The organism is Moorena sp. SIO3B2 (assembly GCF_010692525.1).
GTDB lineage: Bacteria > Cyanobacteriota > Cyanobacteriia > Cyanobacteriales > Coleofasciculaceae > Moorena > Moorena producens.
The window spans coordinates 1-47,982 of record NZ_JAAHHE010000038.1; the positions used below are offsets into that span (position 1 = coordinate 1).

Consider the following 47,982-nt stretch of genomic DNA (forward strand, 5'->3'; position numbering starts at 1 on the left):
TTCCTGAACTACTGCTGACTTTTTCAGCTGGTCACCCACCAGGAGGTATTGACTCAAACTATTACTCTGACTAATTTGTCAGTTTTACTGAGATCTAGTCTACCGTACTTTTAAAAGAGCCGCACCCAAATAATATGTAGAGCAGTTATAAACCAATTTATAGCTGCTCTATATAACTATTGTTTGATTGATAATTTTTCTAAAAAAACATATACAGCAGTTTGCAATTCAATTAGGTACAAATTTCTAGGTTTTTAGGGAGCAGGGACTGAGGCCGTGGGCCACGCGGGGCGCGTTCGGAGCAGGGAGTAGGGAAGAGGGAAGAGGGAAAACAATCCTGTGTACCTGATAGTTATGCAAACCGCCGTAAAAAAATAATTTTTAATAATCTCTGATTAATTTACCCATAAATTTTAATTAATAAGTGGAGAAAATTAATCTAATTTCCACTTTTTTTATATTTCCTATTCTCGATTCCCGATTCTCGATTCCCGATTCCCGATTCCCGATTCCCTAATTCCTAAAACTCAACACAAAAATCCCTGAGGTTATTGTATGATATCAAGACAGTAAAAAGCATCAGCCATAATGACTATCGGGATTTGGGTACTAGGGGATCAACTTTGGACTCAACAATCAGCGCTAAACAGTTGTCAACAAAACCATCAAAATACGCCAGTAATTCTGATTGAATCCCTAAGCTACGTCCAACAAAGACGTTACCACCGCCAAAAACTCGTATTCATTTGGTCAGCCATGGGCCACTTTAAAACCAACTCGACTTAAGCAGCACAGAAGGATTTATTCGTCAAGTCCTGGGTTGGCGGGAATATATGCACGGCATTTATATCTATATGAACCCTGACTACTCCCAAAGCAATTGGTTCAACCACACCCAGCCCCTACCTGACTTTTACTGGCATGCCGAGAAAACAGACATGAACTGTTTACTCCAAATTTTGAGTCAGGTTGAACGAACCGGTTACGCCCATCACATTCAGCGACTGATGGTGTTGAGCAATTTTGCTCTAATTGTTGGAGTTTCCCCTCAATCGATCTTAGGTGCGCTTTCCGTTGGCGAATTAAATTCGCCACGGGTCGCACCTGAAGAATGGTTTCATGGAGCCTTTATTGATGCCTATGATTGGGTCATGCAAACCAATGTGATTGGTATGGGTCAGTTTGCCGATGGCGGCATCCTAGCATCCAAACCTTACGCTGCATCAGCTAATTACATCAATAAAATGAGCGACTACTGCAGCAGTTGTGCTTACAATCCTCGGAAACGCTCTGGGGAGGGAGCCTGTCCCTTTAATTTCTTTTACTGGGATTTTCTTTGCCGCCACCGTGACCAACTCAAGGCTCAAGGCCGCATGAGTTTAGTGTTGTCTCACTTGAACAAAATCTCTGATCAAGACATACAACAAATCCGTGAAGAAACTTTTAGGTGGCGTAGATACAATATATCTGACAATATCACATAATTAGGTTAGAAGCAATTAGTCAGTGGTTATATTTTTTTTCCTTGTCTTGATGCAATAGCGAGTGGGGGAAACCACGGCAATAGCGAGTGGGGGGAACCACGGCAATAGCGAGTGGGGGAAACCCCCAAGACCGCGCTGCCTCCCCAAGACCGCGCTGCCTCCCCAAGACCGCGCTGCATCGCTGTTTTTTCCTTAAGGAGTCAACTTAAGAGTTTGTTAATCAAAGTAAACTAATTAATTAGGTGTTTCAATATACAATGACCCGATCTGTGGTCACCAGTTTTCCACCGCCAACGAAACTGTAAGAATTCTTATCGTTTGTCCCAACTTTCCCCCACAGATTCCCCACTGTTTCCACACAGAGCTTCAAGCTTTTCCACAGTTTTCCCATAGTTTTCCACAAGCTTCAACGGTGGCATTAGGTATTCCAGTTTTACTGGGGATTTTCCCGACTTAGTATTCCGCAGCAGTTAAGACCGCAGTTTATGTAAAGTTATGTAACAAAAAAGCGCCTCAAACCCTGATTATTTCGTATACATTTCGGAATTTCAACAAGAGTTGTAATATTTCGCAGCATTGACAAACCCACCCCATTTCAGATGAAAATGGTGCGACCAACCTATAAAAAAATTTGCTCTAAGCTAACCTACGCCCAGTAGCAGCGGTTAGCACGGACTACCCTAGCCGATTTGGGGATAGTTCTTAACTAAAGCAAGGGTGGCATCAAAATTCAGTGCTTCGGTGCTAGCTTGTCTTGGCTTTCTTTTGGCCAAGGCAGTTATCTGAAGTGCTTGAAATCAGGTGGCTTTTTCCAAAAATACCTTTATATGAAGAGGTGAATATGAACGCAACCGTAAGTATCCTGGCAGAAATCCCCGAAGACCTGCACGAGTCTCTCAAGCGCTACCTAGAAACCCATCCTAGCTGGGACCAAGACCGGGTCTTCGCAGCAGCACTTTCTCTGTTTTTGCTCCAAAATGGTATTGGTAAGACCCCAGAAACATCCCAGAGTTATCGGGCTTGTGCTCGTGTGTATCTGGAATCCCTCTTTCAATATCCTGCTTAATTAATCCGGGATGGGGAAAGGTATAACGTGTGAAATATAACGTGTGAAATATAACGTGTAAAGTATGACGTGTCAAGTTCAGCACCCATGCCTGCACGGCTTCCCCCTACTCCCCACTCCCCTGTTTATGATGTCCGGAAACATCGAGATCATAAAGCTGAGGTGATGGGTAACCCATTACCCATTACCCATTACCCAAACGATTTTTGACCATGAGCACTATCGAAACAACCGGACAAATTACAATTCCTAAACTGATTGTGGGTTTAGGTAATCCGGAACCCAAGTACGATAAAACGCGGCACAATATCGGTTTTGAAGTGGTCGATGCGATCGCAGGTCGATTACAGATTTCAGGAAGCGAACATCGCCGGTTTCAGGGATGGTTTGGTCAAGGAATTGGACTAAAAGGAAATAAGCTAAGCTTGCTCAAGCCCCTGACATACATGAATCGCTCTGGACAAGCAATTCGGGCGGTGACTGATTGGTACAAGCTAAAACCTGAGTCAGTCCTGATCATTTATGATGATATGGACTTACCAGTAGGGCGTTTGCGTCTGCGCCTTTCTGGTTCAGCGGGAGGACACAATGGCATGAAATCCGCAATTGCCCATCTGGGTACGCAAAACTTCCCTCGCCTGCGGATTGGCATCGGCAAATCCAGTCAGAAGCCAGACACGATCTCCCACGTCCTAGGAAAATTTTCACCCCAGGAAGCCGAGTTAATGTCTGAGGTAGTCCAACTAGCAGTTGAGGCGGTTGAACTGTCTCTTAAGCAAGGTGTGGAAAAAGCAATGAGTCTCTACAATAATCGGAATCTAGCAACTATAGCAAAGGGAACAGGGAGTAGGGAGTAGGGAGTAGGGAGTAGGGAGTAGGGAGTAGGGAGTAGGGAAGTCGGAAGTGGTAACAAATTCTGTGTACCTCATAGGTATGATAAACGCTATAGTTATAGCGCTACGCAATAACTTACATAATCTGATTAAGGCAGGAGATATCAGCTGAGCCAAAGTGTACACTCAAGGCAATATTCAAGTTTTCCAGAGACGGGACTAACCAGGGTACGCTGTTTCTGGTTTGGGACTCGTAGTGGTTAAACAAAATCGAAAATCGCTTTTCTAAATAGGGCTTGACTTTACGGCAGATCAATACAATCTTGAGCAATAGTCCAGTGGTAATGGTGGTTCCTATATTGCCAATCAAATCAACAAATGTATAGTGATGGGGGCGCTGAGGGCTTTCCACCACCAAAAAATTTAACAATTGACTACAGGTGCGCACCACCATAAATTCATTTGGCCTTTGGTAATCCCATTCAGACAAGGTGTTTTGCAAATGACTATACAACCGCTTGTTAAACTGTTGCTTCCCATAGGCCGGGTCAATCGAGGCAATCAAATATTCATATAAATCGTCCTTGAAGTCTTTGAAACAGGCTGTGTGCTGACTGTGGGTATGGAAGCTACGAGCAACATCTTGGTAAGTGTAAGACCCTTGCACTTTGCCAAAAAACTGCTTGAGAGCACTCGCCAACTCTCGTTCGGTCAGCAATGTGGGATTTGACACTGGTTGAATAATTCGTCTTGGAGTCCTGATCTGCCGATTTCGCATGACATGGGCGCATCGCACCTGATAGGTTACGTACTTAGATAAATCACACTCAAAGCGCCGTTGAACCCTAGCTTGAACTTGCCGGACAGTTTGCTGATATTCCTGAGAGCTGTCTTCACTGAGTAAGCAATGTTCATATAAGTAGGGATACCGCTGAATCAAATTTGCCACTCGCTTAGAACCATTAGAGTATAGAGGTGTATCACTCATTACTATGGATAGACGTTGCAAAGTTAGATATTGCTCTGTTCTTTTGAACAGCTGCATTAGTTCCCGCAGGCGTCTAGGAGCCCGAGAGTGAACCCTCATTGGAGACGGCACATGATCAAACAGAGCTACCAATTCTTGGACTGCTCTTCTGGTGTTTGGTTTCAGATGCCAGTGATTGATCAGAATATGGCAGCAGCGATTGATCACAAATCGGAACTCTGTCCGAGCCCGTTTATCCATTACTATCTTTTCCAAGGCCAACCAGATGTCAAAATCTTCGTATCCCACTCCATCCAGGAAGAGCCTTTTGAAGCGTTCAATTGATTGCTTGGGTGATTCTACCCTTACCCACTGGAGTAAGTGATTGTAAACTTGCTGCTCTTGCAAGCTAATATGTCGAATTTCCGATTCTTTAGAGTCTCTCCAGGTGGTCACTTTAGGTAGCTCTCCTAGGTGCTAAAGCTAGGGCTCATCAATGGTGGTTGGCTTGAGAAGATGAAAATTCAACTTTAAATGGCTTAGCTAACACAAAGAGAGTTTGGGGTATCACAATATATCTACGGCAGTAGATATATTCTAATGATCACCTAAACTTTAGGTGAGCTATTATAGTATTAGTATATCTTCATCTAGTATTTACCTAATTGTGCCAATCAGTGGAAATTGTGAAAATTAAGTAAAAACAATGTGAAATTTATTGAATTACCTGGAAAATAGAGCGTTTAGAGAAAACAGCACAATTAGGACACTGGGAGAACAATAAGGTTATGGTGTGTCGGCTTCTTGTAGGAAAATTAGTTGACATTCTCGCCGCCAAGACAGTAGGCATTCCAGAAAAAATCCTGGAAAAGTCATTCACTGGCATTACCACTGATACCCGTAACCTGGAGCCGGGTCAACTATTTTTAGCACTGCGGGGTGAAAAGTTTGATGGTCATGATTATGCATCTCTGGCAGTAGAGAAGGGGGCATTAACGGTCATTGCTGAGGCGACTAAAGTTACCAAAATCGAAGGTTTGCCCCTGATTCAGGTAGAAAATACTCTCAAAGCCTACCAGCAAATTGCTCGGTGGTGGCGTGACCAGTTTCAGATTCCGGTGATTGCTGTCACTGGTTCTGTAGGCAAAACTACCACTAAGGAGCTAATCGCAGCAGTTTTGTCTACTAAAGGAACTGTACTCAAAACCCAGGCCAATTACAACAATGAAATCGGTGTACCCAAAACCTTGCTGGAGTTGACACCAGACCATGACTATGCTGTAATCGAGATGGCAATGCGTGGTTCAGGACAGATTGCTGAATTGACCGAGATCGCCAACCCTACGGTAGGGGTGATTACTAATGTGGGTACAGCTCATATTGGTCTGTTGGGTTCTACTGAAGCGATCGCAAAAGCCAAGTGTGAGTTATTAGCCCATATGTCCAACAACGGTGTCGCGGTTCTCAATCACGACAATCAACGCCTAATTGACACCGCAGCTCAGGTTTGGCAAGGGCAAACCTTAACCTATGGTTTAGAGGGTGGTGATGTCCAAGGACAGTTGATTGCACCGGAAATCCTGAAAGTAGAGGGCATGGAGTTTCCCATCCCCCTCCCAGGTCGCCACAATGCCCTGAACTATCTCGCGGCCCTAGCCATTGGGAAATTATTGGGGGTGGATTGGGAAACCCTCAGGAATGGTTTAAACGTTGAGCTACCCCCAGGGCGATCCCAGCGTTATGAGTTACCTAACGATGTAGTGATTCTTGATGAAACCTACAATGCTGGAGTTGAATCTATGGTAGCTGCTCTCGAAATGCTGGCTCAGACTCCTGGGAAACGACATATAGCAGTACTTGGGGCGATGAAGGAATTGGGAACCAAATCCGGTGAACTTCATCAGCAAGTCGGTCAAAAGGTTGAGCAACTCAATCTAGATGGCTTGCGGATTTTGGTGGATGAAAGTGAGCCAGAAGCAGAAGCGATCGCAACCGGTGTTACTTCGGTGCCAGTTGAGTCTTTCTGTGACTCTAATCCTCTAGTGGAACATCTACTGGAGTTTGTCCAACCTGGAGATCGTCTATTGTTTAAAGCCTCCCATTCCGTTGGTCTCGATCAGGTAGTCAAGCAGTTTAAAGCAGGATTTTCCAAGCAAGATTGATACAGAGCCAACAAATCTGGACTTATCCCCAGATTGGCGATAGTTTACCGCTGAAAACTTGCTCAGCTGGCCCAGTCATGTAAACTCGCTGGTCGGTTTCGGACCATTCAATGTCGAGACAACCACCAGGAAGCTCCACGGTACAAATGCGATCGCTTTTCTGAGTTAACACACCAGCTACCACAGAAGCACAAGCCCCCGTGCCACAGGCGAGAGTTGCCCCAGCACCCCGCTCCCAAACCCGCATCTTGAGATAATCAGGGCGCACCACTTGGATAAATTCTGTATTGGTTCGTTGGGGGAAAACTGAGTGATGCTCAAACAGCGGACCAATAGTTTCCAGAGGTATGGCATCCGCATCCTCCACAAAGGTGATACAGTGAGGATTACCCATACTGACACAGGTAACCTCCCATAATTTGTCAGCTATTTCGATCGGGGTATTGATTACCTTTTGGTCAGCCTCTGCCAAAACAGTCGGAATTTGAGCTGCACTAAGCTGGGGCATGCCCATATCCACCCTGACTTTACCATCGTCCTTGAGTTCAGGAATGATCACCCCAGCCAGGGTATGGATCCGATAGTGTGTTTTGTGATTAGCCCCCTCTAAATCAGCCAGAAACTTTGCTAAACAGCGAATCCCATTACCACACATCTCTGGTTCAGAACCATCAGAGTTGAAAATCCGCATCGTATAGTCAGTACCCTCTTGTCCAGGCAGGGCAAAAATCACACCATCTGCACCGATTCCAAAATTGCGCACGCATAGCTGTAGCGCTTGCTCTGAGGTTATTCTGGGTTTTGGGTCATCCCGATTATCAATCAGAATAAAGTCATTCCCCAGTCCATGGTACTTTGTAAACTCCATAGTCAACCTCCTGATTCATCTGCTCTGGCGCAATGGTAATTCTTTTGCAGCCTTTTGTTTAAGTTTCGCGAATTTTCGTCGATTTAGCTACCGACTGATTAAAATACTTTTTCTGATTATGCTGCCCAAAATCCCAAAAACCCTCCTGGCCAAGTATGATTGGTTATGATTGGTAGGGTTCCCAAACATCCCACGATTTTTTGTGATTATGGCCCAATTCGATACCGGCTTGCCCAGTATTAGTCAAATTCAAGGCTATATCAAAGACCAACAACTCCTAGAGCTAAAACTTCTCACTGGGGATTCCTTCAGGGGGAAGTTGTGCTGGCAAGATCAAAACTGCCTGTGTCTGATCACTCAAGATCAGCAGACCATCATGATCCCTCATCATGCGATCGCTTATCTAAAGCCAGAGGCAGCTGAAGGCTGAAGGCTCAAGGCTCAAGGCTCAAGACTGTTCGCCGGATAGCCTTCGGTTTAGGGTAGGCTGAAATGGGTTTATTGGTGGATCAAGGTTAACTAAAAACTTGATCCACAACCAAGCATTACCCTTCAACCTTTTAGAATTTAGAATTTAGAATTTAGAATTTAGAATTTAGAATTTAGAATTTAGAATTTAGACTTCTGGCTTCTACCTTCTGCCTTCTGCCTTCTGCCTTCTGCCTTCTACCTTCTGCCTTCTGCCTTCTGCCTTCTGCCTTCTGCCTTCTGCCTTCACCATTCTACCTTCTTAATTCTGCCTTCTTAATTCTACATTCTAAATTCTGCATTCTACATTCATACTTCGTACTTTATTTTTGATTTACAACTTATAGCTTAGTCCAGTCAGTAACAATATAGTTGCAATAATACAGCCCAAGCATCCCAGGGCAAGATTAGTCATATTTGATTGACTTGCTGATGCTAGGGCTGTATTGAGATCCGGTGAAGTTAGACGTTCATAGTTTTTTATTGCTACATTAGCTTCTGGTAAAGAAGAGATCAGACTACCAATAAAATAATGTAATCCCACAAAAACTGCTGAGCCCAACCACTGACTTAATACTGAACTATAGAGTTCCGTATACGCCAAAAATAAGGCATTTAAAATATAACATAATACCGTCAGTGATATAGTACCTAAAATAAACTTCCACCAACTTGACTCAAAATCTTCCTCAGTTATATCTTCAAATAATCCTGGGCGCTTAGTTTTCAAGTTATTTTCAAAATACACAAATATACCGATCCCAATTATACAGATAAACACTCCGATTAATAACCAGTGCCATGTTCTCAATGGGATGTCTTCTGATAAATAATTAAACTGAAACCCTCCCGTTAGGCACCAATAGGCTACACTGGCAAATCCAAACATAGTTAAAGACATGATTGAATGCCAAACAACCAACTTTTTTTCACTATTAATTAGAGTAAGTAGACTTAAGATATTATTGAAATCCCTCTTAAAAAACCACTTAACTAAAACAAATAATGGAGCAACAATAAACATAAGATAAATGTTGGCAAAATTGGAGCCTAGTGGGGTAGCTATCCCTCCTAGCCTACCTAATCCCAGTGAGACAAGCATTAAAAGTAACTCAGGATTATTGGTACTTGAGTTAATCACCAAGGTGCGTTGCTCGCGCCCTAAATAGTCACCAGCAAGACCCGCTGCACAGCTCACCATCAAGTCAGTGGTGTAGGGAATTAACCAAAAGCAAAATGTTACGGCTGTAATTAAAGAAATCACCAGGAATGGGATTTCACCAATGAAATCATGGAGCTTGATGATCCAACTGTCCATTAATTTAAACCTCGACTTAGTTTGGCAATCGTGAGTTACCCTTAAAAAAACTATTTCATAGTTTGGTATTGATTGATATAGAGCATCCATCGACCGAATTAGCCTAACCGTTAGTGTGATAGACTATCGACCTTAGTTAGATGTCCTTTTATGATGGCACCTGGCTCAAGATTCCCGGTCCCGTTCATCTGCAAACTAGATGGAATTGGAAACACACTGGGCTAAATGATAGTCTATGCCCTAGTAGCTAAAGAGTAAAAATCTTAGTCTAATTTGTATAAGTCAGTGAAATCACTATCCTCTCATGGCTCACTATCAGGGCTAGAGCACTATTCTCCTTCTAGTCCCACCCCACTTCTGAGTGCAAAGCACCTTGCAAAAGGTCTGATTAAAACGACAGCAATAGCCCTGGCATCGGGTTTTGTAGCCCTGTGCCAACCAGTGCAAGCTTTACAGGTACAAGTTCAACCAGACAATCCCCAGTTAGGCGATACTTTGTCAGTGGTAATTCAAACCGAAACAGTCGGTTCACCACCGAGCGTTTCTATGGGTCAAAAGACCTATCCTACCTTTGCAACAGGGACAAATCGTTATCGAGCTTTAGTACCCACTACACCATTAGATAAACCAGGAAAATTGGTTTTGCGGGTGGCTGGTGATGGTAAAGTCAACAACATAGCTGTACCACTTAAGAATCGCTCTTTCCCTGTCCAACGCATCTGGCTGTCTGGCAAAGCCTCTGCCCCAGCAACCCAATTTGAATTAAATCGGGTTGCCCAGTTTAAAAAATTAGTGACACCAGAAAAATTCTGGAATGGTAAGTTCTATAGACCCAACAATGCTCGTGTCTCCAGCGTTTTCGGTATTCGTCGCTACTACAACGGTGTCTTTGCTAACAACTACTACCATCGTGGTGTTGACTATGCCGGTGGCTTCGGTTCACCAGTAGTAGCACCAGCAGCAGGACGAATAGCACTAGTAGGACGAGAGTCTCAAGGTTTCCGGGTTCATGGTAACACCGTAGGGATTAACCATGGTCAAGGGGTACTCAGTATTATGCTGCACTTGAGCCAAATTAAAGTTAAAGAGGGGGATTTCGTTCAAGCTGGCCAGGTCATTGGTAGCATTGGTTCTACAGGTGCTTCCACTGGTCCTCATCTACATTGGGGTCTCTATGTTCACGGTCAGTCGGTTGACCCAGTACCCTGGAGATGGGAAGGTGTAAATTGACTTTCCGCCAGCCCATCACTTAGCTAAACCGCGAGAAGCCCCGCACTTTACCTTCATTGGGTAAGTGTCGTATGGGAAGCGCGGGGCAAGGGTCGGAACGTCGAAATGCCAATGGGCTATACTAGGGACAGTAGGGAAAACAAATTAAGAGCTAACCGCCACCTACTAGCTAAACATAGAACGAGTTGTATTGTTCCGGCGCGGAGGGGCATCCCGTGTCGTTAATAAAGTAACCCGTGTAACCGAATCGTTGGATGGTGTTGGTAAGAAGCCCGCGCTGTACCGCGCTTGTCAGCGTCGGGAGTATGTCACCTGGATCACCTATACTATAACTAAGCCAGCACATTTGATATCATAGATAAATCTAAACATCAAGGGTAAAGGTTAAAGGTTAAAGGTAACCGGCAAGAGCGAACAATTTTCTTTCCTCTTGCCCTTTCCCAATTAGTTAGCTGTTAACTTGTCCTTCCTTTAGGACTTAGTCGTTATTTACCATTACTCAATAAATTCCTCGTGTTTGCAGTTAGTCATGGGCTAAAGCCCTATGCCTCACTTACTCCTACTCTTTTTTTGATTTTACTAGGAAATTCCACTAACCACTCACTTCCCTTCACGAAATTCCCCAGATTCATCTATCGGGATCAGCTTAATCAGATCAAGACGAAGCTAAATTCCTAGATTATACTATTAATTATTTTAACCATTAAACCAATAGCTATTCAATCTACTCATGAGAATTGAGCAAATTATAGAAAAAGCCTTGAAAGATGGGTACTTAACTCCCCTGATGGAGAGTGAGGTCGGTCGCCTTTGTGACACAGCTTCGGAACTCTCCATTGAAGAATATATGGCATTAGACAAACTGATGGGGGCGCTTCTATCTGGTGAAGTGGTTACAGTTGCTCGCAAGCAGTTTATCAATGTCATGGAAGAGTTGGTATTAAGCGAAGCAATTGATCAAGTTACCAAGATAGAAGACAAGAGCGATCGCTTTCTGGAGGTAGGAGATATTGCTGCCTATGCCCTCAATAGACTGCCCCCTCTCTATGCTACTACCGAGAAAGGTGCTCAATACCAGCGTAAAAGAGCAAAGCAAGACCTAATGGATTTAATTAACCATCAAGTCAAGGATGCCATAGCCAAATACCTAGAGCGACCTCATTTTGGCGCTGATCGCCAAGCAATCCGCAAACAAACCAGCAAAGATCTGATGGGACAGATTAGTAACATGTTAGAGGGCTGTGCACCAGGCTTTGAGCCAAAGCCTCAGCGCTCAAATGGATTACATGGATTACGTTGAGTCATTGTTAACATGTGATGTTTAAAAAAACATTTTAAAGTATAATTTTTACAACTGAAATGTTTAATTCCTGACAATGACTGGTGTTCCTAGACTGACCTGCTCATACAACTGTTTAATATCCTGGTTGAGCATCCGTAAGCAGCCGTGGGAAACCGCTTTGCCGATTAGCTCTTCTTCATCAGTGCCATGAAGCCCGATTTGATGGTGCCCGTCAGACCAAAAACCAATCCACCTTTCTCCTAAAGGATTATCAGGTCCAGGAGGTATGAGTTCACCAGTAATCGGTTCTTTCCAAATAGGGTTGGGTTGTTTGCGAATAATTTTGAAACTGCCAGTGGGTGTATCCCAACCTGGTTTACCAATAGCAACTGGGTGGCTCTGGAGCAATTGTTCTCCCCAGTACAAGTAAACCGTAGTATCACTCAAATCCACAACTACCTGGTAAGTAATAGCAGCAATTGCGTCAGTAAAATAAGAGGTGGCTGGTAAAACCTTGGGAATTTTTGATTTCAGTCTCTTTGGCGTTACCTGAGGTTCTACCAGATCTGAGGCTGTCTTTTCGGATGACAACGGTTCCAGTTCTGGGTATACTGAAGAGGTTTTTGTCAACGTCTTATCTGTACTGAGTCCTGCTATGGTCAACCGAGAGGTTGCTGGCAAGACCTGGCTAATTTCAGGTGTAAGTTGCTTCAGCTTAAGCTGTGGTAGTTTAGCTGAGATTAACAATCCTGCTGACCCAAAGCAAAAGATCATTAAGCTGGTGTTAATTGAGTGGATTATGGCCATAATTAATTTAATTAATAGTTAATTAATAGGTAATGACTAGTTAATTTAATAGTTAATTAGCTGTTTACTGGCTCAGTCCACTACGAGCGTGAAAATGTAAGATAGACTAGTGCTCGATGAACGGGAACCAATCGCAGAAGTTGGGAGTCAATGAGAGGAAGAAAGTTTTAAAAGCTATTCCAATCATGAGCCAACCAATTTCTCTATCCTGGTCAACAGAGGTAAAGCTTCCTCAAGTGCCGGTGCAACCTGAGAAACTCTCTAACTATGATTTGGTTTTACGCTGTCAGGAAGGTATGAGTCCTGACCGCACAGCCTTTGCTGAGCTACTACGTCGGTATCAGTCCCACGTGGACAAGATTTTGTATCACTTAGCACCAGACTGGCAAGATCGCTCCGATTTAGCCCAAGAGGTCTGGATTAGGGTTTACCGTAATATTAAACGACTTAATGAACCAGTCAAGTTCAAAGGTTGGTTAAGCCGTATTGCCACCAATCTGTTCTATGATGAGCTCCGCAAACGCAAGCGGGTAGCCCACCCCCTGTCTCTGGATGCACCACGTCATATGGATGATGGCGATATGGATTGGGAAATTGCTTCAGCAGAGCCTGGTCCAGAAGAAGATATGACGACCAGAGAGTTTTATGAGCAACTGCACAAGGCAATATCAGAGTTGCCAGAAGTGTTTCGTACTACCATTATCCTTAGGGAAATCGAAGGTATGGCTTATGAGGAAATTGCCGAAATTACTGGCGCTTCTCTCGGAACCGTTAAGTCTAGAATTGCTAGAGCAAGAGCGAGATTGCAATCTCACCTGCAAGCTTATCTAGATTCCTAAACATCAGTATAGTTACTTAATAATATATCAAATCTTGACAAGGCTTGCTTAATCAGATCTTTATCTAAAGCGCATAATTTGAGAAGACAAGCTTGATCAAATCTTTATCTAAAGCGCCGGATTTCCTTTATTGCTTATTCCCTTAAAATGAAAAATATGGGAGATCTAGTGTGGGGAGTTTACGATGACTCGTTGGTGATGAGAAAATGACCTCTAAATTTAACCCTAACCCTGATAACACTTATGGGCAGGAATCTGCCAAAGATATGGATTCCCTCAAGCGCGATCGCGAAGCGTGGCCTACGGCCAATCGCTTTAAATTAATCAGTGCCTACGTTGATGGGGAAGTAACATCAGCAGAGCGCTCTGATGTGCAGCAGCTATTGGCAACTGACCCAGATGCCAAACGATTATACAATCGACTGCTGATGCTACGTCAGGCATTCCGAACCATGCCCGTCCCACCAACAGAGCAACCAGCTCAAGAACTGGTACAGCAAGTTTTCTCAAAAATTGACCGCCGCCGGAATCGCCGAAAATTCGTTTGGGGTGGTGCTGCCCTTGCTGCCATGTTTGTCGGCGCGGTTTCGATGATTGGGTCTAATGGGCCCTCACCAGTGCCACAGATGGCCACTAACCCAACTCCATTGCCAAAAGCAGAACCCCTCAGGATTGCTCTGAATCGACCGCTGCTGGAGATACCTAAAGCTCCAGTGTCATCTCCTAGACCGGCTGGGATTATACCAGAACTTAAGGGAAATGTCAATAATCCTAATTTGAATTAAATTAACTTAAATGGGATAAATAAATGGGATAAATGGTTCTTGCCTCGGCTTGGAACTAATCGCTATTTCAGTTTTTACTATTTCAGTGTTTAGCTTGTAGTTTGCTGATCAACTCATAAAACGGCTCCCAATTATCTTCCTGAGTAATTGGCTCCCAAACTGCCTCAATCACAGGTCTAAGTAAAGCAGTTTGCGGATTCTTATCTCGCAAAAGTGCTGACATATCCTTGAGCTGATCAACTGATAAATTTTGTAAAAGGTGGTGGTAGAAATTGCGCCAATCTGCTAGGGAGGAATACTTAGCATCTGACTCCCAAAAGGATTCTCGGCTCATTATCTTACTAACATCATCTCGCCAACTCTTATCAAACTGTTGGGCTAATTCAGCAAAGAAAGCGTGATAACCCACCTGAGTATCTTGCAGGAACTGAATCGTTAACCTCAATAACTCTGACTCTTCCGATTCTGGCAACTGTTCAAATCCCAGTTTATTCAGCATCAAGTGCCGATAATTGCGGTAATAATGTTTCCCAAACTCGGCTAAACCTGCTTCCATCTCCGATGTTGGGATTACCATCCCTAACGGTTGCTGAAGCATTTCTAAATTTAACTGACAAATTCCAGGCTGATTGCCGTAACTATAGCGCCTGTAATAGTCAAAGTAAGCAGCGGTAAACTTAGGGTCATAGGTGGGGATAAAGGCATAAGGTCCATAATCAAAACTTTCTCCAGTAATCGACATATTGTCGGTATTTAAGACACCGTGACAAAAACCCGCTGCCATCCACTGGGCTGCCAATCGAGCCACTCGTTCCACCAACTCGGCGTAAAACTGAGCATACTGCTCTTGTTTCTTATCCTCCCTGAGGGGGATGATGGCTGGGTAGTACTGCTCAATCACATGGTCTAATAGCTTTTTGATTAAATCCGGACGCTTAAAGTAATGCAGTCGCTCAAAGGTACCAAACCGGATATGGGAACGGCTAAAACGTACTATCACTGATGAGCGAGTTGGAGAGGGTTCATCACCCCGCCACAGTTGCTCACCAGTTTCAATCAGGCTCAGACAACGGGAGGTCAAAACGCCAAGATTGTGCAACGCTTCAGCTGCAAGTACTTCCCGCACCCCTCCTTTGAGGGTCAGTCTACCATCGGCAGTTCGGGAGTAGGGTGTGGTGCCAGAGCCTTTGGTACCGAAGTCGTAAAGTTCCCCATCGATACCTCTTACTTGACCATAGAGAAAACCTCTGCCATCCCCTAGTCTAGGGTTATATTCACCAAATTGATAGCCGTGGTAGCGCAGGGCTAAAAAGGGTCGAACTCCCTGAAATTTACCGAAAGCTTGGATAAAGTCTTGGTCGTTAGTGTCTTGGGGATTTAACCCAATACGGGGTAGCAATTGGTCGTTACGAAACCGCAGGATATGCCTGGGAAATTCTGCTGCTGCTACTTCGTCAAAATAGTCATATCCCAGGGATTCTAAAGCTGGCTCGTAGTTGAGAGAAAGGAACATATCGATCAGGGCTTCTTAGCTCTTAGGGAATAGGTTGGCAAAGGAATAGTTTTTTTATTCACCACAAAGACCCAAAGAATGATAAACCATCTAAGATTGTTAACGAAGGAAGAAAGCAGATTTGATCTAAGATATGCCTAATTCTATAATGTTCCAGGAAGATGGGTATGTAGTTCTCGAAACGAATCAACCAGAGGTGATTCTGACTCCAATGGAGTTAAAGTCAAAGTTAATGGCAATCTTGGCAAATCGTCAGGATGATTTGCCCAGGGATTTGCAGCATTTGACCTCTTTGGAGGAGCAAGGACAGTATTTGATGGAGACCAGCTGTGAATTAGATGTAGGACCTGGAGAGTATTTACAGTGGTATGTAGTCCGCCTGTAGAAACTATACCGGCAACAGAACAGGAGCGCTGAGCGCCGATGTCTAGGCAAGAACTCGGCGCTCAGCGTGACGGGTTGGTATATGACCGACTGTTTGAAATCAGAATCCCCGTCTAGGTAACAGCGGGGAGCTTTAAAGGTAAGGTCTTTACACGCTGGTGCTTTCTTCGGGCATTGCCACTAGTGCTACATCCACCTGGTCTTCTTCAAGTTGGGTTAAATCTACTTTAATACCAGGTCCAAAGAATTTTTCCAGTTTTTCCTGCTTTTTGAGCCAAGTCTCAAAAGGAATTAGTGGGGAGTCAAATTCGAGAATTAAGGCATAAGCACCATCCACCGAAGTTTCTCGTAAACCCATCAACACAGGTCTTTCTTCATCAGTAGGAGATAAACCCAGGCTTTCCAAGGAACTATCTAGATGGGCTTCTTGACCATAACGATATCGCGTTACGTCTTTGCGAATTTGATTTTGGATTGGGGTGGCGGTTTCCTCTCGCAGCGTCAGGACTTCAGGAATTGTTGGTTGGCTTAATTCTACAGGCTTTAACTCCGCAGCTTTGAGGGCAAGACCTCCTAGTAGAATTGGAATTCCGTAAAAGAATCCCACTAGATTCACTGTAGCATTATCGGTGGCGTAGGCAACAAAGCCGATTACGGTCAGTAATCCACCAATGACTAGACCTAAAGTTCCTAGGGAAGTTCGGGGTAACATTATTTAGCTATGTAACAGAAATAACTCCAGTTTTATTATCCTAGAGCGCTGGTCAAGTCATAGAAGTTGACAAAATGACCGATATATGGGTTAAAGTAAAATTCCTCCACTCCTATCCCCCCTATTTCCCCTATACCCCATTGACAGCTCATCAAATTGACCCAATACTTCATTCTGACTTAACCGATATTCCAGACTCTGGCTAAGTCAGAATGAAGTAATAAATGCACCCAGTCTTTCTCTGACATACTTTATTCCCCTTTTTATGGGAAAATTTGATCGTTATTATAAAATTGTTGTAGACAAGAGACAGCCAAAAATGGAATTGGAAAAAATTAAGGAGCGAATTACCTTAATCACCAGTAAACGGGAATCCTTGCTACGGCTTCTGGAGCAACCAGATTTGGGAACCCTCCGAATTGATGTTAATCAAGCCCTAGAAGAACTCGATGACCTAATCGATGAATTTAAGCGTACTTTCCCCGAATAGAAAGGCTAACTGATTCCTAAAAAAATTGGCGTTGCTGATTAATGGAATAACTCAAGGTAATAGATAATTAGGAAATCAGCTGACTATAACTGCACAATTCCTTAGTTTAGCAGCGCCTTATTCTAGTTTTCCTTTCTCAGCTAATTTTAGCTAGTGGTTGTAGACAGTTAACTTTATCCCTCCCCATTTCCCTAACTAAATTAATTAGATCTGAAGTGGCAACATCTTTCCTACAAAAGATATCAACGGGAGCAGTTTGGCTCATCACTTCAATTTGGGGGTCTTCTACTGAAGAGTAGGCAATGATTTTAGTGTCTGGCTCTAGGCTTTTGATCCGGGTGGCTGCACTTAGACCATCCATCATAGGCATTTGTAGATCAAGTACAATCACATCCGGGTGATGGCACTCTACCATATCAATGGCTTCTTTCCCGTTACTAGCAAGAGCAACTATCTCAATATTCTCCTGAGCCGAAAATGCTAAATGAAGGCTATATCGAGTTAATTCATGGTCGTCAACTACTAGAACTCGCAAGGCAGGATGCTCACAGGACAACATAGGAAGACGCTGATCATTGTTTGACTTTTTCAGTCTAATAAGTTAGATTGTAAAATTTTATCTACCTTTCGAGATAATCAACTCATCATTTCATGAATTTATTACATTGACGACAATACCAATTTACATTGATACGTAGAACCTGATGTGACATACTCCCAACCTTGCCACCCTGACAGGGGTAGGTTTTTTACATTTGGGTCAAGAGTCGGGAGTCGGGAGTCGGGAGTCGGGAGTCGGGAGTCGGGAGTCGGAAGTCGGGAGTCGGAAGTCGGGAGTCGGGAGCGGTGCGACCCGTGGCGAATTTAATTCGACGACTGTAAGCGCACTCCCTGGGAATCGGGAGTCGGGAGTCGTCAGAAGCGGGAGATGGGGAGATGGGGAGATTGTTATTAATCCTGTGTCCGAACAGTTAAAACTTGGGGGGGTGTCGAGTCTGGGGGATAGAGAAAATCGACTTGCACCAGCCGCTGGTCAAGGGGTGGCATCTGCAACCTAACTAGGGTATCCCCCTGCTCACCACGCCGTTGTACCAAATGCACATAGCGCGTCCGAGGTAAACCTTGATCATCCTTATAGCTCAATTGCACTGTCCCCCGGAAAAATATTTGCTTAGCTGGAGCCTTTAAAAACCTTAATCCTCCCTGGATTTGATCTTGTTTAATCGGTGTCTCAATAGCCAGGGTGACCGTTTGAGTATCCCCGGTGGGATTAATCAGTGGCAAGGTCAGGCTGTATTGCACCCCATAATTACCATGGGCAAAATAGGCGGTATCTGGATAACGGACTAACATCGGCGCACTCTGAATTTGACCAGTACCTAACCTGCCATGATGGAGGGTACTCAGTCCGTAGGAAAAGGCTTTTCCCGGTTGCGGAATAGTTAGAGATTGAGCAGTAGGATTATCCACTAACTGAGCTTGCCATCTAGAGCCTCGGGCTACTCCTGCCACTCGACCGTAGATAATTGAACCAGTAGTAGCAATTGGATCACTCGGGGCGCGATCGCGTGGTCCGGCTAACTCCCCTTGCTCTAATAAATCCTGCCATTGAGCTATAGTAGGAGAGCGTTCATTGCCATCACTATCTAAAGGTGCATACTGGGCAAGACTAGCGGCGTATACCTTTCCATCACTGTATAACCGCATCAAAGTTGAGCGACCATTAATAGGTGGTGTCAAGGTTCGCACTGGAATTGGGAGATTCAGCAACATGCGACTTTGCTGAGCCTGAATCACCAATTGGGCAGGAAATCCGTCTTGCCTACCTCCACGCAGGATATCACTCATCACTCGGCTACCAGGCCCAGCATAAACTCTACCGGCAGAATTATCTACTTGGGAGGGCAATTCGATAAATGGTGCATCAGGCTGACTCAGGTAACTAGCTGCCTCAATAATATCTACTGTTACTGGTTCTTTGCCTGGATTGTGGAGGATAATCCCCAGATAGAGGGTGCGCAAATCGTCTCGGGTGGCTGCTTTAGCAACATGGTGGGCAAAGATATCAAAGCGCCCCTGAAATGGAAAGTTTAAGTGAGCCCCTGGGTTGGCTTTGTCAGAAGGGGGAAATGTGGACAGTAAAATTCCTTCAGTCTGTACTAGTTCGGGACTGTTGCTGTTGAATACGGGTACATTATCTAGTTGTCCTGGTAGAGGGCGTATTTCTTGGAGTTGCACGATTTCTACTTGAGGTGTTGGTGCTGGGGTGGCTTGAGCCAGGGTGAAATTTAGTAAAAATGGCAGCATGGATTTAGGGGTTTTAGTTAAACCAAAAGTGGTTAAACCATAAAGACGCGAACAGGCAAAGATTTGGATCAGGGTGCCATCTGCTAAGTTCAGAAACTCTGTTAGTTACAGGTTTTTAGTCACAGGTGTTGGCTAACTGGGAATTCTGAGTTTTAGTGATGTCAGCTGGAATTTTCCAGTATGGCATGGGAATATATTGAATCTATAACTATGACTTTTCTTTACCACCAAGTTTCCCTTGCCCAACTTTCCACCAAGGCACGTTCTGATCGCACACGCTGGCAGTCAGGAACTGAATTAGCTATGGTTACCTATGGGGAAGTGTCTCTTGGTTTTATTGTCCCTCTGGAAATTCTAACTGCTTTGCCCACTGAGGCGGTTGCTGGAATGCCCCTAAAAGAACTACAGCGTTGGCTGTTTAGAAATCGGCAAGGATGGCTGGAAGGGATTATGGATGCTTTGACTCTCACTTACAAGAAACAGGAGGTACTGGGGTTGCTCCACCCTCGCTACTCAAATCAGTTATCAGAGCTAGTCAAAAGTAGACAATCGGCTTAAACCAGTGAGTATTTCAAGAAAATCCCACGTGAGCATCAAAACGCGAACGGAACAACGAACCGCTTCGCGTTCGCTCTTAGCGGAAGCTGAGGCCTTTGGCCACGCTACGCGAACGCTTCATCGCGTAGCAGCGACAGCCGCGATAATCGCATTTTTAGGTATTGCCTATTTGTGGTATTATATCACAATTTATGACCAATTTATGACCAATTTATGACTTCCCTCTTCCAGTTTATTCCCCCTGTTAATCCTTTTGAACTAGTTATTTGAACTAGTTATTTGAACTAGTTATTTGAACTAGTTATCATAGTCAGCCAAATACCCATGTTTAAGGAGGTAAAAAGGACTCCATAGACTACTAATAAACAACTCCATTTGGCAAGCTGCAATTAAATCAGACTGGATAGAACCACCATGCTTGAGCCAGTGAAAGGTAATTTTGCGCAAATCGTTGGTCATATAAGCCACAGTTGCCAATGGTCTTAGCCAAGGTTTTACACTCAACATCCGGGTCACATGACGACTTAAACCAATCCCACGGAAAAATGGAATTAAATACTCACGTCTCAGACGCCAGCTAGGGATTTTGTGCTCAATTTCCATAGCAGGATTGTACCAGATTTCCCAGCCCTTAGCTTGGATACGAGACAACATCTCTAAATCTTCCCCAGTTAACATACTGCTCTTAGTGCGCCCAGTCAAAATAGGCCGAGAGGGCATACTCTCTAACCAAGCTTGTTTTCGCACAACCAACCCAGCTGAAGGTGGTAGTAATTTTTTGTGCGGTTCATAAAGTAATGGCTCACAGCCACGTTCAGTGATTGCTAAAAATGGCGCAAGTTTATCAAAATTTGGCGGAGGAGTGACTTCAAAAACACCATGGATTTGACTACCATAAGCACCAGAAGTAGGGTGAGATTTGCCAAAGGCGTAAGCAGCAGCTATCCAAGACATTGATGGAATCGTGTCATCGTCTAGGAAACCCACTAGTTCACCTCTGGCTTCCTGAATGGCACGGCATCTGGCATAAGCTGCCCCTTGTTTCGCTTCAAAACAATACCTCAACGGATATTGCCTTGGCCAATTGGCTTGATAAGCGTGAACAAGCTTAGCGGTGCCGTCAGTGCTGTTGTTGTCAATAACAATAACTTCCCAGCTGAGTTGGTCTTGCTGGCAACAGTCTCGCAGTCGGTCTAAGACTTCTGGTAGACGGTTCTGACCGTTGTATGTGGGGATGGCAACAGTTAACTTAATAACCATAGTTTTTTTCTGAATGTAGAAAAATAACCCTAACTAATTATTGAGAATATTCCCAAGTGTTAAGCAACATTATCTCTCTCTGAGGATATAAATTGTTATTGGTTTAGGCAATTTAACCGATACTTTAAGCGGAAAGCTTACACGCTACGCGCGCCCTTGGGTTTGCTTTCCGCAAACAGCTATCAGCCCCTCAGCCCCTGCAGCGAAGGAGCTTACCTTCAACAGCTAACCCAAAAGTTCAGTTTATGCCCGTGGGAAGTATCTATTGATAAATGCTATAGCAAAGGGAACAGCGGATCACCGGAACAGCGGATCACCGGAGTAGGGAGTAGGGAGTAGGGAGTAGCTGACAAGGGTAGGTTTTTTACTTTGGAGATAGGTAATAGGTAATAGGTAATAGGGAATGGGGAATGGGGAATGGGGAATGGGGAATGGGGAATGGGGAATGGGGAATGGGGAATGGGTAATCGGAACCCACCCCTAACCCCGACCAGGAGGGGAAGAGCGGGAGATGGGTCGGTAATCGGTGGAAATTCTGGGAGATTTTCCGACAGACATATTTGGCGAAATTTCAACAAGAGTGCCAGTACGTACTCGCCCAAATGTAAAAAACCTACCCAAGTGAGGTAGGGAGTAGGGAGTAGGGAGTAGGGAGTAGGGACTGCATCAAGACAGACTACATAATTTTATGGCATAAAACTATGATTTAATTGCCAATTAACTGAGAAATAATTTATTCTGACACCAAGTTGCGGTCAAACGTACAACTTTCTCTTCTCCCAATCTCCCAATTTCCCTATCTCCCTATCTCCCTATCTCCCTATCTCCCTATCCAACCAATCTACTATCTTTGAATGCAACTCGGTATGACTCTTGACTCGAAGCTCCTGAATCCTGGATAAAGTTAGTTATCTCGAACTCAGGTTACTAGTAAGCACCTTTTTTTTGTAAAAGCACTATGGCAGTTTTTACTAAAATCTTCAAATCTAGCCATAGTGACCAATTTTCCATGTAAAAAGTATCTAGACGTACCACTTCTTCAAAAGAAGTAATATCGGAACGACCCGACACTTGCCAAAGTCCGGTTATTCCCGGTAAAACTGCATGACGTATAAAGTGTTGTTCAGAGAATTTATTGACATCTCTGATTGGCAAGGGCCTAGGACCAACTAAACTCATTTCTCCAAAGAGAACGTTAAATAATTGGGGAAGTTCATCTAGGCTATAGCGGCGGATGAATTTTCCTACTTTAGTAATCCGTGGATCATCTTTTATCTTAAAGAGAACACCATCTTTCATTTCATTACGAGCTTCTAGATCTTTGAGGCGTTGGTCAGCATCCACAAACATACTGCGAAATTTCCAAGCCTTAAATCGTTTATTATGTAACCCCACTCTTTCCTGTTTGTAAAATATCGGTCCTGGCGAATCAAGCTTGACTAAAACGGAAATACTAACAAACAGTGGCAAAAGCACAATCATTACTAATACAGAAAGCACAAAATCAAAACATCTTTTTGCCCAAAAGTCAATACCAGTAATTAGAGGGGGAGAAAACCGTATGGTAGGTACACTAGCAATACTAGACATCTCCAAGTTTTGGTAAATAGGTCCTAATTCTGTACACAAAATTCGCAAGGTTATACCTGCGTTTCTGAGACTCCAGTAAAAGAACATATAATCTTTTACCTTGTTCCAAGAGCAAACAAAGACTTCGGCTACCTCTAGAGCACTAATTTCTTTAATAAAATCGGATATGTTCGATTTATCTAACAAATTAACATCGAAGAATTTAATAATGCCATAACAATCTTCGTTCCCCAGTAGTTGAATTGCTTTTTGTTGTTGATCTGGTGAACAGATTATCAGGGTTGGATAGCGAAGTAAACCTTTTTTGCGAAGCCGTTTCAGAATAAAATCTATTCCTAAGCGTCCGATGCAGACAAGAGCGAGGCTTAATAGCCACAACAAACTATAAATTGGTTGAATCACAAATTGATCGGGCTGATACAGGCAAGCAATAACGAGTAGACTAATCTGGGAAAAAGTGATTGTCTGGGCTAGAGCTAAGTAGTCACGGCGTTTGTTACCAGAATTATAAAGGTCTTGTAAAGCAAGCAATAAAATTTCCCAGGGTATGACTACATAAACTAGTATTGCTTGATTGACTATTCCCCAATCATTATTTATGTGATTACCAAAATTAACGGCAATTAAGCATGCCATCAATAGCATGAATACATCAGTGACAACTAATGTAACGATGCGAAGCCATACAGCATAGGTATTGCGACGAAGTTTGGCAAAAACAGGATCACGTATATCAAATCTATAGGTTTCAGTTAAGGGCAGTTCCATGACAACTCCATTAATTAATATCCGATGAAAACCAAATTATTATAAATAATACTCAATGGTATTTAATGCTAACTACTTGGATTTAATACTTATAAAAAAATGCTAATTCTTAGAACATATTATTATAATTTAATCAAAAAACACTAAATAAATTTTAACTACGGCGGTTTGCATAACTATCAGGTACACAGGATTGTTTTCCCTCTTCCCTCTTAGCTGCTCCCTGCTCCCTGCTCCCTGCTCCCTGCTCCCTGCTCCCTGCTCCCTGCTCCCTAAAAAACCATAATTTTGTACCTAATTGAATTGCAAACCGCTGTATGACCCTTATCCATCAATTTAAGCAAATCGGCCATTTTTTTGATTCAATACAGAGATTTTTTGCGAGGAACCAGCGATAACCGCAAAAATAAAAATATCAACGATTATCTATACAAATAAATAGGCACAAAACCGGATGGTTTTGAAAAATGGTTAGACTTCCTATCTAAGTATAAAAATGCCGTACACTGAATTTTGTTTGATGCTTGACTAAACCAGTGTTTCAAAAGTCTACCTCATACTAAACCATGGGGCTAGACAAACTAATTCACCTGCGCATCCTCATAAAATTTGAGAACTTATAACCTGCGCAATTAGGCTAAATTTGTGAATATTTTAACTTTAAAGACACCCTCTAAGGTGGAATGCTCCCTACTTATATCTATGCTAAACTACTGCATTAGTGGCGATGCATGTAATCAAATGTGAGGCTCCCTATTTGGGAAGGATGTTTGCCTAAAAAACTATCATCAAAAAAAATCACAAACATCCTTATCGGTTCGTCAAAAAAAAGCAACTACCAACTTTGTAGCGCAAAATTTTATTTACGTCAACACTATTTTATTCTTTAAAGAATTGTATTAATCGATAATTTTGAACTTTCTGTGGAGAATATGTGAAATTTTGGCTGAGAGGTTATTTACGGTAAATTCACTACAGCCACAAATAAATTTTTGAGTTAACGTGGTGATGATTCACTCCCATGCAAACTGGGAAGTTTGCATGGGAGATTTTCTCGGGAAGCAATATCTACCAAAATTGCCCACATTACATTACAGGAAAAGGAAAAAATGACGGAACCAAAGAGAGCGCTAATCACTGGAATTACAGGTCAAGACGGTTCCTACTTGAGTGAGTTGTTGCTAGAAAAGGGCTATGAGGTTCACGGTATTATCCGAAGGACCTCCACCTTCAACACAGATCGCATTGACCACATCTATGTAGACCCCCACAATGAAAACGCACGGTTCTTCTTACACTACGGTGACTTGACTGATGGTGTGACCCTACGCCGGATCTTAGAGGCGGTTCAGCCATTGGAAATTTATAACTTAGGGGCTCAATCCCATGTTCGGGTCAGTTTTGACTCCCCAGAATATACCGTTGACTCGGTGGGAATGGGTACTCTCCGACTCTTGGAGGCGATTCGAGACTATCGTCAGCGCACCGGTATCGACGTGCGTTTCTATCAAGCTGGTTCTTCTGAGATGTTTGGGAAGGTACAGGAGATACCCCAAAAGGAAACTACTCCATTTTATCCCCGCTCTCCCTATGCCTGTGCTAAAGTGTATGCTCACTGGCAAACTATAAACTATCGTGAATCCTATGGCATGTTTGCCTGCAATGGTATACTATTCAACCACGAATCACCCCGTCGAGGGGAAACCTTTGTAACCCGCAAGATTACCCGAGCAATTGCCCGAATTGTCGGAGGTCAGCAGAAAAAACTCTACCTGGGTAATCTTGATTCTAAGCGAGACTGGGGTTATGCTAAGGACTATGTCAAGGCAATGTGGATGATGCTCCAGCAAGACAAACCAGATGATTATGTGGTAGCGACTGGTGAAACCCACTCGGTTCAGGAATTTTTAGATATTGCCTTCAAATATGTCAATCTGGATTGGCATGATTATGTGGAGTTTGACAAGCGTTATTTGCGTCCTGCTGAGGTAGATCTACTTATTGGTGACCCCACCAAGGCAAAGAAGAAGCTGGGTTGGGAGCCATCTGTAACCTTTGAGCAGTTGGTAGCCTTAATGGTAGAAGCGGATTTACAAGCCTTGGGTCTGTCGCTCCCTAACGGCAAAAGTACTCAACCTTTGAATGATCAAGCCTATATCCGTCAAGGCTTAGCTACGATGGTTGACTAATCCGTTAGTTTATGACTGATTATGAAGGTAGCATCGGTGATGCAAGCCAATACATCTGACCCACAAATCCGGATCGATAGGATTTGTGTTGAATAATGACTCAGTATATTCCTGCTTGCATTGCGATGTACCAGACGGTGATAGTTCTCCAAAAGCTAGGCAAGGATGACAAATAAATGGTAAGTTTAGATCTTAGTAATAAGAGAATTCTAGTTACTGGTGGAGCTGGATTTCTAGGGCGTCAGGTAGTTGATCAGTTGTGTAAAGCTGGAGCGGATGCACAGAAGATTACTATTCCGCGATCGCGTGATTATGACCTGCGTTCTTTAGAGAACTGTCAAAGAGCTGTGGATCAGCAGGATATCATCATTCATCTTGCTGCTCACGTTGGTGGCATTGGTCTTAATCGAGAAAAGCCAGCTGAGCTATTCTATGACAATTTAATGATGGGTACTCAGCTAATTCATGCCGCCTATGAAGCTGGTGTGGAAAAATTTGTCTGTGTTGGTACCATCTGTGCCTATCCCAAATTCACACCAGTACCGTTTAAAGAGGATAACCTCTGGGATGGTTATCCGGAAGAAACCAATGCCCCTTATGGGGTTGCTAAGAAAGCTCTTTTAGTCCAGCTACAAGCCTATCGGCAACAGTATGGATTCAATGGCATCTACCTGTTACCCGTGAACTTGTATGGTCCGGAAGATAATTTCGACCCCAGCAGTTCCCACGTAATACCTGCCCTGATTCGTAAAGTCTATGAAGCCCAACAAAAGGGAGAAATGAAATTGCCAGCGTGGGGTGATGGCAGTCCTACCCGTGAGTTTCTCTACTCAACTGATGCAGCACGGGGTATTGTGATGGCTACCACGGATTACAATCAACCAGAGCCAGTTAATTTGGGTACAGGCTATGAAATCTCAATTCGCGATTTAGTTGAGTTGATTTGCGAATTGATGGAATTTAAGGGAGAAATTGTCTGGGAAACTGATCAACCCAATGGTCAGCCTCGCCGTTGTCTGGATATTCAACGAGCGAAGGAGGAGTTTAACTTCACTGCTCAGATGGAGTTTAAGCAGGGGTTGAAGAATACTATCGACTGGTATCGACAACACGCTAGCTAAATCTACCCAAACCCATTTTAGGTAGGGGCGAAGTATTTGTACCTGGATATGTAGCTTAAACAGTAGCTCCAAGAGTGCCAGTTTGTATACAAATACTTCGCCCTCTAAGGGGAAAGCCAGACAGACTTTAGTAGAAGAGTAATCAAAAGACAATTTATATCCTGTCTGGAAGCATTAAGAGTGTAAGGTTTGGTAATTAGTAATGGGCAACGGGGAATTGTGATGACTACCAAACTATTACCCATTACCATAAAAACTTATAAAATTAACACTAAAACCAAATATACATGATAGTAAAATTTTTTTTATTCTTGTTAACAACTCTAACTTAATCAACTATAATCAACCAACATCCTAATTTGTTTTAATTTATATAGCATCTAACTATAGATAGATTTATAAAAAAAATACCTAGCTTCTGACGGTGAAAAAAGGGTGAGTAATCTACTAATTTTTTTTTGCAGTGAGTATTAAACTTTTTTCCTGAGCAATTATGGAAGCTATAGACTATTCAGAAGAAATAGATTTTCAGAAATACTGGCTAGTTCTCAAACGGCGCTTTTTGCCAGCTACCCTAGCCTTTGGTGGTGTTCTCGGTCTTGCTGCATGGTATGCCTCCTCTCAAAAAACTGTTTATTTAGCAGCAGCTCAACTGCTGTTAAAGACAGATAATTCCTCTTCTCTGACCGGGTTGGATAATCCAACTGGCACGATTGATAATGTGGCTCGCCAGAGCGACCCCTTATCTACGGAAGTAGAAATTATTCGTTCCAGACCAATTATAGAAAAAACCATCAGAGCTCTCAACCTCAGGGATGAAAACGGTGAATTTTACCCTCCTGGGGTCATTTTAGGAGGACTGAGTGTCAAACCAATTTTGGGGACAGACATCCTAACCATTTCCTATCAATCCCCTGATGCTAATTGGGCAGAAAAGATCGTTAACACACTGATTAGGGTTTACATAGAGAATGATATCCAAACTAACCGAGCGGAAGCTGTCGCCGCTCGTGACTTTATTGAGAAACAACTCCCAAAAGTTGAAGCTACTGTCAGCCAAGCAGAAGCGGATTTGCGTAGATTCAAAGAAGCTAATAAAATATTAGATCTGCAACAAGAAGCTAGCATTGCAGTCGGGTCGATTGCCAAATTAGACGACGAAATTTCTCAACTTCAGGCTCAGTTAGCACAGATAAATGCTCAGTCTGAGGGCTTGCGCAATAAGATCGGTCTGGATACACAGCAAGCTGTCGCAGCTACGTCTTTAAACCAGTCTACTGGGGTGCAGGAGGCACTTAGACAACTCCAAGAGGTACAAGCTCAGTTAGCAGTCGAGCGCACCCGCTTCAACGATGAATACCCGACAGTGGCTAAGTTGGCTCTTCAGGAAGCTGCACTATTAGAACTACTACAAGAGCGAATAGCACAGGTCATTGGTAGCCAACAACCAGCGCCACCGGTTAATAGTTTGTTAGAGTTTGGACCGATCCAGCAACAACTGACTGCAGAACTGGTTCAGTCCGAGGTACAGCGTTTAGGGCTGACTAGCCAGCTAGCTGTTCTGACCAATACTCAGTCGGCTTACAAACAGCGGTCTAGAGTCCTACCGAGACTAGAGCAGAATCAGCGGGAACTGGAGCGACGGGTAGCTGCTGCACAAGCAACTTACCAAATTTTGTTAAGCAAACTACAAGAAACCCGAGTTGCGGAAAATCAAAATGTAGGTAATGCCCGTGTTATTTCAGAGGCTATCGTTCCTGAAAACCCGATTCCGATCCCAACCAACCTGATCCTGGCAGGGGGAGCCTTTGCTGGTATCTTAGTTGCGATCGCTACGGCTTTCTTGCTCGACCTCTTAGACAGATCGGTTCATACGCTCAAAGAGTTAAAAGAGTTGTTCAGATATACGTTGTTAGGGGTTATTCCAGACTACGGCAAGCTGGTCAGTACAAGCTATTTTGGTGGATTTTCTCAACAGAATGTTTTCCCCATTTTTCCGAGAGATTTGCCCCGCTCTGTCATCGGTGAAGCCTATCAAATTCTGCAAGCCAATCTGAAATTTATCAGTTCTGATCGACCACTGCAATCGATTGTAGTAACCAGTTGTGTTCCTAAGGAAGGCAAGTCTCATGTCTGTGCTAATTTAGCTGCAGCTATGGCTCAAGTAGGACGTCGGGTGTTACTAATCGATGCTGATCTGCGTTATCCATCTCAACATCATCTGTGGGAACTAACTAACTCAGTGGGTTTAAGTAATATTCTCGTGGGTGAGGCTCAATTTGATCAGGCTAAACAGGAAGTAATGACTGGTCTTGATGTTCTGATGGCTGGGGTCATCCCTCCAAATCCTGTGGCTCTTCTGGACTCTCAGAAGATGGCTTCACTGATGGAGAAGTTCTCACAAGAGTATGACTGCGTTATCTTAGATACTCCAGCATTAGCTGGTATGGCTGATGCCCCAATTTTGGGCAAAATGGCTGACGGCATTTTGCTGGTGGCCCGACCTGAAAAGGTAGATTCTGCAAGCGCTAATGCGGCTAAGGAAATTCTCAACAGCTCAGGTCAAAATGTTCTGGGGTTAGTTACCAATGGTGTAATCTTCAAAAACGAACCTAACGGCTATATCTACCACAACAGGGAAAACTATACTCCGCCAGATGTCAGTCAAGAAAAGGCTGAATGTAATCAGCCGTAAAACCTTGCACGCTGTGAATCTATTATCCAGAAGCTGCGCTGCCAGAACGTTGGTGGCGCATTCTGATCATAATTCCTAAGGTTATTTGCTTCATCATCCAGTAAAATACTGTCAGCACCACGAATGTTACGGCCATCACTAGTAGTGGACCTTTCGAGGTTAAATCATTAATCATGCCCTTAGCTAAGGTATTGGGTTGAGCAACCAAGTCCCAGCTGTTGAACCGTTGGAATCGTCCTAGATAAATACCAAAGGCGCACAGAGCATGAGTAATTAACTCAGCTGAGGAGATCAACTTTCCTAACCTTCGCCGCTGCAAATACTCACCTAGGTTCATCACAGATAGAACGTAAGCTTCAAAACCGGTTAGGATAACTAGCAGATGTTGGGGAATAACAACTAGAGTAATTGTCCATACTGAGTAATTCCTGCGAATGGCTTGAATTAGATGAATCACATCGGTGAGCAGATAGGGCGCATTGGGCAAAAATAGGATAAAAACTGCTAAACCTATCCACCATAATCCGGAGTGTAAGCCAGATTTACTGCGGAATAGCCAAAAACTTAGAGCTAATGGTATTGATGCTAGAAACAAATTCCAAGCCATCCAGTCATTGTTGCTATGCCAAGCTTTCCATACCTCAGTTAGTAATGTGTCCATAGACATGATTAGTGAACCTTTGCTCTAGGGTAGATTAGCCTTCTTAAGTGGTATTGAATTTAATCCTTATCCTAACTCATCCGTTCAGCCTTGAGCTTTGAGCTTGAGCTTTCATAGGTCATACTTCATACTTCAGCCTTAATAAGCGGTTGACGGTTGACGGTTGACGGTTGAAAGTTGAAAGTTGAAAGTTGAAAGTTTAAGGTTTAAAGTTGGAAGCCCTTGAAGCTCATAGCAATTCTGCCTCATTACCCCAGAAGGGATATGATAATCAGTCAACTGGATTTGAGATAACCATGCCTCAGAATCGGATTATTACTCTCCTGAGTGATTTTGGCTTACAAGATGTTTATGTGGGTGTGATGAAGGGTGTCATTGCCCAAGTTAACCCAACTTTGACTATAGTAGACCTGACTCACCAAATCCCCCCTCAAAACCTAGCCGCTGCTCGGTTTAATTTGCTCAATGCCTATCCCTACTTTCCAGCAGGGACAGTTCATGTGGCGGTGGTTGATCCAGGAGTCGGCAGTCACCGCAGAGCGATCGCTATCCAACTCTCACAGGGTTTCTTGGTCGGTCCAGATAATGGGCTATTCAGTGGAGTTTTAGAGCAATACCCACTCATGGCAGCAGTTGAGCTAAGCAACTCAGACTACTGGCGCACTAGAAATCCTAGCACTACGTTTCATGGTCGAGATATCTTTGCCAGTGTTGGAGCTCACTTGGCTAGTGGCTTACCAATCGAAAGGTTGGGAGAGGTAATTGAGCCAAACACTTTGGTAACACTAGATATGCCAATAAAAAGACTAACCGATGATGGGATTATTGGTTCTATCCAATATGTTGACCATTTTGGTAATTTAATCACCAATATCCCAGGAGCTGAGGTTGATGGCAAAATTTGGTCGGTTAAGATAAGCGATCGCATTATCCCCCATACTCAAACCTACAGCAATTGCCCACTTGGAGAGTACGTTGCCCTAATTGGTAGTCATGGTTGGGTGGAAATCGCTGTTAACGGTGGGAGTGCTAAGTCTCAATTACAGCTGGATTGGGGAGATACAGTGGAATTAAGCATTAAAAATTAAAATGTTAATTAGTACAGAGTTCCTTTCCAGGATATTATGACCACATCACTACAACCATCTGAACCAGTAGTTTACCAAGGTCAGTTTGGCGAATTTACCATTACCGAAAGCGATCGCATTGGCGTAGTTATCTACCGCGCTGGCTTAGTGGTAGCAGCCTTGAGCTTTGCGATCGCGAGTAATTTAATTCTATTGCGGGGAGCTAGCCCAAGTATTTTAAATGTCCTGACTCCTCTTTATGGCTTATTCTGCCTTGCCCTAGGGGTTAGCTTAGTCACTATTCATATTTATCTAGCCCCCCTGCACCGCCTACTACAAATCTTTTGGGGCATTGGTTGCATTTCCGCCATTGTACTGGCATTTTCCAGCAATGAGCCCCTTGCTATATACATTTATAACCATCCTATTTCTCTATTCGGAATTGGTTTTACCTTTGCAGCGTTAACCGGAATTTATTTCAAGGAAGCATTTTGCTTTAATCGCTTGGAAACTAAATTCCTAACTCCCCTAGTACCCATGCTGTTACTGGGACATATCGTTGGATTTTGGTCTACAGATTGGGAGATGATTCTATTAGGACTATGGGCGGTTTTGTTTATGGTGTTTGCCCTGCGTAAACTATTGCAACCGATTCCCGATGATATTGGTGATAAGTCGGTTTTTGAGTATCTCAAAAAGAAGCGTCTGTAAGCTAATAGCTAATAGCTATCAGCTATCAGCTATCAGCTATCAGCTATCAGCTATCAGCTATCAGCTATCAGCTATCAGCCATTGGCCTAAGGCCACGCTACACCGAACCGCTTTTGGATAAAATTAAGCACCTCAAGCAGCGTGAGCCTTAGGCTCACGGCTGACCGCTTGACCGCACCTCAAGTAGCGTGCCCGTAGCGCATATGCTTATGATCAGCTTTTCCCCAGACTTGAAATTCTCATTAATCTCGAACTCTTAAATTATACTGTTTGAGGTTTATTTTAACCTGACGGCTGACAGCTGACGGCTGACAGCTGACGGCTGAATGCTTACAAACCTGTAGAGAATTAATAAGCTGCTAGTCATTAGTCAATTACCAAAAAACAATACTATAAACGAAGGAAGCAAGGGGACTGACTATAATCCTTTTTTAAATAATCCGGACAGATGGGACTTTGATTGGTAAGTAATAGAAAAGTGAGATGCTCTAGACCTTATTAGTCATCAGTGATTATTAGTCATCAGTGATTAGGTGACCACGGTTTTCTATACCGTAGACTATACCGTACATTAGTGACCACAATATCATTTATTTGTGGTTACTAATGACTAGTGACTATTGACGAGATAATTTTTCATTAAAAGTCCCAATCATGCGTTTAGTATGTAGGCGAAAACAGTGGGTTTTAACGGTTCAAGGATGGTTTGTGAATACTTTTTTGATTATTACTTGCAGTCTTTTTATGTTAACTCATATCCACCCATTTTTATCGATTAAGTCTCCGATTAACGCTGATGCATTAGTAGTAGAAGGATGGCTACCGGACTATGCCTTAAAAGGTGCCATCGAAGAATTTTATCGGGGTAATTATCAAAAATTGATCACCACCGGCCCTCCTCTGCGTAAAGGATATTATCTGTCAGAGTATAAAACCTATGCTGAACTGACTGCGGCAACGTGTATCGCACTGGGTGTTGAGCCAGATAAACTAGTTGCTGTTCCAGCACCAGATGTTAATGTCAATCGTACGTTAGCATCGGCTCAGGCGTTACGGGAGTGGCTATTAACCTCAGATAAATCAATCAAGTCTATTAATCTTTATTCATTTGATGTTCATACTCGCAGAAGTTGGATGCTATTTAAGCAAGTTCTTGCTCCTGAGGTTAAAGTTGGAGCAATAGCCGCTAACTCCCTTGACTATGAAGCAAAACAGTGGTGGGTTTCTAGTCAAGGAGTGCGGTCAATCATGTCTGAAACAATCGCTTATCTCTATGCTCAAGTTGTAAGTTGGAAAGTTTGAAGATTGCCAAAACTGCTATAGCAGTTGTGAATTGGGTGAGGGAGTAGGGAGTAGGGAATAGGGAACAGGGAACAGCGGATCTGGGAACAGAAACATTTTTTAACCTTTACTTCGACTGCTATATTATTATTCATTCATGGTGCGATAGGTAGCTACTGCTGAAGGAGATATCCGATTCAGATAGCGGAAAATCCAATATTTGATAACCGAATCCAAGATAACTGGAAATGTGGCAATGAACAAAAATATAAACTCTCGACTTTCTGGTATTCCTAAATGTCGGGATACGGCTTCTAGGATTACTTCCCAACCGTGGGGAGAGTGGAATCCTACAAACATATCGGTAAACAAAATAATGATAAACGCTTTGGCACTATCACTAAGTCCATAGATAATATCATCCATAAAAGATTTTAAAATAATTATATCTCGTTTGCTGTTCATGATAACTAAGGCAAAAGCAACTAGAGCTATAATGTCAGCAAAAATATTTTTAATGGCATTGGACCCTTGATTATGATAGTCTTCTGCCAGTTCATTAGCTTTATGCTTAATCTCTTCTTTCATCTCCTCCTCAGATAGTTTAGGAGTAAATCCCAGTAAGCTTCTAAAGTGGAGTTCTTCTTCAAATTTTTTTAACTCTATCAGAGCTTCTTCTTCCATCTCATAATTTAAAAAAATAGCTGATTCCTGGCTACTTCTAAAGTGTTCAACTATGGGACTAACTAAAAACGTTTTAGAAATTTGCTGAGTTAAAATAGGAACAATAGTTAAAATTAGGATAAATTTAATAGAGATTACGGTTTTACGTTGAGACCGACGAAAGGTTTTGACAACTTTCTCTTCGGCTCGTGGATCGAGTTCCTGCTGAATTCTTTTTACTGTCCCTACAATTGACCTAGGTAATACACCGGTTTTATCGGTTATTTTTTTGGAGTTAGCTCCTTGATTATTTCGAGATGAATTGTTGTCTGATTCCAAATAAGCAGCTTCTCTAAGATTGGAATTTTGCTTGACAACTTCTCTTGGACTGGCGTTAGTAATCTGATTATCTGGCTTTTGGTCTATGGGAATCAAGGCTGCGGTGGATTTTTCGGGTTTTGGTGGATCATACTTGTTGATAATTTCATCAATAAAATTTAATTTTTCAATAAGTATTGACTGCTGATCGCTGAGGTCGATTGACTCAGATAACCGAGAATTTTCCCTAGCTTGTTGTTGACTAGTTTCGAGAGGATTAGATCCAGTTAATTCAGAATTTATTATAACAGAACGACTGGTTTTAAATTCTGCTAGTCTAAGGTTGATAGTCTTTATATATTTATTAATTTCTGCCTCAAAATAGGCAATAACGCTGTTACTATATTGACTGGTATCGGCGGAGATTTTTTTACCTCCAAAATATTCATCTTCAATCGCTTTAATTTTTAGTGCCGCTTTGTATGCCTGATCCAAGGCTCTCTCTGGTGTATTGAAGAACCATTGTCTAGCTGTGCGTAAGATTGTTTGAAGATTCATTCAATTCTTTAGGTTCATACTCTGAACATCTCAGGGGTGCGCTCTTGCACCTAATTATTCCTAGAACTCTTACATCCTAGTTCATGTGGTATGATAACAAATTACCTAAAGAAAAATTCCGTGGTTCAAAATTCACTGTGGATAATTGGCTCAACTCGCACTGGCAAAACAACTCGCCTTGTGAGTCAGTTTTACCAATGGGTTGAAGGAGGACTGGATTGGTCAAACCCAAAGTCGAGTTCAAGATATCAAAGAACCCCCTCAAAAGCCCCAGGAATTTTGGTGTTTGCGGCTAATGACGATAATCGGCGTGAGTTGGCGGATCGGCTGACAGAGGTAATCCGGGGACGGTATCCCGTACTTTCCAAGACACCTTTAGGTTTTTTTCAAGATGAGGTAATGCTATTTTGGCCCTTGTTAATTGGGCGATTGGACTTCAAGGCACAGTTTCCGTTGCGATTGCGTCCTGAGACTGAGCAGGACTTAGCCACCCAGCACTGGCGTACTGACCTGGATAATGATCTACTACAACTGCCAGGGGGGAATGATTACACTAGAGTTCGTCGGCTCCTGGACTTGTTACAATTAGCAGCAGTGAGTGGGATACCTGTTGAAGACATTCCCCACATGTTAACGGTCGGGATTCCAGAGGAGGAAGGAAACCCGGAACTTTGGTCAACTGTGGGAAAGCTTTTGCTAGAGTGGCGAAGCTGGTGTCTAGAAAGGGGATTATTAACCTACGGGATTATTGCTGAACTGTATTGGCGGTATTTGTTGCCAGACCCCACTTATCAGCAGTATTTGCAGCAGCGCTATCAGGCAGTGCTGGCGGATGATGTGGATGACTATCCCGCGATCGCTCGGGATTTATTTGAGACTCTACTCAATCAAGGGGCTGTGGGAGCTTTTAGCTTTAATCCTAATGGACAGGTACGCTTGGGACTTAATGCTGACCCGAATTATCTAGCGGATTTGGCATCCCGTTGCTTGGTGGAAATCTTACCGGATTTATCTGTTGATGCTTTTCGAGATGAATTGGCAAACACAGTAGTGGAATTAATTAGTAATTCCATGTTTATTGAAGGTCTACCTGAGTCTATCCAATCGATTCAAACTACCTCCCGCGCTCAACTGTTGCAGCAAACGGCTGGGGTGATAAGTCAAGCGGTCAAGTCTGGGCAAGTGCAGCCTGGTGAAATTGCGATCATTGCTCCAGGTCTAGATGCGATCGCACGCTACACCTTAACGGAAATCCTGACTAAGGAAGGCATTGCCGTAGAACCCCTCAACGACCAGCGTCCATTAATTAGCTCACCGATGATTCAGGGATTACTAACCCTACTAGCGCTAGTGTATCCTGGCTTGGGACGGTTAGTGAATCGAGATGCGATCGCACAAATGTTGGTAGTACTCAGTAGCCAACCACAAGTACAGGAGTTGAAGGGTGAAAGGTTGAATGTTGAAAGGTTGAAGGTTGAAAGGTTGAATGTTGAAAGGTTGAAGGTTGAGGGTTCAAATCTGCAACCGGCAACCCTAATTGATCCTGTCCGTGCTGGTTTATTAGCGGATCACTGCTATGCTCCTGATCCTGAGCAACCTCGTCTGTTACCAGTGGAGTCGTTTCCTCGTTGGGATAGGTTAGGGCATCAGGCAACAACTGCCTACTCAGAGATTTTCCAATGGTTAGAACTACAGCGGGAGCAACAACAACAGGGTCTGATTCCTTCGTGCCTGGTAGTTTTCGACCGCGCCATTCAGAAATTTTTGTGGCATGGTTCTAATCTCGCCTATGACCAGCTAGCAGCACTGCGGGAACTGATGGAAACCGCTCAACACTACTGGGAAGTGAATGGACGCTTGGGGAAAGAGTTGAAGGTGAATGATTCGAGCCAAACCAACCAACAACCGTCTAACCGTCAGCGTTCCACCCAAACTATCGCCCAATTCATTCTGATGCTACGTCGTGGCACCGTTACTGCTAATCCCTATCCCGTCCGCCGCCTACCCACAGCTACCAATGGCGTTACCCTCGCTACTATTTTCCAATACCGTGCCGCTCGCCGCTGCCACCGTTGGCACTTTTGGTTAGATGCAGGTTCTTCCCTCTGGCTCAGTGGTGGTGCAGCTACCCTTTTCGGAGCTCATCTTTTTCTAAAGGAATGGTCTGGACGTCCTTGGACAGAGGAAGATAAAGTCCAAGCTGATCAACAGCGATTAGAGCGAATTTTGCGAGATTTATTCGGTAGAGTTACAGAGCGGGTTTACTTGTGTCATAGCGAATTAGCTGTTAGTGGCACAGAGCAGAATGGTCCGTTATTATCTTTGATACATACTGCGATAAATACTGCTGTTTCTTGACAATTATACTGGGATATTTCTGTTAGAAGTCTTGGCATGTTTGAGTTCAACTTTTACCAGCGCGAAGGGGCAAGCTAGATCCTTTCCGTATTAAAAATCATAGATAAAGGCCAAGAGAAGTATCAAACATATCACGCTCAATGGTAAGCCAAAAAGAAAGACAATGCCCGCGATTGCCCAGCCTCTTTGGTGAGCTTTGAAGTGTTCGATACTCCGCCAGCGACGACTTTTCCAAGCCCATTCATTTCCCTTGGCACCGAGCGCGATCGCCATAAACCAACCAACTTGAGGCACAAAGGCTATCAGTCCAATCCAAACATTATTCGTCATAGACCAAAACCAAGGTATCAAAAAAGCCCCCCAGTTCCAGCCTTTGATTTCATCTGGTACCGGTACTCCATCATCCAATACACCCCCTTGACCTGAATTATTCACAAAGGTGGCTTGGGTGGGTCTGCTCAGTTTGTTGTTTTTGGGAGTATTAAGTGTCATGCCCAACTCTAAGGCTAGAATTGCTTCAGACGCACTTTTGAAGCGTTGCTCTGGAGCCGGTTCGGTCAGCTTCTGAATCCAGCTAATCAGGTTAGCACTGAGGTTGACTTGGTCTTTAAAGCAAATGCGCAAATTCCGCTGGGGCAAGTCAGCGGGTGCAGTCCTGGTGAGCAAATGAATCAACGTCGCCCCTAAGCCATACAAATCCGATGCTGGTACTGCCCTACCACCAAACTGTTCCATGGGGGCGTAACCATAGGTTCCCACTACCGTAAATGTCGCGCCCTCTTGGGATGCCCGATCCTGCACTGACCCGAAATCGATGACATAAATCTGCCCATCATCCCCTAAAATTAGATTGCTAGGCTTAATATCTCGGTGCAGTACGGCTGGATTCAGCTGATGGAGAAATTCAAGAATTTTCAGCACATCCACAGCGATTTGGCGCACTTCCCCTTCTGTAAATCGTTTACCTTGATTTAGTTGTTCCTTGAGGGAGGAGCCAGGGATATAGTTGTGTACCAAGCCAAACCAGAGTACTCGGTCATCAATGTTAAAATAATCAAGATACTTGGGAATCCGGGGATGATTGAGCTGTTTAAGCACCTGTGCTTCTCGCTCAAAGAGTTTTAAATCGTCCCAATTAACGTCACCACCAAATGCCAGCAGTTTAACAACTACCAATTCTGGAGGTGACACTCCTAGATCCTCAGCTAGCCAAGTTTGTCGTCCAGCATTATGTCCCAGTTGTTGCTTGAGTTGATAGCGCTCATGTAATATCTGTTCGGCTTCCAGCATCTCGGCTTAATGTCCTCAGGGGCTCATCCATCCCATCAGCGTGCTCGGTTAATCTCAAGCTAGATGGGTGGATGAAGGGCAAAGGGCAAAGGCTAAAGGGGTGGATTAGATGATTATTTTTCTTACCAATCAATTTGTCTTACAAATCAAACCGATTTATCATTGACATTCGACCCCTCTAGCTTTAATATAGCCAGATTTTTCTGGGATAACAGGGATGTTGACAAGTTTATTCACTTGAAATTTGCCTTCCCGTAGCTACGACCGGGCGAGCATCCCTTTGTTCATCATCACCTTCAACGGTCAAACTCTACACACTAGGCGTTAACTCAACCCAATCCTTCAACCACTGGATGGAAGTAAAACGCTAGTCCTAAGACGACATAAGCTGCTAATAGCAAAACTCCTTCGAGCCAGTTGGACTTACCATCAGAACTAATTGAATTAGTAATCAACACAGCTACGGCTACTGCTACCAATTCAAAGGGATTAAAATCCAAATCCATGGGCTGACCCATAAACCACCCAGCTAGCACTAACACTGGGGCAACAAATAGGGCAATTTGCAGACTAGACCCTACGGCTACCGAAACTGAGAGATCCATCTTATTCTTCATGGCGACAGTTACCGCAGTGGCGTGTTCTGCTGCATTACCAACTACGGGGAGTAAAATTACTCCGGTAAACAGGGCTGTTAGTCCTAACTGTGATGTGGCAGATTCCAAGCTATCCACCAAAAGTTCTGATTCTAGAGCTACTAGCAGGGTAACCACTACCAAGACTCCTACCCACAACAAAATATTAGGTTGATGTTTAGATTCGGAACTGGCAATTTCACCGTGATCTGTTTCTTCTAACTCCATTTCCGCCATGCCTACATCAAACAGATAGGTGTGGGTTTTCATGGAAAATAACAGAGTTAGCCCATAAACCAGAATTAAAACCAGGGCAACTGCTACTGAAAGCTGTTGTAATGTAGATTGAGGAATACCAATAGATGTGGTATCCATTGCTGTCGGTAGCAACATGGCAATCACCGCTAGGTTCATTGAAGAGGCATTCACCCGCGCCACAATGGGCTGAAACTCCTGTTCTTTGTAACGCAATCCACCCAGCAGCATCGCAAATCCCATCACTAGGAGTAGGTTACCGATGATGGAGCCAGTGATGGTCGCTTTAACCACTTCTACTAACCCAGCATTGAGGGCAATTAGGGCAATGATTAATTCTGTAGCATTGCCAAAGGTGGCATTTAATAGCCCTCCTAGGTTTGGACCGAGCACCACAGCAATTTCTTCTGTGGCTGTTCCCATCCATGCTGCTAAAGGAATAATTGCTAAGCAAGAGGTAATGAAGATAACTGCCGAGTTCCACTCTAGAAATTCAGCGGCTACTGAAATGGGAATAAACACTAGCAAAATTGACAAAATTTGGTTTTTGGTGAGCATTTAGGTTTCTTTACCTCAAAAGAATTACTATGAGGACTTACGCATTTGCCCCCGTTGGTCTCCCAATTCTGGGGGACTTTGACATCATTACCCGCCCCATAATTGGGGTGCTAGCGGGGCGAAATCAACTTAACCGCGTAAGTCCTGACTATTCTAGTTAGTTTCAGGGACTAGGGCAGTATTACAAGGGGCTTGGTCAATCCCTCTTCCCATCCCCCCGTCTCCCTAAGCTGTCACGCCCCTAAGCTGTCACGCACTTAATTTTTGGGTTGAGACTGATGGGGAAATGGGGAGATACGGAGGTGGGCAGATGGTTTGACGGTTTCTTTGATATAGCAGTCGCCAGGGTAATTAGGACATGACAAAAGTCTCAAACTACAGTTTGGCTTGAGTTTAACTTCTGACTTCTGACTTCTGACTTCTGCTATAACATGAACAAATTCAATTTACATGGGTGTTAGCCGATCAACTGATATACACAAATTAGATAGTCAAGTACCTTACTCTGTCCCTGGTGTGCTCAATAAAGCTTTTCAGAACTCAACGATTCCTCAAGCGCATCAGTCCTAGGGTATATTTTTTAACCATAGAAATTTGCTATGATCTGGTGAAGATTGATAAGATTACCGCAATTTGCATAAACTGATTGGAGTTACTTGAATTAAACCTTGCGGTTGAATTAATCATTGTGTTAAGCATTTAACGTTTGTCCCAACTATCCGCTGTCCCAACTATCCGCTACTTTTGTTCGTTACTGCCAAACCAGTATAAGTTTGCTCAAGGGTATTCGCGCTCCGGGTCCCAAACATGAAGTTATCGGGTTGGGTGAGCTGTGTTGCTGTTTTTTGAATGCATATTCCCATGACTTCAGTAGCTGAACTGCTAGTGTTACAAGCTGAGGAAATAAAGTCCACTGCTAAGTCCACTGCCAAGATCAAACACTACTCGACGCTCAACAACGACCCCCTAGATCCTGCCACAGGTGTCTATATTACTATCCACGGTCATTTCTACCAACCGCCTCGGGAAAACCCTGATCTAGATACGATTGAGCGTCAGCCTACTGCTGCTCCGTTTCATGACTGGAACGAACGGATTTACTATGAGTGCTACCGCCCCAATGCCTTTGCTAGGGTATTAAATGACCAAGGAGAAGTAATAGATATTGTCAATAACTATGAGTATTTGAGCTTCAATATTGGTCCAACGTTAATGTCCTGGCTGGAAAATTACGATGTGGAAGTGTATCAGCGGATTCTGGAAGCGGACAAGAAGAGTTGCGATCGCTTAAATGGTCACGGAAATGCGATCGCTCAAGTGTACAACCACATCATCCTTCCCTTAGCCAATGAACGGGACAAATACACCCAAATCCGTTGGGGAAAAGCGGACTTCCGTTCCCGCTTTGGTCGTGAACCCGAAGGGATGTGGCTGGCGGAAACGGCAGTAGACTATCCCACCTTGGAAGCATTGGTAGCAGAAGATATTCGCTTTATTATCCTAGCCCCTGCCCAAGCTCAACGTTGCCGCCCAATTCCCACTGAACTCACCAGTGAACACAATAGTAATTCTCCATGGCAGGAAGTGGGAGGTGCTCAGATTGACCCTACTCGGCCTTACCGTTGCTTCCTCAAAAATGGCAAATTTATTGATATCTTTTTCTATGATGGCCCAATCTCCAGAGATATGGGCTTCAATGATTTACTCAGCAGTACTGAACACTTCGCCAAGCGTTTGGGTCAAGCAGTACGTGGGGATCATCGCAGTGCCCAGTTGATTGCTGTGGCAACGGATGGGGAAACCTTTGGCCATCACAAAACAGGCACTGAGAAGTGTATTGCCTACGCTTTTACCCATGAGTTTCCCCAGCGCAACTGGACAGTAACCAACTTTGCCCACTACCTTAGCTTTAATCCGCCCACCTGGGAAGTGGTACTGAAGCCAGTAACAGCCTGGAGTTGCTCCCATGGGGTTGACCGTTGGCAAGATGATTGTGGCTGTGGTGGTGGCGGGAAGTGGTACCAAACGTGGCGTCGTCCCCTGCGGAATGCCCTGGATTGGTTACGGGATGAATTGATTCAGGTATATCAAGAGACTGCTAGCCAATTCTTCCATGACCCTTGGCTAGCCCGGGATGAGTATATCCAAGTGGTTCAGAACCGTTCCCCAGCCAATGTGGAAAGTTTTCTGGAGCGTCATAGTACTCACCCACTGGCTCAAGCCCAACAAGTGGATGCCTTACGACTCCTGGAAATGCAGCGTCATGCTCTGCTGATGTATACCAGTTGTGGTTGGTTTTTTGAGGAAATCTCCCGTCCAGAAGGGGTTCAGATTCTGCGGTATGCTGCCCGTGCTATCGAGTTAGCTGGTGATGTTGCTAAAGTCCAACTGCAAGAAGAATTTATCCAACGCCTTGCTCTAGCACCCAGTAATGTGGAATGCTTTAAAACTGGTGACCAGATTTATCGCCAACTAGTGGTGTCAGCCCACGTTAGCTGGAAGCAAGTAGTAGCAGACTATGCCATTACTTCCCTATTTAACAACTATTCCCAAGAAGACAAAATCTACTGTTACTATGCCCATCAGCAATATTACCAGCTAAAACGAATCGGGGCATTAACCCTAGCTGTGGGACAGTTACAATTGGTTTCTGAAATAACTAGGGAAAGTGATGATTTTGTGTTTGCCTTGCTATACCTAGGTGGTTGGGACTTCCACTGCTGTATTCAACCCCTTGCTGAATGTCGAGGCTACCGCCAGCGGTTGGACACATTATTTAATGCCCTAGACCAAGGCAGTGCAGCCCACACAATTTTGGTAATGAATCAGCTGTTTGGGCAGCAACATTTTAATTTGCAGCATCTGTTTGCTGAAGAGCGACACCGGATTATGCAGCTGTTGAGCCAGGAAACCTTGACCCGTTTGGATCAGCTCTATACCCAGGTTTATCGGGATAACTATAGAGCCTTGATGGCTTTCCATCAGGGTGGGTTATCTGTTCCCAAGGAGTTGCAAGTAGCAGCAGAAATTGCTATATCCAATCAGTGTATTACTGTGATTAGGGCATTAGATAGTGATAGCAGTGATCAGCAGGTGGTATGGAGTAGCTTGGCAGAGTTAGAAGCGATCGCAATAGCAGCGAATCATCTCCACTGTCAGTTGAATACCCTAGAAGTCAAGCAAACCTTAGAAAAGTTAATTTTGCGTACGCTCTGGCAAATTCTTTACGATAGCAACCCAGAGGAAGTGGAAGTCGATATTCAACGGCTAGACAAAATGATTGATCTAGGCAATCAGCTCAATCTAAGCTTATCCTTAGATCGTTGCCAAGAACTTTACTTGCAGTACTTACATAACCAACTTTTGCCTCAGCTGATCCAAAGCCAAGACTTAAAGAAAGATAGTAAAGATAGTGATAGCAATGGCAGCTATCCCTGGCTATGTAACATGTGTACCTCCAGTGCTTCCCTTAGTACTTCACTTTCCCCAAGCCCCCTACTCAAGTTGGGTCAAACCTTAGCAGTGGATCTCAGTGGTTGGGTAACCAATCTACCCTCACCAGGGTAGGAGAGTGTAGGTTGGTTACCGTGAATCATCAACAGTTAACTATAGCTTTTAACTATAGCGTTGCTATTACAGTTTGTGATTAGAGAGCACACTGGCACCAAAGGCTCCTACTGCTAGCAGACTTAGCACCGACATCGGTTCAGGAACAGTAGTCTTAGAAACAGCTGCTGCTCCAAAGATCCTATTAATACCCCCGAAGGCGACATTTTGACTAAAAGTACCTGCTCCTGTGGTTGGATCGATGGTGATCTGTTGTCGATCAGCTGTGTAACCGAACAAGGTTCCATTTTCAAAGAACAAGCCAAATATATCCCTAAAGCCGATACTACCAATCTCAGTAGCTGTACCGTCATTAGCGATAGAGAACAAGATGTCAGAGCTGCCGTCAACAGAGAGTGATGTGGCAAAAAATTGATTATTTACAGAATCGAATGCTATGTCGCCACTGCTGTTGAAGTTAGGAATTGTAGCCACTAATGATGCAGCACCACTAGAGGTATCAATAGTATAAAAACTATCATCTCCAGCGCCGTAAAGCACGTTATCATCATCAGAAAACCCTAAAGCATTTATAAACGCAAAAAGGTAGCCAATTAGGGAGGATAAACCCGTGCTTTTATCAATACTATACAAAGCGCTGGGAGTGACACCAAATAGCTCCCCACTATTTGATAAAGCTATATCAAAAAAGGGGATACCGTCGCTGTTCAATGGTGTGAATTTTCCGGTTGAAGTATCGATTTTTCCAACTTGTCCATTGGAAGTAGAGAGGAAGGATGCCGCCTGAGCTGTTCCTATTGTTCCTAGGCTAAAAACTACTGCCCCAGCCATAGCTATTGGTAATTTTTTCATGATAGTTTTATGCTGCAACTCTTAGATGTAGACAGTGACCTTACTCTGAAATTTGATATCAAGTCCGTTTGATTCCCTGGTTTATAGTCGGCTTTTTTGTGCCCTTTTTCCTTGAATACTCTTGTTTTAGACAATACTGATGCTACCGGACTTGATATCAATAAACTACTCCAAAGTAAGATCAGTAAATCCTAAGCATTAAGCTATCAGCCGTCAGCGGTCAGCCTAATGCTTAAAATAAACCTCAAACGGTAGAATTTAAGCATTCGAGATTTTAGAGAATTCAAAGTCTGGGGAAAAGCCCATCAGCCCAAGACTATGAATCCTTGGCAGCAGCTGAAAGCTGAAAGCTGACGGCTGAATGCTTATAGTAAACCTACAAACGAGAAAATTATTTACCTTTTGCTTATGTTTATATTCATTAAATTTAACTAGATTTTTCTCTCTCCGAAACTATGAATCGGTAGGATTCACAAAATCATTATTTTATTGAATTATAAGTTTTGCTTATAATAATTAATAACTATTGATAAATGATTGCTAAACTTTAATACTTAACTATAGCGCTTACTTAGAAAGTAAGCCCTGATGTCGATTAAATTTAGCTTTGTGATCTCAAGGCTTGAAAAAATTAGCTTGAACAGCAAGCATGATTAGTTGAACGAAATTATATAGCAGTCGAAGTAAAGCTTAAGACATCTTCTGCTCTCTGCTCCCTGCTCCGAAGTCCCTTTCAACCAAAAGACTATGTCCTAAACTATACTTCCCTTGCTATATAGGTTTACCATCTAATTCCCATCAGCCCTAAGTAGTAAAATTGATTAGTTAAACTTATAGTAAGTTACGAAATCCGTAGAGGGCTTAAGTTCACACAACCTTAATATTAGTAATGGGTAATGGGTAATGGGTAATGGTAATTACTGCCGTCAGCTGACAGCTGACAGCTGACGGCTGAATACTTACGTACCTCACCCAATTGAAAACTGCTATAGTTCAGATCGAACCAAGGTCACTAAGTGGCCAAAAACGGAAACAGGCACGACCAATGACTTTGTCTTTACCTAGAAAACCCCAAACATGGGAATCGTTGCTATTGTTGCGGTTGTCTCCCATCACAAATAGCTGATCTTCTGGCACCTGCACCAGCCCCATCTGATAATGGGGAGGTTGGGCAATGTAGTCCTCCTCTAGAGGAGTACCGTTGCGATAAACTTTGCCATCTTTGACTTGAACCGTATCACCCGATGTGCCAATCACCCGCTTGATGAAAGCTTGGTCTTTTGAGTAACCCAAAATTTGTAATTGTGGCGGTAGTTCAAACACAATAATGTCACCGACTCTTGGGGTATGGAAACGGTAAGAGATTTTTTCGACCACTAAGCGATCGCCTACTCCCAACGTCGGGTACATGGAATCCGAGGGAATGTAGCGAGGTTCTGCCACAAATACTCGAATCAATAGAGCTAAGGCTAGTGCGATCGCAATAATTTGGAAATTTTCCTGTACTTGCTTCCAAAATGGCGTGCCACCCTTGTCCGGTTGTTGACCCTGAGCATCTGCTTGCTGCTCCTGAACAGATTCAGAAGATTCACTCGGTGCTGCTAATTTCTTTTTCTGTGCATCCATACAAGATTTAAATTGACATTTAAATTGACAATACTCGGTATTTTGGCCTAGCCCTTGCCCTAAACATCTTTCCTAGTTTGGCAACTCAGCCAGGATAACATGCTTGATTGCCCTTTTGTGAATTTGCGTTAGTTTAAAAGGTAACTACTGTTGTTGGACAATGCCCGTGCTGTTTCCACACTCTGTCCTACGTGCAAGTTTAGCGGTTTGTCTTCTCGGTTTGTTGAGTGCCTGCGCCAACACTAACCTAGGTAACGCTTTGCAGCGGTCTTTGGGAGCAGACCCCAAACTGAAAGATAACCCACCCAAAAACTTGAGTGGGCCATCTCCGAATAAGCCTCAAAGTACTCCCCAGAAACAGAAGTCAGTACCGTTGCCAGAAGACTTCCCCACTGAGATTCCCCGTTATCAAGAAGCAACCTTGGAACAAGTGGAACCCCTCAAAGATGCTGCTGGTCCAGGTAAGCTGACGATTTGGTCATCCCCTGACCCAATTAATTTAATTCAGAACTTTTACCAAAAGACCTTTGAGTCGGGAGGCTGGCAAGTCCTCGACCAGCCAGAGGATCAAGATGGTGGCACATTCATCGTCCGTCGTAATGACTTGGATGTTACCCTTTCGATTCCTGCTCGTGGCACTACTGGCAAATCCACTGCTGCCTCTTCATCAAAGCCCCCAGCGGTTGCTACCAACAGCAGTGTGACTACATTTGATATTCAGTACGTCCGGGATGGTAAGGATACCAAAGCTGAGAAACCACAACCATCCCAGAAACCACAACCATCCCAGAAACCAACACAAGCTCAAAAACCAACACAAGCTCAAAAACCAACACAACCTGAGAAACCAACACAACCCCAGAAACCAACACAAGCTCAAAAACCAACACAACCTGAGAAACCACAACCACCCTCTGAGGTCGCCAGTAAGCCAGCTAAGGTCAGGTCAGGACAACCAGAGAAATTTACTGACTTGGATAAAGTCCCCCGAGATTTGCGTAAGTATGTGGCAGATTTGGCAAAATTGGGAGTCTTAACGCCAGACACGACTAACCCAAAAACTAATACTGATAGTCAAGGTATTCAGTTTGCCCCGAATCAAACCATAAACCGCCGTCAGTACGCCCGTTGGCTAATGGATGCCAATAATCGAATCTATGCTAATCGTCCAGGATTGCAAATCCGTTTAGCATCCAACACTACTCAACCTGCATTTCAGGATGTGCCTCGTACGGATCCTGATTTTCCCTATATTCAGGGATTAGCTGATGCTGGATTAATTCCTAGTCCCCTCAGTGGCGATTCTACCGCAGTATTGTTTCGTCCAGATGCACCGTTGACTAGGGAAAATCTGATGTTGTGGAAAGTGCCTCTCGATACTCGTAAAGCCTTGCCCAAAGCCTCTATTGAAGCAGTGAAAGAAACCTGGGGCTTCAAAGATACCGCTGAAATTGACCCGAAAGCATTGCGAGCCGTCTTAGCTGATTTCCGAAATGGCGATTTGGCAAACATTCGCCGAGTTTTTGGTTATACAATATTGTTTCAGCCTAAAAAACCAGTCACCCGTGCTGAAGCAGGAGCAGCGCTTTGGTATTTCGGTTCTCAGGGTGAAGGGCAATCTGCCCAAGAAGCACTGTTTCTTAAACCTCAAACCAGTCAGCCATCAGGGGCACCAAAAGCTACACCATCGAATTAGGTGCATACAAAACGTAAGCATTCAGCTATCAGCTATCAGCTATTAGCTATCAGCTATTAGCATTCAGCTATCAGCTATCAGCTATCAGCTATCAGCTATCAGCTATCAGCTATCAGCTATCAGCTATCAGCTATCAGCTATCAGCTATCAGCTATCAGCTATCAGCTATCAGCTATCAGCTATCAGCTAT

41 protein-coding genes and 1 pseudogene are annotated in these 47,982 nt (G+C 43.7%); 25 read left to right on the forward strand and 17 right to left on the reverse strand.

Annotation, left to right across the window (positions count from 1 at the left end):
• Window positions 1–588: 588 nt before the first annotated feature.
• From F6K38_RS43305 to pth, 5 genes and pseudogenes are all read left to right on the forward strand, one after another.
• Complete coding sequence (locus tag F6K38_RS43305; RefSeq protein WP_008190035.1) at window positions 589–786, forward strand: cryptochrome/photolyase family protein; 198 nt, start codon at window positions 589–591, stop codon at window positions 784–786.
• Window positions 771–1,484: pseudogene (locus F6K38_RS11940) on the forward strand (cryptochrome/photolyase family protein); the annotation flags it as partial. The gene F6K38_RS43305 and the pseudogene F6K38_RS11940, both read left to right, overlap by 16 nt.
• A gap of 841 nt (window positions 1,485–2,325) precedes the next feature.
• The gene (locus tag F6K38_RS11945) at window positions 2,326–2,550 is read left to right on the forward strand and encodes a DUF2811 domain-containing protein (RefSeq protein WP_070391159.1); all 225 of its coding nucleotides are present in this window, start codon (window positions 2,326–2,328) and stop codon (window positions 2,548–2,550) included.
• Window positions 2,551–2,637: 87 nt separating this feature from the next.
• Window positions 2,638–2,760, forward strand: a complete 123-nt coding sequence (locus F6K38_RS11950) for a hypothetical protein (RefSeq protein WP_287356655.1) — start codon at window positions 2,638–2,640, stop codon at window positions 2,758–2,760.
• Between the two features lie 2 nt (window positions 2,761–2,762).
• Window positions 2,763–3,407, forward strand: a complete 645-nt coding sequence (pth, locus tag F6K38_RS11955) for an aminoacyl-tRNA hydrolase (RefSeq protein ID WP_287267605.1) — start codon at window positions 2,763–2,765, stop codon at window positions 3,405–3,407.
• Between the two features lie 112 nt (window positions 3,408–3,519).
• Here the strand turns inward: pth and F6K38_RS11960 are convergent, their stop codons facing one another.
• Window positions 3,520–4,806 (reverse strand): Sll1247 family protein, encoded by a 1,287-nt coding sequence (locus F6K38_RS11960; protein ID WP_008190025.1) that lies wholly within the window; start codon window positions 4,804–4,806, stop codon window positions 3,520–3,522.
• Between the two features lie 332 nt (window positions 4,807–5,138).
• Between F6K38_RS11960 and F6K38_RS11965 the strand changes: the two genes are divergently transcribed.
• Window positions 5,139–6,512 (forward strand): UDP-N-acetylmuramoyl-tripeptide--D-alanyl-D-alanine ligase, encoded by a 1,374-nt coding sequence (locus tag F6K38_RS11965; protein WP_287267603.1) that lies wholly within the window; start codon window positions 5,139–5,141, stop codon window positions 6,510–6,512.
• A 22-nt stretch (window positions 6,513–6,534) separates the two neighbouring features.
• On the opposite strand, the gene dapF is transcribed toward F6K38_RS11965, so the two are convergent.
• Window positions 6,535–7,386, reverse strand: coding sequence for a diaminopimelate epimerase (gene dapF, locus F6K38_RS11970; RefSeq protein ID WP_287254109.1), 852 nt, complete (start codon window positions 7,384–7,386; stop codon window positions 6,535–6,537).
• A gap of 202 nt (window positions 7,387–7,588) precedes the next feature.
• Here dapF and F6K38_RS11975 point away from each other — a divergent pair, with 202 nt between their 5' ends.
• A complete protein-coding gene (locus tag F6K38_RS11975; protein WP_008190019.1) occupies window positions 7,589–7,810 on the forward strand; it encodes an Hfq-related RNA-binding protein in 222 nt (73 codons plus the stop codon).
• A gap of 372 nt (window positions 7,811–8,182) precedes the next feature.
• Here the strand turns inward: F6K38_RS11975 and F6K38_RS11980 are convergent, their stop codons facing one another.
• Complete coding sequence (locus F6K38_RS11980; RefSeq protein ID WP_287254106.1) at window positions 8,183–9,256, reverse strand: hypothetical protein; 1,074 nt, start codon at window positions 9,254–9,256, stop codon at window positions 8,183–8,185.
• Between the two features lie 195 nt (window positions 9,257–9,451).
• Between F6K38_RS11980 and F6K38_RS11985 the strand changes: the two genes are divergently transcribed.
• Together F6K38_RS11985 and F6K38_RS11990 are read left to right on the forward strand one after the other, a co-directional pair.
• Window positions 9,452–10,396 (forward strand): M23 family metallopeptidase, encoded by a 945-nt coding sequence (locus F6K38_RS11985; RefSeq protein WP_008190014.1) that lies wholly within the window; start codon window positions 9,452–9,454, stop codon window positions 10,394–10,396.
• Window positions 10,397–11,126: 730 nt separating this feature from the next.
• Window positions 11,127–11,696: a late competence development ComFB family protein gene (locus F6K38_RS11990; protein WP_008190011.1), complete on the forward strand. Its 570-nt coding sequence runs from the start codon at window positions 11,127–11,129 to the stop codon at window positions 11,694–11,696.
• Between the two features lie 63 nt (window positions 11,697–11,759).
• Here F6K38_RS11990 and F6K38_RS11995 read toward each other — a convergent pair whose 3' ends face one another.
• Window positions 11,760–12,485 carry a L,D-transpeptidase gene (locus F6K38_RS11995; protein WP_008190009.1) on the reverse strand — a complete coding sequence of 242 codons (726 nt, stop codon included), beginning with the start codon at window positions 12,483–12,485 and terminating at the stop codon, window positions 11,760–11,762.
• 185 nt (window positions 12,486–12,670) lie between these two features.
• Here F6K38_RS11995 and F6K38_RS12000 point away from each other — a divergent pair, with 185 nt between their 5' ends.
• On the forward strand, window positions 12,671–13,324 hold the full coding sequence (locus F6K38_RS12000) for a sigma-70 family RNA polymerase sigma factor (protein WP_044495298.1): 654 nt from the start codon (window positions 12,671–12,673) through the stop codon (window positions 13,322–13,324).
• A gap of 206 nt (window positions 13,325–13,530) precedes the next feature.
• Window positions 13,531–14,109 carry an anti-sigma factor family protein gene (locus tag F6K38_RS12005; protein ID WP_287251596.1) on the forward strand — a complete coding sequence of 193 codons (579 nt, stop codon included), beginning with the start codon at window positions 13,531–13,533 and terminating at the stop codon, window positions 14,107–14,109.
• An 82-nt stretch (window positions 14,110–14,191) separates the two neighbouring features.
• Here the strand turns inward: F6K38_RS12005 and F6K38_RS12010 are convergent, their stop codons facing one another.
• Window positions 14,192–15,622, reverse strand: a complete 1,431-nt coding sequence (locus F6K38_RS12010) for a protein adenylyltransferase SelO (protein WP_008190002.1) — start codon at window positions 15,620–15,622, stop codon at window positions 14,192–14,194.
• A 133-nt stretch (window positions 15,623–15,755) separates the two neighbouring features.
• Between F6K38_RS12010 and F6K38_RS12015 the strand changes: the two genes are divergently transcribed.
• Window positions 15,756–16,007 (forward strand): CRR7 family NDH-1 assembly protein, encoded by a 252-nt coding sequence (locus F6K38_RS12015; protein ID WP_044495296.1) that lies wholly within the window; start codon window positions 15,756–15,758, stop codon window positions 16,005–16,007.
• A gap of 147 nt (window positions 16,008–16,154) precedes the next feature.
• Here the strand turns inward: F6K38_RS12015 and F6K38_RS12020 are convergent, their stop codons facing one another.
• Window positions 16,155–16,718: a DUF2854 domain-containing protein gene (locus F6K38_RS12020; protein WP_008189999.1), complete on the reverse strand. Its 564-nt coding sequence runs from the start codon at window positions 16,716–16,718 to the stop codon at window positions 16,155–16,157.
• A 319-nt stretch (window positions 16,719–17,037) separates the two neighbouring features.
• Between F6K38_RS12020 and F6K38_RS12025 the strand changes: the two genes are divergently transcribed.
• The gene (locus tag F6K38_RS12025; RefSeq protein WP_165691818.1) at window positions 17,038–17,208 is read left to right on the forward strand and encodes a hypothetical protein; all 171 of its coding nucleotides are present in this window, start codon (window positions 17,038–17,040) and stop codon (window positions 17,206–17,208) included.
• Window positions 17,209–17,344: 136 nt separating this feature from the next.
• Here the strand turns inward: F6K38_RS12025 and F6K38_RS12030 are convergent, their stop codons facing one another.
• Window positions 17,345–17,767 (reverse strand): response regulator, encoded by a 423-nt coding sequence (locus F6K38_RS12030; RefSeq protein WP_287251595.1) that lies wholly within the window; start codon window positions 17,765–17,767, stop codon window positions 17,345–17,347.
• A 147-nt stretch (window positions 17,768–17,914) separates the two neighbouring features.
• Between F6K38_RS12030 and F6K38_RS12035 the strand changes: the two genes are divergently transcribed.
• Complete coding sequence (locus F6K38_RS12035) at window positions 17,915–18,076, forward strand: hypothetical protein (protein WP_154659952.1); 162 nt, start codon at window positions 17,915–17,917, stop codon at window positions 18,074–18,076.
• A gap of 83 nt (window positions 18,077–18,159) precedes the next feature.
• On the opposite strand, the gene F6K38_RS12040 is transcribed toward F6K38_RS12035, so the two are convergent.
• The gene (locus F6K38_RS12040) at window positions 18,160–19,515 is read right to left on the reverse strand and encodes a DUF3370 domain-containing protein (RefSeq protein ID WP_287251593.1); all 1,356 of its coding nucleotides are present in this window, start codon (window positions 19,513–19,515) and stop codon (window positions 18,160–18,162) included.
• Window positions 19,516–19,725: 210 nt separating this feature from the next.
• On the opposite strand from F6K38_RS12040, the gene F6K38_RS12045 reads away from it, so the two are divergent.
• Both F6K38_RS12045 and F6K38_RS12050 read left to right on the forward strand, forming a co-directional pair.
• Entirely contained in the window at window positions 19,726–20,073 is a 348-nt protein-coding gene (locus F6K38_RS12045; RefSeq protein WP_131826867.1) for a hypothetical protein, read from the forward strand.
• A 4-nt stretch (window positions 20,074–20,077) separates the two neighbouring features.
• A complete protein-coding gene (locus F6K38_RS12050) occupies window positions 20,078–20,290 on the forward strand; it encodes a hypothetical protein (RefSeq protein WP_131826866.1) in 213 nt (70 codons plus the stop codon).
• Window positions 20,291–20,370: 80 nt separating this feature from the next.
• On the opposite strand, the gene hpsE is transcribed toward F6K38_RS12050, so the two are convergent.
• From hpsE to F6K38_RS12065, 3 genes are all read right to left on the reverse strand, one after another.
• Window positions 20,371–21,333, reverse strand: a complete 963-nt coding sequence (hpsE, locus tag F6K38_RS12055; protein ID WP_287267600.1) for a hormogonium polysaccharide biosynthesis glycosyltransferase HpsE — start codon at window positions 21,331–21,333, stop codon at window positions 20,371–20,373.
• A 275-nt stretch (window positions 21,334–21,608) separates the two neighbouring features.
• The gene (locus F6K38_RS12060) at window positions 21,609–21,935 is read right to left on the reverse strand and encodes a hypothetical protein (RefSeq protein ID WP_165691800.1); all 327 of its coding nucleotides are present in this window, start codon (window positions 21,933–21,935) and stop codon (window positions 21,609–21,611) included.
• Window positions 21,936–22,260: 325 nt separating this feature from the next.
• Entirely contained in the window at window positions 22,261–23,691 is a 1,431-nt protein-coding gene (locus F6K38_RS12065) for a sugar transferase (RefSeq protein ID WP_008189982.1), read from the reverse strand.
• A 1,109-nt stretch (window positions 23,692–24,800) separates the two neighbouring features.
• Between F6K38_RS12065 and gmd the strand changes: the two genes are divergently transcribed.
• The 3 genes from gmd to F6K38_RS12080 all read left to right on the forward strand — a co-directional run bounded on the left by gmd (window position 24,801) and on the right by F6K38_RS12080 (window position 29,696).
• Window positions 24,801–25,880, forward strand: a complete 1,080-nt coding sequence (gene gmd / locus F6K38_RS12070; protein ID WP_044495291.1) for a GDP-mannose 4,6-dehydratase — start codon at window positions 24,801–24,803, stop codon at window positions 25,878–25,880.
• Between the two features lie 176 nt (window positions 25,881–26,056).
• Complete coding sequence (locus tag F6K38_RS12075; protein ID WP_287249849.1) at window positions 26,057–27,001, forward strand: GDP-L-fucose synthase family protein; 945 nt, start codon at window positions 26,057–26,059, stop codon at window positions 26,999–27,001.
• A gap of 493 nt (window positions 27,002–27,494) precedes the next feature.
• On the forward strand, window positions 27,495–29,696 hold the full coding sequence (locus F6K38_RS12080) for a GumC family protein (RefSeq protein WP_008189977.1): 2,202 nt from the start codon (window positions 27,495–27,497) through the stop codon (window positions 29,694–29,696).
• Window positions 29,697–29,718: 22 nt separating this feature from the next.
• On the opposite strand, the gene F6K38_RS12085 is transcribed toward F6K38_RS12080, so the two are convergent.
• Window positions 29,719–30,357, reverse strand: coding sequence for a DUF1361 domain-containing protein (locus F6K38_RS12085; protein WP_008189975.1), 639 nt, complete (start codon window positions 30,355–30,357; stop codon window positions 29,719–29,721).
• Window positions 30,358–30,653: 296 nt separating this feature from the next.
• On the opposite strand from F6K38_RS12085, the gene F6K38_RS12090 reads away from it, so the two are divergent.
• From F6K38_RS12090 to F6K38_RS12100, 3 genes are all read left to right on the forward strand, one after another.
• Window positions 30,654–31,445: an SAM hydrolase/SAM-dependent halogenase family protein gene (locus tag F6K38_RS12090; RefSeq protein ID WP_287249864.1), complete on the forward strand. Its 792-nt coding sequence runs from the start codon at window positions 30,654–30,656 to the stop codon at window positions 31,443–31,445.
• A gap of 36 nt (window positions 31,446–31,481) precedes the next feature.
• Window positions 31,482–32,135, forward strand: a complete 654-nt coding sequence (locus tag F6K38_RS12095; protein ID WP_071102652.1) for a DUF2301 domain-containing membrane protein — start codon at window positions 31,482–31,484, stop codon at window positions 32,133–32,135.
• A gap of 744 nt (window positions 32,136–32,879) precedes the next feature.
• On the forward strand, window positions 32,880–33,437 hold the full coding sequence (locus F6K38_RS12100; RefSeq protein ID WP_008189968.1) for an ElyC/SanA/YdcF family protein: 558 nt from the start codon (window positions 32,880–32,882) through the stop codon (window positions 33,435–33,437).
• Window positions 33,438–33,563: 126 nt separating this feature from the next.
• Here F6K38_RS12100 and F6K38_RS12105 read toward each other — a convergent pair whose 3' ends face one another.
• Window positions 33,564–34,955: a proton extrusion protein PcxA gene (locus F6K38_RS12105; RefSeq protein WP_287249856.1), complete on the reverse strand. Its 1,392-nt coding sequence runs from the start codon at window positions 34,953–34,955 to the stop codon at window positions 33,564–33,566.
• A gap of 90 nt (window positions 34,956–35,045) precedes the next feature.
• On the opposite strand from F6K38_RS12105, the gene F6K38_RS12110 reads away from it, so the two are divergent.
• Window positions 35,046–37,313, forward strand: coding sequence for a recombinase family protein (locus F6K38_RS12110; protein ID WP_287249859.1), 2,268 nt, complete (start codon window positions 35,046–35,048; stop codon window positions 37,311–37,313).
• A gap of 90 nt (window positions 37,314–37,403) precedes the next feature.
• On the opposite strand, the gene F6K38_RS12115 is transcribed toward F6K38_RS12110, so the two are convergent.
• Window positions 37,404–38,603, reverse strand: a complete 1,200-nt coding sequence (locus F6K38_RS12115; RefSeq protein WP_287249861.1) for a serine/threonine protein kinase — start codon at window positions 38,601–38,603, stop codon at window positions 37,404–37,406.
• Between the two features lie 329 nt (window positions 38,604–38,932).
• On the reverse strand, window positions 38,933–40,051 hold the full coding sequence (gene cax, locus F6K38_RS12120) for a calcium/proton exchanger (RefSeq protein ID WP_008189958.1): 1,119 nt from the start codon (window positions 40,049–40,051) through the stop codon (window positions 38,933–38,935).
• 861 nt (window positions 40,052–40,912) lie between these two features.
• Here cax and F6K38_RS12125 point away from each other — a divergent pair.
• Window positions 40,913–43,618: a DUF3536 domain-containing protein gene (locus F6K38_RS12125; protein WP_008189954.1), complete on the forward strand. Its 2,706-nt coding sequence runs from the start codon at window positions 40,913–40,915 to the stop codon at window positions 43,616–43,618.
• Window positions 43,619–43,684: 66 nt separating this feature from the next.
• Here the strand turns inward: F6K38_RS12125 and F6K38_RS12130 are convergent, their stop codons facing one another.
• The gene (locus F6K38_RS12130) at window positions 43,685–44,470 is read right to left on the reverse strand and encodes a PEP-CTERM sorting domain-containing protein (protein ID WP_008189952.1); all 786 of its coding nucleotides are present in this window, start codon (window positions 44,468–44,470) and stop codon (window positions 43,685–43,687) included.
• Between the two features lie 993 nt (window positions 44,471–45,463).
• The gene (gene lepB, locus F6K38_RS12135; protein ID WP_008189949.1) at window positions 45,464–46,096 is read right to left on the reverse strand and encodes a signal peptidase I; all 633 of its coding nucleotides are present in this window, start codon (window positions 46,094–46,096) and stop codon (window positions 45,464–45,466) included.
• 160 nt (window positions 46,097–46,256) lie between these two features.
• On the opposite strand from lepB, the gene F6K38_RS12140 reads away from it, so the two are divergent.
• On the forward strand, window positions 46,257–47,792 hold the full coding sequence (locus F6K38_RS12140; RefSeq protein ID WP_008189948.1) for an S-layer homology domain-containing protein: 1,536 nt from the start codon (window positions 46,257–46,259) through the stop codon (window positions 47,790–47,792).
• The last annotated feature ends 190 nt before the right edge of the window (window positions 47,793–47,982 follow it).

Excerpts from the sequence above, each read along its gene's own strand:
- F6K38_RS12020 (WP_008189999.1), bottom strand. The coding sequence starts at position 16,718 with ATGTTACCCCGAACTTCCCTAGGAACTTTAGGTCTAGTCATTGGTGGA.
- F6K38_RS12080 (WP_008189977.1), top strand. The coding sequence starts at position 27,495 with ATGGAAGCTATAGACTATTCAGAAGAAATAGATTTTCAGAAATACTGG.
- F6K38_RS12090 (WP_287249864.1), top strand. The coding sequence starts at position 30,654 with ATGCCTCAGAATCGGATTATTACTCTCCTGAGTGATTTTGGCTTACAA.
- F6K38_RS12040 (WP_287251593.1), bottom strand. The coding sequence starts at position 19,515 with ATGCTGCCATTTTTACTAAATTTCACCCTGGCTCAAGCCACCCCAGCA.
- F6K38_RS11950 (WP_287356655.1), top strand. The coding sequence starts at position 2,638 with ATGCCTGCACGGCTTCCCCCTACTCCCCACTCCCCTGTTTATGATGTC.
- cax (WP_008189958.1), bottom strand. The coding sequence starts at position 40,051 with ATGCTCACCAAAAACCAAATTTTGTCAATTTTGCTAGTGTTTATTCCC.
- F6K38_RS12095 (WP_071102652.1), top strand. The coding sequence starts at position 31,482 with ATGACCACATCACTACAACCATCTGAACCAGTAGTTTACCAAGGTCAG.
- F6K38_RS12110 (WP_287249859.1), top strand. The coding sequence starts at position 35,046 with ATGATAACAAATTACCTAAAGAAAAATTCCGTGGTTCAAAATTCACTG.
- F6K38_RS12030 (WP_287251595.1), bottom strand. The coding sequence starts at position 17,767 with ATGTTGTCCTGTGAGCATCCTGCCTTGCGAGTTCTAGTAGTTGACGAC.
- F6K38_RS12100 (WP_008189968.1), top strand. The coding sequence starts at position 32,880 with ATGTTAACTCATATCCACCCATTTTTATCGATTAAGTCTCCGATTAAC.
- F6K38_RS12075 (WP_287249849.1), top strand. The coding sequence starts at position 26,057 with ATGGTAAGTTTAGATCTTAGTAATAAGAGAATTCTAGTTACTGGTGGA.
- F6K38_RS43305 (WP_008190035.1), top strand. The coding sequence starts at position 589 with ATGACTATCGGGATTTGGGTACTAGGGGATCAACTTTGGACTCAACAA.
- F6K38_RS12105 (WP_287249856.1), bottom strand. The coding sequence starts at position 34,955 with ATGAATCTTCAAACAATCTTACGCACAGCTAGACAATGGTTCTTCAAT.
- hpsE (WP_287267600.1), bottom strand. The coding sequence starts at position 21,333 with ATGGTTATTAAGTTAACTGTTGCCATCCCCACATACAACGGTCAGAAC.
- F6K38_RS12085 (WP_008189975.1), bottom strand. The coding sequence starts at position 30,357 with ATGGACACATTACTAACTGAGGTATGGAAAGCTTGGCATAGCAACAAT.
- gmd (WP_044495291.1), top strand. The coding sequence starts at position 24,801 with ATGACGGAACCAAAGAGAGCGCTAATCACTGGAATTACAGGTCAAGAC.
- F6K38_RS11980 (WP_287254106.1), bottom strand. The coding sequence starts at position 9,256 with ATGGATGCTCTATATCAATCAATACCAAACTATGAAATAGTTTTTTTA.
- F6K38_RS12125 (WP_008189954.1), top strand. The coding sequence starts at position 40,913 with ATGACTTCAGTAGCTGAACTGCTAGTGTTACAAGCTGAGGAAATAAAG.
- lepB (WP_008189949.1), bottom strand. The coding sequence starts at position 46,096 with ATGGATGCACAGAAAAAGAAATTAGCAGCACCGAGTGAATCTTCTGAA.
- F6K38_RS12065 (WP_008189982.1), bottom strand. The coding sequence starts at position 23,691 with ATGGAACTGCCCTTAACTGAAACCTATAGATTTGATATACGTGATCCT.
- F6K38_RS11965 (WP_287267603.1), top strand. The coding sequence starts at position 5,139 with ATGGTGTGTCGGCTTCTTGTAGGAAAATTAGTTGACATTCTCGCCGCC.
- F6K38_RS12000 (WP_044495298.1), top strand. The coding sequence starts at position 12,671 with ATGAGCCAACCAATTTCTCTATCCTGGTCAACAGAGGTAAAGCTTCCT.
- F6K38_RS11995 (WP_008190009.1), bottom strand. The coding sequence starts at position 12,485 with ATGGCCATAATCCACTCAATTAACACCAGCTTAATGATCTTTTGCTTT.
- F6K38_RS12005 (WP_287251596.1), top strand. The coding sequence starts at position 13,531 with ATGACCTCTAAATTTAACCCTAACCCTGATAACACTTATGGGCAGGAA.
- F6K38_RS11990 (WP_008190011.1), top strand. The coding sequence starts at position 11,127 with ATGAGAATTGAGCAAATTATAGAAAAAGCCTTGAAAGATGGGTACTTA.
- F6K38_RS12010 (WP_008190002.1), bottom strand. The coding sequence starts at position 15,622 with ATGTTCCTTTCTCTCAACTACGAGCCAGCTTTAGAATCCCTGGGATAT.
- pth (WP_287267605.1), top strand. The coding sequence starts at position 2,763 with ATGAGCACTATCGAAACAACCGGACAAATTACAATTCCTAAACTGATT.
- F6K38_RS11975 (WP_008190019.1), top strand. The coding sequence starts at position 7,589 with ATGGCCCAATTCGATACCGGCTTGCCCAGTATTAGTCAAATTCAAGGC.
- F6K38_RS12045 (WP_131826867.1), top strand. The coding sequence starts at position 19,726 with ATGACTTTTCTTTACCACCAAGTTTCCCTTGCCCAACTTTCCACCAAG.
- F6K38_RS12140 (WP_008189948.1), top strand. The coding sequence starts at position 46,257 with ATGCCCGTGCTGTTTCCACACTCTGTCCTACGTGCAAGTTTAGCGGTT.
- F6K38_RS12115 (WP_287249861.1), bottom strand. The coding sequence starts at position 38,603 with ATGCTGGAAGCCGAACAGATATTACATGAGCGCTATCAACTCAAGCAA.
- F6K38_RS11945 (WP_070391159.1), top strand. The coding sequence starts at position 2,326 with ATGAACGCAACCGTAAGTATCCTGGCAGAAATCCCCGAAGACCTGCAC.
- F6K38_RS12015 (WP_044495296.1), top strand. The coding sequence starts at position 15,756 with ATGCCTAATTCTATAATGTTCCAGGAAGATGGGTATGTAGTTCTCGAA.
- F6K38_RS12130 (WP_008189952.1), bottom strand. The coding sequence starts at position 44,470 with ATGAAAAAATTACCAATAGCTATGGCTGGGGCAGTAGTTTTTAGCCTA.
- F6K38_RS12025 (WP_165691818.1), top strand. The coding sequence starts at position 17,038 with ATGGAATTGGAAAAAATTAAGGAGCGAATTACCTTAATCACCAGTAAA.